We start from the raw sequence: 56375 nt of genomic DNA on the forward strand, positions 1-56375 counted from the left end.
CGGCCGGGGGGGGGGTGGGACCCCCGGCCGGGGCCGCTCGTGCTGTGCTCGGATCAGCGCTGCGCTCAGATCAGCGCTGTGCTCAGATCAGCTCACTGGCCCCGATCTGGTCCAGCAGCCACGCGAGCTCGTCGGCCCGCTGCTCGAACTTGCGGTACCGGCCCGAGCGCCCGCCGTGGCCGGCCACCATCTCGCAGCGGAAGACGATCGGCCGTTCAGCCTGGTCGGAGGTGACCGTCTCCCGCAGTCGCGCCACCCACTTGGCGGGCTCCACGAAGAACACCCGGGTGTCGTTCAGCGAGGTGGTGGCGAAGATCGCCGGGTACTGCTCGGCGCGCACGTTCTCGTACGGGGTGTACTCCTTCATGTAGCGGTACACCTCCTCGCTGTCCACCGGGTTGCCCCACTCCTCCCACTCGCCCACCGTCAGCGGCAGCGAGGGGTCCAGGATCGTGGTGAGCGCATCGACGAAGGGAACCCCGGCCAGCACCGCCCGGAAGCGGTGCGGGGCCAGGTTCGCGATCGCACCCATCAGCAGGCCGCCGGCGCTGCGGCCCTCGGCCGCCAGTCGGTCCTCGGCCACCCAGCCCTCGGCCACCAGGTGATCGGCCACGGCCACGAAGTCGGAGAAGGTGTTCTTCTTCTCCAGCAGCTTGCCGTGCTCGTACCAGGCGCGACCCATCTCGCCACCGCCGCGGATGTGGGCGATCGCGATCACCACCCCGCGGTCCAGCATCGACAGTCGGCTCGCCACGAACGACGGATCCACGCTGGTCTCGTAGCTGCCGTAGCCGTACAGATAGCCGGGGTTCGTGCCGTCCGCGCTCACCTCACGGCGCGCCACCAGGGAGACGGGGATCTGCGTGCCGTCAGCGGCGGTCGCCCACAGGCGCTTCTCCACGTACAGCTCGGGGTCGTAGTTCGGCACCGGGGTGCGGCGCAGGATCGTCGGCTCGGGCTCGTCGTCGGTGCCCACCTCGACCTGCGCGATGGTGACGGGGGTCAGCAGGCTGCCCAGCTCGTAGCGCAGCGTGGTCTGCTCCCAGTCCGGGTTGGCGCTCAGCTCCACCGTGTCCAGCTCGCCGCCGTGCGTGATGGTGCGCGCCGCACCCAGGTCCAGGTCGCCATCGGCACCGCGCGGGATCACCCGCACCCCGGCCAGGCCCTCGCTGCGCAGCTCGAGCGCCACGAACGATGCGAAGGCGTCCGCAGCCAGGATCCGCTCGCCCTCGGCGGCCTCCAGCACGTTCTCCCAGGCCGACGGCTCCTCCAGCGAGGCCACCGCCAGGGCGAACCCCTGGATGCCGTCGTTGTGCACCACCAGCAGGCGGTCCCCGGCATGCTCGATCGAGTAGTCCACGCCGTCGCGGCGACCGGCCGTGGGCCGCGGAGCGGAGGTGGGGTCGTGCAGGTCCAGCAGCCACACCTCCGAGGTGGTGGTGGAGCCCGCCTGGATCACCAGGGTGGAGCCGTCCCGGGAGCGGCCGAAGCCGATCGAGAAGCGCTCGTCGGTCTCCTCGATCACCAGCTCGTCCTGCTCAGCGGGGGTGCCGATGCGGTGGCGCCAGATCTGGTGCTGGCGCCAGGCATCGTCCACCCGGGCGTAGAACAGCCACTTCTGATCGGCGGAGAACGCCAGCCCGTAGCCCACACCGGTCACCGACTCGTCAAGGATCGCGCCGTCGCCCAGGTCCTTGATCCGCACCGTGTACCGCTCGTCGCCGGCGGTGTCCACCGCGTAGGCCAGCAGGTCGTGCTCGGGGGAGGGGACGAAACCGCCCAGCTGGTAGAACTCGGCGCCCTCGGCCTCGGACTGGGCGTCCAGCAGCACCTGCTCGCCCTCGAGCGCGACACCGGGCTCGATCGCGGGCACGCCCCCGGCGTCGCGCGGCAGGTCCGGGTGCTCGGCCACCCGCGTGAAGGCCGGGTAGTCGTGACCGGCGGTGGTGCGGGTGATGTACCACCAGTTGCCGCGGCGCACCGGCACCGACAGGTCCGTCTCCTGCAGATGGCCCACGAACTCCTGGACCAGGGTGCTGCGCAGGCCGTCCAGGTGGGCGGTGCGGGCATCGGCGTAGGCGTTCTCGGCCTCGAGGTGGGCGATCACCTCGGGATCGTTCTTGTCCCGCATCCACTCGTAGGGATCCACCACGGTGTCACCGTGGAAGACACGCTCGGTGGGGCGCTGGGGCGGGCGGGGTGCAGCAGGGGTCTGGGTGGTCATGGCGCGAGCCTATCCAGCGGATTGCGTCCCCGCCCAACCGATTCCGGGAGGGGTGGGAGCACGACGCCGACACGGTGGGACGTGAGCTGACTCGCGCCCGCTGCCATTCCGTTTGAACGGGTGCTGTACCGGCGGTTACGATCGTCGGCGGTAGCGTGTCCGAGCGGCCGAAGGTGCATCACTCGAAATGATGTGTACGGTGACCCCGTACCGCGGGTTCAAATCCCGCCGCTACCGCTCTTGTCCTTAGGACATGAACGCCCCTGGATCTGTGGTCCGGGGGCGTTCTGCATGGTCCTTCCATGGTCCCGTTGCTCACGGCAGGCCGTCGGCGCATGCGGGCCACCATGCGGACGAATGCCGGCCCAGGCCGTCACCGGAAGCCGCCCACCACGCCGGGACTGTCGTAGCCGGACATCCCCGGGGGCAGCGACTGCGGCCCGGTCAGCCCCAGGTGCTCACGGCCGGTGTCGGTGATCTCGAACCAGGCGATCGTGTCCGGGCCCGGTGCGCGGCCGCCGATCGCCGTCCACACGCTTCCGATGTGCTCGATGACCTCGGGCAGGCTCAGCTGCCAGGGGGAGAACCTGCCGTCGGTGACGAACCCGGCCCGCATCTCACCGCGCGCCAGCATGCGTGAGAGCAGGATGGGGCCGCGGCGCTCGAACTCCTCGTCCTCGAGCGCCCCGGCATTGGCCAGCAGCTCCACCACGTGGCCCGGGTGCAGCCAGGTGCCCTCGGCGATCTTCAGCAGGCGCTGCTCGATGCCGCTGGGCTCGGAAGCGGAGAACTCGGCCACCGCCTCCGGGGTCGCGAACACCGGCGGTCCGGGTGGAGCGGCGCAGAGGTGCCCCTTCTCGTCGGCCTCCAGCAGTGCCCGCTGCGGGCCCTCCAGTCGCCAGGGCGTCGCGGTGGTGAGGCGACTCGGCGCCCGTGCCGGCTGAGGACCGGCGCCGCCGCCCTGCAGTGCCAGGCTCAGCGTGCCGTCGGGCAGCATCTCAGCGGTGGCGATCCGCGCACCGATCAGGCGCGGATCGCGCAGGCCGACCGCGTCCTGGTCGAGCAGCTGGATGCGGGAGTGCAGCACCCAGCCGCGGGCGGTCACCGTCCAGGTGCCGCGCGCGGCCACGCGGGTGTGCACGATCGTCTGCCCCGCCAGCACCTCGAGCAGGGGATGGCCCTGGGGTCCAGACCTGCCGGCCATGAAGGGGAGCATGGATCGATTGTGCCGCACCGTGGACAACGCTTCATCCGGGCACGGGCCCGCGGGGCCCACCCCCGCCGACGCTCCCGCGCTCAGCTCTCCCGCACCAGGCGCAGCAGCACCCGCGCCCCGAACCGCACAGCGTCCACGGGGACCCGCTCGTCCACGCCGTGGAACAGCGGCGCGAAGTCCAGATCCGCGGGCAGCTGCAGCGGGGTGAAGCCGTACCCGTCGATGCCCAGCTCCTTGAGCTGCTTGTTGTCCGTACCCGCGCTCAGGCAGTAGGGGAGCACCCGGCAGCCCGGGTCCTCGGCCTCCAGGGAGCGGGTCATCGCATCGATCAGGGGGGACTGGCGCGGGGCGTCCAGGGAGATGCCCACGTGATCGAAGATCACCTCCACGTGCTCCCCGGCCAGCTCCTCCAGCAGCTGCTTGAGGCTGTCCTGGTGGCCGGGCAGGAAGCGGCAGTCGATCGAGGCCTCCGCCACCTGGGGGACCACGTTGCCCTTGTAGCCGGCGTCCAGCATCGTCACGTTGGTGGTGTCCGCGAGGGTGCCGGAGACGAACTGCCTCGCCCCGCCCATCATCGGCAGGAAGGCCCGCAGGTCCTCCTCGTCCCAGCCGATGCCGGTGATCTCGGTGACCCCGTCGTACAGGGCCTGCACCGCTGCGGTCATCTCATCGGGGAACTCGTGCTCGTCGATCGCCACGATCGCGCGGGCCAGGCGCACGATGGGGTTCTCGTCATTGGGCACCGAACCGTGACCTGCACGACCGGTCGCGCGCAGACGACCCCAGGCCAGGCCCTTCTCGGCGGTCTGCACCAGGTAGGCGCGCACGTCCTCACCGCTCGCCTTCTCCGGCAGAGTGATCGAGTACCCGCCCACCTCGCTGATCGACTCGGTGCAGCCCTCGAACAGCTCGGGATGGTGGGCCACCACCCAGCGGCTGCCGTAGACCCCGCCGGCCTCCTCGTCGGCGAAGAAGGCGAACACCAGGTCGCGCGGGGGCTGCTGGCCGGTGCGGGCCAGGTGCCGCGCCAACGCCAGCATCATCCCCACCATGTCCTTCATGTCCACCGCGCCGCGACCGTAGATCATGCCGTCCCGGATCTCGGCGGCGAAGGGATCGACCGACCAGTCCTCCGCGTTGGCCGGCACCACGTCGAGGTGACCGTGGATCACCAGGCCGCCGCGCTCCCGGTCCTCCCCGGGCAGGCGCACGAACACGTTGGGGCGGCCCGGGGCGGACTCGTGCACCACCGGCTCCAGGCCCACCTCACGCAACAGCGCGACCGCGTACTCGGCGGCCTCGGTCTCGCCCTTGCCCCAGGTGGCCGGATCGCCCGTGCCGAAGTTCGTGGTGTCGATGCGGATCAGTTCACGGGTGAAGCGCACCGCCTCGTCCTGCAGGGTGGTCAGCTCGTCAGCGGTGGGTTCGGCGATAGACATGCAGGCATTGTCTCAGGTGAAGGACGCCGTTCCAGGTGAGGGACGACGACGGCGCGGCAACCGCCCCAGGGGCAGCTGCCGCGCCGTGCGCGCCGCGGTACGTCGACCAGGTCGATCCGGCCGACCGGTGGGCGCTGGCCGATCAGGCCTGGGAACCCTCGAAGTGAGCGCGCACGAACCACTGGAACTTCTCCAGTTCGGCCGTCTGGCCGATCAGGAGGTCCTCGGTGATCGGGTCCAGCTCGCCGGCCAGGGTGATGGCCTTGCGGTTGGAGGCGATCACGCCGTCGTACACCGCGTCGATGGCCTTCAGGTGCTCCTGGGTGTCGGCCTTGCCCAGCTCGTAGTCGGACCAGCTGCGGTCCGAGACCAGACGACCGGGGGTGCCGACGGGGCTGGCACCCAGCTGGGCGATGCGCTCGGCGAGCTCGTCGGCGTAGCCGCGCACCAGTTGGACCTGCGGGTCCAGCATCTCGTGGACCGCGATGAAGCGGGGGCCCACCACGTTCCAGTGGGCGTGCTTGAGGGTGAGGTGCAGATCGTTCATCGCGTGCAGGCGGTCCTGCAGGGACTCCACCAAGCGCTGGGAGTCCTCGGTGCCGAGACCGGGAACGGTGTATGCGAGGTCGGCCATGTCATCTCCTTGAAGGTCGTCGAACAGGGCTTGCGCATCGGTACAACGCTGATCGACCGCGCGATGTTCCTCGCCCGTACCATGGCGCTGTTCTGACGACCACGGGGAGGTTCACGGATGTCCAAGCTCGATGCACTGCGCGGGAAGCTCCCGCGCCGCTCGCCAGGCACCCCGAAGCGCTCCGACCAGGCGCGACGCCCAGCCCGCCGCCGCAATGACCCGGCGGTGCTCGCCGCAGGGGAGGCGCTGGCCGACGCCCGCGAGGTGTTCGGTGACGTGCCGCGCGGAGCCGATGCGGACCAGCTGGTCCGTCGGGCTCGCCGCCTGATGCGCCAGGCCGCACTGGACGAGTTCGCCCGCGAGGGCGTGAGCCTGGTGCAGCTGCCGCAGCAGTGGGGCCGCGCCGAGCTGCGTCGCGCCGACGTGCCCGGTGATGCCGCCTTCCAGTCCTTCGTCAGTGAGGTGCTGGCCGCGATCGACATCGCTCCCAGCCTGCTGGAGCGCGACGACGCCATCGAGCTCACGCGCGCGCCCTCCTCCGCCGACGCCTACGGGCTCTCCCTCGAGGTGGCTGCCGACCTCGCCTCGTTCCTGCTCACTCGGGCGTGGCGGATGGAGCGGGGCGCCCACGCCGCACAGGCCGCCACGGAGCAGGGGGTCGGCCTCGAGGCTGAGCGCGACCGGTCCCTGCCGAGCGAGGAGGAGTACGTCACCGAGCAGGCCGGCCGGATCCGGGAGGAGGTGCGTACCGCGCTCGTGCGCGTGGTGACCGTGCCGCTCGAGCTCAAGGAGGCGGACGACAAGCACCGGCGCATCGAGGAGCGTCGCACCGGCAGGGCCGAGGCGGACGACAGCACCGGCACGAGCCCCCGGGTGAGCGCGGGTGCCGGTGGTGGACGCACCTCCACCGGGACGGCCTGGACCGGAGCGACCTCGAGTACCGGCGAGGGCTCGACGGGGCCCGTGGACGATGATGGCGGCACCGAGGACGGTGCGCCGCGCCGGGGCATCGCCGAACAGGTCGCCGCACTGCACGGCTTCGCCACCTCCGACACCGGGCGCAAGACCTTCGAGGTCATGCGGACGGTGGGGGAGCGTGCCTTCGACATGTACCAGCAGCGCGAGGCCTCCCGCGAGGACGGCGGCGGCAGCGGGGCCGGCGGCAGCGGTCGGACGAGGAAGCGCCCGCCCAGCAGCTGAGTCGCCGGGCCCCGGTCGTGGGCCGACGCCGTGCGCCGTCAGGCCCCGGACTTCTCCCGCAGCTGCCGCTTGATGCGACCCAGCATCCCGCTCATGCCGCGCAGGCGCAGCGGGCTGACCACTTCGGCCAGGCCCAGCTCGGCGGTGACCTCATCGGGGGTGTCCAGCACCTCGCCCACCGAGCGGCCGTCGAGAGCCTCTGCGAGGATCCCGGCGAACCCGCGCGTGGTGGGGGCCTCCGGTGGGGCGGAGAAGAACAGGTGCGCGGTGGCCTCGCGGCCCGTGCCCTCCACCTCGGTGATCAGGAAGATCGGGGACTGGCACTCCGGTACGGGCTCGAGCAGCTCGGGATGGTCCGCATAGCGCTCCGGCAGCTCCGGCAGGCCCTGGGAGAACTCCAGCAGCAGCTGCAGGCGGTCCCGCTCGCCGAGGGCGTTGAAGTCCTCGGCGATCTCGCGGAAGCCCTCGGGGAGGGCGTCGGGCCCGGTCGCGGTGGCGTCGGCGCTCATCGGCCCGCGTCCTTCGCGGCAGGCACCTCACCGGGCTCGGTGCCCTGGGCGATCGGCAGGCGCACGCTGTTGCCCCACTCGGTCCAGGAGCCGTCGTAGTTGCGCACGTTCCCGAAGCCCAGCAGGTAGGTGAGCACGAACCAGGTGTGACTGGAGCGCTCACCGATGCGGCAGTAGGCGATCACCGGCTCCGCGTCGTCGAAGGCCAGCTCCTGACGGTAGATCGCCTCGAGCTCCTCGCGGGACTTGAAGCGGCCGTCCTCCTGGGCGGCGCGGGCCCACGGCACCGATCGCGCGGTGGGGATGTGGCCGCCGCGCAGAGTGCCCTCCTGCGGGTAGTCCGGCATGTGGGTGCGCTCGCCGGTGTACTCCTGCGGGGAGCGGACGTCGATCAGCTGCCCGCCCAGGAAGTCCAGCACGTCCTCGCGGTAGGCGCGGATGGGGGCATCATCCCGGTCGACCACGGGATAGCCCTGGCCGTCTGCCGGGGGAGTGATCTCCGGGCGGTCCAGGGTCATCTCGCGGCCCTCGGCCTCCCAGGCGGCGCGGCCGCCGTCCAGCAGGCGCACGTCGGGGTGGCCGAACAGCTCGAACACCCACAGGGCGTAGGCGGCCCACCAGTTGGACTTGTCGCCGTAGACCACCACGGTGGTGTCGCGGGAGATGCCGGAGGCGTCCATCAGCCTCGCGAAACCCTCGCCGTCCACGTAGTCGCGGGTGACGGGGTCGTTGAGATCCAGGTGCCAGTCCACCTTCACGGCGCCGGGGATGTGCCCGGTCTCGTACAGCAGCACGTCCTCGTCGGACTCCACCACCACCAGTTCGCTCGTGCCGACCTTGTCGAGGTTCTCGGTCAGCCAGTCGGTGGTCACCAGCTTCTCCGGGTGGGCGTACTGCTGCAGGGCGGGCGACGGATCAACGGGAACAGTCATGGGGAGCACCTCTCAGGACGGGATCGGATGCCTCCAGTGTGTCACCCGGTGCGGGGGAGGGGGCCAGGCTGTTCGCGCAGCGCGTGAGCAGGTGCGGTCCGTCCCTCGGTGGATCGTTCGCGCGGTACAGCCTCAGTACGCGTAGGCCTCGAAGGTGCGGCGCACCCGGTCCTGCTGGGCCCCGGACGCCAGCAGCACCTGCAGCAGCAGGCGGGCCTTCTGGGGCGGCAGGGCCCCCGCCATCACCGCGCCGTTGGCGATCAGGTCCACCTCGGATCCGGGGTAGTCGTAGTGCCGGGTGGAGGTTCCACCCGTGGCCACGCGGGTCGCCACCACCACCGGCACTCCGGCGTCGGTGAGGGCTCGCACCCGCGGCACCGCATCGGCGGAGACGTGGCCCATCCCGGCGCCCGCGATCACCAGACCGTCGATCGCCCCGGGGGTCAGACTGTCGAGCAGCGCCAGGTCCTCGCCGATGCCGGAGACGAGGCTCGGCACGCGCGGGAGCGTGGCGGGCAGGTCCCCGCCGATCAGGGCGGTGCGGTCCAGCGGCCGGTACACCAGGCGCAGATCCTCCTCGTCCACCAGGGCCATCGGCCCTGAGGGCTCGGAGGCGAAGGCGTCCACTGAGCGGGAGGAGGTCTTGGTGACCCGGTCTGCCAGGTGCACCATCGCATCGAACACGGCCAGCACGCCCAGGCCGCGGGCCGATGGCGCGGCCGCCGTGCGCACGGCGTCGCGCAGGTTCGCGGGCCCGTCGGCCCCGGGGGCGTTCGCCGGTCGCATCGCACCGGTGAGCACCAGCGGTGCCTCCCGGTCCCAGTAGCGGTTCAGCACGAAGGCCGACTCCTCCAGGGTGTCGGTGCCGTGGGTGAGCACCACCCCGGCCGCGCCGCCGTCGACCGCGGCTCGCGCCAGCTCCAGCACCTCGCGCAGGTGAGCCGCGGTCACCGAGGGTGAGCCGACGTTGGCGACCTCGGTATGCCCCACGGCCACACCGTCGATCAGGGTGCGGGCGAGGTCCGCACCGGTGGAGGCATCAGGCGCGGCCCGCAGACCGGTGAGGTCCTGGGTCATGAAGATGGTGCCGCCCAGGGACAGCAGCGCCACCCGTGCCCGCGGTGCGGCGGGCGCCGACATCCCCTGGTCGGGCCCTGGTGCCGATGCCCCACCATCGTGGCCCGGCCAGGCTGCCGCGAGCTCGGAGGCGGGGTCGGTGGGGATTGCTGGATCGGGGGACTGCGCGGTCATGCGGCATCCCCGCCGTTCGGGTCCTCGCCGAGCAGAGCGCCGTCCTGGCCGCAGCCGGTGGCGGCGGGGCCGAGGATCACGGCGAAGCCCGGGCCGTCCTGCTCGACGGTGCGGGTGACGTCCCTCAGCTGGGTGTCGGTGGTGGCGAGCATGGGGCCACTGTGCCAGGTCCGGCGGGGCTCGTCAGTGGATCCTGTGCAGCATCACGATCACCTCGGCATGCTCCGTGTGCGGGAACATGTCCACATAGCGCGCTGCCACGATCCTCAGCGAGGGCATCACCGCCAGATCCGTGGCCAGGGTGGCCGGATTGCAGCTGGAGTAGACCACCTGCGGGACAGGCGATTCCTGCAGCCAGGACGCGAGCTCCGCACCGATCCCTCGACGGGGCGGGTTCACGATCACCACGTCGGGTGCCCCTGAGTCCGGCACGGCGCCGTTCCCGCCACCGAGGGCCCCCGGGGACGGTTTGGGCCCGCCATCAGTGCTGCAGCCCGGTGCGCTCTGTCGGCGCGCCCACGCGGTGGCGTCCTCCGCGAGGAACCGCACGTCCAACCCCTCCGCCTGTGCGGCCTCCCGTGCCCCCTCAATGGCCTGTGCGGAGGCCTCCACGCCCGTGACCTCGGCCGAGGGCATGGCGCGTGCCACATGCAGCGCGAAACCGCCCAGCCCGCAGTACAGGTCCCACACCCGCAGGTCACGCGCGGCGTCCGTCGCCGCCTGGGCCCGGCGCGTGGCAGCCTGGGCCCTGCCCGCGGCAGCCCGTTCGAGGCCGACACCGGCGTCCGAGATCCAGGCCGCCGCCTGTCGGTACAGCTCGCCGGCCACCTCCGTGTTGGTCTGCAGGAACGACTGCGGCCGGGCCTGCAGCTCCACGTCCCCAGTGCGCACACCGATCGAGGTGCTGCCCGCCAGATGGATCTCCTGCTCGCCCTCGACCGCGGTGGTGTGCGCGGGATGGATGTTGGCACTGACCCCCACCACCGAGGGGTGCGCCTCCAGCAGACGCGGAAGGTGCTCACGGATCCTCGCCAGGGCCTTCTCGCTGCGCAGCACCAAGCGCAGGTAGTGCTCCGCCTCAGGTGTGACGGTGACCAGCACGTTCTTGATCTCGCCGCGTCGACGCGCGATGTCGTACGGCGGGACCTGCGCTCGACGGATCAGCTGCTTCGCGCCCTCCAGCACCTCCTCGACGCCCGGCGGGTACAGCGGGCAGTCCGAGAGGTCCGCAGTGGTGGGCTGGCCGGGCAGCCCCAGCACGGGGCTGGCGGCGGTGCCGGCCACGGCCATCTTGCCGCGGGACCGGAACCCGGCCTCCGGGCCCAGGATCGGCGGTGCCCACGGATCCGCCACCTCGGTGTGCACGAAGGGAGCGAGCAGTTCGCGGATCCGGGTGCTCGCTGCGGCGACCTGACGCTCACGCGGGATGTCCAGGAGCGTGCAGGAGCGGCACTCCCCGGCGTCGAAATGATGGCACTGCACGCGCTGGATTCTACGGGCGACCCCGGCTCCCCCCGGGCGAGGCCGGGCGGCCTGGGTAGCCCCGGACGCTGGGCCACGCCGGGCGACCCTGGGTGACCCCGGGCGAGGCCAGGAGGTTGGTCTCCGGGGGCCGGGCTGGCCGTCGCCGAGCCGCGTGGTCCTTCTTTCGGGACTGAGAGCCGGGCGCATCTGAGAACCAGAAATGGTTCTGAGGTGCGCCCCGCTCTTAGCGCCAGCACAGGCCACCGGGCAGGCGTCCCGTTTCGCACCGGGCGGGAGTCGTGCTTCGCGCCGGGTGGGAGGGGTGTGTCCCGCCGAGTGGGGTCCCGCTGCGCACCGGGTGGGGCCTCGCTTCGCGCCGGGTGGGGCCTCGCTTCGCACCGGCCAGGAGACGCGCTTCTGTCGACCATCGGCGGACGCGCCACGCCGCGGAAGATCCACCCCGTCTGCCCGGTGGTGCGACGGCTGATCGACGAGCAGACCGCCGCTGTGGCGGTGGGGTGATCAGGACCGCTCTCGTGCGGCGCGCGTGGTGCGAGCCGTGGCCTGCGCGGTCCACGGGTCCTCCGGCCACGGGTGCTTCGGGTAGCGGCCGCGCATCTCCTTGCGCACCTCGCGGTACGGTCCGTCCCAGAAGGACCGCAGGTCATCGGTGACCGCGAGCGGTCTGCGGGCCGGGGACAGCAGGTGGAACAGCACCGGCACCCGATCGCCCGCCAGACGCGGGGTGTCCGCCAGACCGAACAGCTCCTGCAGCTTGACCGCCACCACGGGCCTGCCCGCCTCGTCGTCCGGATCGGGGTAGTCGATCCGTGCGGTGGAGCCCGAGGGCACCGCCAGCCTCTCCGGCGCCAGCTCCTCCAGGCGCGAGGCCTCCGGCCACGGCAGCAGGCCGCGCAGCGCCGCCACCAGGTCGATGCGGTCCAGGGCGCCGCGGGCGGCAGGCAGATGGGGGGCCAGCCACTGCTCCACACCCTCAAGCAGCGATGCCGCATCCATGGCGGGCCAGGGCGCGCCCAGTTCCCGGTGCAGCAGGCCCAGCCGAGCCCGCAGGGCCGTCGCCGCAGGTGTCCACGGCAGCACGTCCAGGCCCTGTCGGCGCACATGGTCCAGCAATGCGGGAGCAGCGTCCTCAGGCGTGGCCGACACCGGGGTGCTCGCCAGGGTGATCGCTCCCAGACGACGCTCCTGTCGCACCCGCACGGCGCCGTCCTCGAGGCGGGCGGTGCGCTGCTTGACCAGCAGGGGCTCGCCGATCTTCAGGGCGTGCTCCTCGTCGAGGGGAGCAGCGGTGCGGATCACCGCGCCGGTGCCGTCAGCCGCCCTGCCCTGTGCCCGTTGCACCTCCCACACCGCGATCCACTCGTGCCCCAGCAGACCGCTGCCCTCCGGCAGAGCGGCCCGGGTCCCCGAGGCCAGCAGGTACGACCGTGAGGTGCCCCCGGCGCCGTTGGTTGATCGCTTGGGACCCGTTCCCGTGTGTTGCGCTCCCGTTCCCGTGTGTTGCGCTCCCGTTCCCGTGTGTTGCGCTCCCGCTCCCACGCGGCGGGCGATCCGCTCAGGCCTGCCCAGGGCCAGCACCGCACCGATCAGCCCGGCCTCGTCGGCAGCGGCGAGCAGCGGGGCCGCCCCGCGCCCGTCCCCGCCGCCTCCGGTGTCCCCGCGTTCGATCCGGGACAGACGGTCCGCCTCGCGGCGCCAGCGCCCCGCGCCATCGCCGCGGCCCGACCGCAGCTCGCGCAGCAGGCGCGGCAGGTCGGCTCCCACGGGCCGATGATCGTCCGAGACCGCTGCGACCACCTCGGCGACGAACCGGTGCCCGTCGGACCCGGACAGCACGCGCGCGGTGCCCGACCGGGGCTGTGCCTGGCCCCGAAGCGTCCGGGCCCCGTCCAGCAGCGCCCGGGCCTCCCGCACCCCGACGGGCATGCCGGCCACCCGGGTCCCGAAGGCCGTGGGGTGGCCGTCAGCTTCCACCAGCCCGAGCGAGAACAGGGTCTGCTCGGCCTGCGCGATCTCCCGCTCCGGGGGTGGGGTCAGCAGCGGCAGACCCTCCCCGCGCGGGGTTCCCCAGCAGGCCAGCCACAGGGCCGCATCGGTGAGGTCAGCAGCGGTGATCTCGGCAGGGGAGTGCGCTGGCATCCGCCCCAGATCGGCCTCCGCATAGGCCCGGACCGCTCGGCCCGGCCCCAGTCGCGCGGCGCGGCCAGCGCGCTGCTGCACCGACGCCTGCGAGGCGCTCACCGTCACCAGGCCCGTCATGTCCCGTTCGCGGTCCCGGCGCACCTCGCGGGAGAGGCCCGCATCGATCACCAGGTGCACGCCCGGTACGGTCAGGGAGCTCTCCGCCACTGCGGTGGAGACCACGATCCGCGGAGGATCCCCCGGGCCACGACCGGAGGTGGCGCGGTCCTGCACCCGGGCGGGCAGACGCCCGTGCAGCGGCAGCACCTCCACCCCGTCCACCAGTGCACCCAGGCGGGCCACCACCTCGTCCACCTCCCGGGCGCCGGGCAGGAACACCAGGGCGTCGGTGCCCGAAGCGCGCTGCTGCGCGGCGGCGGTGCGGGCCACGTGATCCAGGAACTCCCGCGTCACCCCGCGAACGTCCAGGCGGGCCGACGGCGACGGCGCGTAGGCCACGTCCAGCGGGTGCAGCACGCCGGGCACCTCCACCACCGGGGCGTCGCCCAGCAGGGCCGCGACCGCCTGAGCGTCCACGGTGGCCGACATCGCCCCCACCAGCAGGTCCTCCCGCAGCTGGCGCACCTCGGCCAGCATGCCCAGCAGCAGGTCCGTCTCCAGGGACCGCTCGTGCACCTCGTCCAGCACCACCGCCGCCACCCCGGGCAGCTCCGGGTCGGCCAGCAGGCGGCGCAGCAGCACCCCGGGGGTGAGCATCTCGATCCGGGTGTCGGCCGAGACCTGACGCTCGCCGCGCACGGTGAAGCCGACCGGGCCGCCCACGGCCGAGCCGTCCAAGGAGGCGATCCGACGAGCGGCCGCGCGCACTGCGATCCGGCGCGGCTGCGTGACCAGGGTGAGGCCCGGAGTCCCGGTCTCATCGGCAGCGGCGATCACCTCTGCGACCAGCGCCGGCACCAACGTGGTCTTGCCGGTGCCGGGTGGGGCGGTCACCACCAGCGCCCCGCCGCGTGCAGCCTCCACGATGTCGCGGCGACTGGCGGCGACCGGCAGCCCGGCGCCGATGGCGTCGAGGTCGAAGCGGTGCACAGGGCTCATGCCGGGCACGAGGCGGCAGGGGCGAAGGGCCGCGCGGGGGGTGAGTTCACGGGGCGGCCGTCCGCAGCCACACGGATGCTCGGCGCAGCGGGGTCAGTCGATCAGGTCGAACTCGACCTGATCCTGATCGCTGCACACGCTGGTGATGGAGATGGTCCACAGGTCCAGGCCGATGGTCTCCCCGATCGCGGCGTCCTCGACAGGGCGCGGCTCACCCTCACCGATCGTGACCGTCAGCTGCGCCTTGTCGCCCTCGATACCCGTCAGTTCGATGACGGGGACGTCCCCGCCGCGCTCGGGAAGCTCCGGGGTGGCCGGTGCATCGGCGCTCACCAGGTGTGCACCCTCGTGAGTGCACGGCGCGGGGGGCTCGAAGCCCTCCGGGGCCGGGGTCACCTCGATCGGCTCGACCGGTACGGCTGCCGCCGTGCGGCCCCCGCCGTCCGATGGCTCCGTGGCATCCCCGGCACCGCCCTGATCGGAGGCGTCCGCGCCTCCGTCGTCAAAGGCCACTGTGCCGTCGGTCGACGTCGGATCGGGATCCTCGCCGGTGCAGCCGGCAGCCAGCAGGGACACCGCCAGCAGGGCGCCCGCGAGGCGGACGGGTCGGGTGCTCAGGGGACGGCGCAGGAGTGCCATGGACGGGGACCTCTCGGACGGGGACTGCCTCGCGCGACCGCGAGGAAGGCCAGCGGTGGCGAGTGAGCGGCTCGGGCGAGCGATCGACTCGCACCGCCTACGCTACTGGAAGGCCCGCCGGATCCGACTCCAGGGAATCGAGGTGCACGCCCATGCCGCCACGCCATGAGGGCCCCGGCCCCCGCCCGCCCGGACCTGGCGCCCGCGCATCGGGTCCAGCATCCGGTGCGCCCGGGGCCACGCCCCGTGCGCTCGCCGGGCGCTCCGCGCCGGCCTCCCGTGTGCGGCCGGTGGACTACACCGCGGTGCCCCGCCGGCGCCCGTTAGGCGAGCCTGACGCCGCGCCCGGATCCCCGCCGGCCGAGCTTGACGCCGTGCCCGGATCCCCGCCGGCCCCACTGCCGGCATCCCGCACGCGCCCCCGCACCATCGAGCTGCCCCGGCCCCTGCCGGGCCCGCCGCCGGAGGCCGTGCACACCCTGGACGCCGCCGACGAGCGTCCCCTGCGCAGGCCGCTGCGCATCCGGGAGGAGCTGATCCGCACGGTCGGACCGACAGATCTGGACGTCGAGCAGATCGTGCTGGCCGTCGCCGACCCGGAGGAGGCCTGGACCGCCGACGCCGGCACCAGCGACCACTTCCGGCGGGGCGACGCGGTGGTGCAGGTGCGTCGGGCAGACAACACCGTGATCGGCGTGTTCCCCCTGCGCTACGCCCTTGCGGTGCGGCCGCCGGAGTACGAGCCCGCAGCGGACATCGCCGAGGACGCCGCCGGCCCCAGTGCTCGCGGGGGCCGCGGCACCCGCCATCCCACCTCGCGCCGGGAGTTGATGGCGCGGATGCGGGAGGCCGGCTTCGTGATCGCCCCCGGCTCCACCCACTACAGGGTCTCCCACCCGGACCATCCGGGCCTGTTCGTCCCCCTGGCCTCCACGCCCTCGGACCGCCGGTACACGCGCCACGCGGTCACGCAGATCCGGCGGGTGTTCGGCATCGACCTGCGGCGCTGACGGGCTGCTGGGTCAGGGCAAAAAGGTGCCCCGGCTCGTCCCCACGAGCCGGGGCCATCCCTTTCCCCCGCGTCACGGATAGGCGCTGCCCGCCTCCTCCTCAGTCAGCGGTGCGCTCCGGTGACGCGATGGGGAACAGTAGACGCCCCGATCCAGGAAAACCTCTGAGGCGTTGCTGTCCGTTGTCTGGGAGGGAGGATGGGGGTGTCGCTCCTGCAGTCCGTGGCCCCCTCACCCCAGCGGCCCGTGGCCTCACTCCCGCGGCGGGCGGTCCTCCATGACGCTCAGCGAGGTGTGCCCGAGCGCCCGCAGCAGCTGCACGAGGCGGTCATAGGCCACCGAGCCCGCGATTGCCCGCATCACCAGGACGTCGTTCGAGGGACCGGGATCGGGGCCTGGATCGCGGCCGGCCTTTTCGGGTGCCTGAGGCGCGCCGTCGGGCAGACGGCGCATCCAGGCCAGATCAGCCCGGGCGATCTGCTGCATCGGCGCGGCGTAGGTGAGCAGCACCTCCGGCCCGGTGGGGGCGCCCTGCTGGTCCAAGCCCTGCAGCAGCTCACTCAGGGCGCGCCGTGGCGCGGAGTCGATGTCGGGCCAGCCCAGGTGCTGCAGCAGGGGCGCGATCGACGGATGCTCGGGCACGGAGTCCCGCTGCCGTGCGGGCGGGCCGTCGTCCACGCCGAAGGTGATCGACTGGGCCTCCTGCAGCGCACGCAGCAGGCCCTGATCGGGGTCGTCCAGGATCGCGGTGAGGCGGCGGATCCGAGCGATCGGCGCACCCACCATCTCCCGCAGCACCTGGATCAGCTGCAGGCGCTCCACATGCCGCTGCCCGTACTCCTGCCGGGTGGCGGTCACGTGCTCCCCGGGCGGCAGCAGGCCCTCTCGACGGTAGTACTTGATCGATGCGGCCGACGTGCCGCTGACCTGCGCCAGTTCGGCAAGGAGCATGGATACCTCCGCAGTGGGGGACGTGCGGTGCCGCCGGCCGGGCGGGGGTGAGCCCCTCCCGTCCGGTCCCGGGATAGTGCGAGGACCAGCAACTATCCTGATGGCGCCGCCTTGGATAGTCACACTATCGTGCGGGGCATGGACGCCTTCACGCCCATCGTCATCCTCCACGCCATCGCCGCCACCTACGTGCTCGTCCTCGGCCCGCTGCAGATCCTGCGCCGACGCCGCGACCTCGCCCACCGGATCGTCGGCGCCACCTGGGTGGCAGCGATGGTGGTGGTGTGCGTGAGCAGCTTCTGGATCGCCCCCGACGGCTTCTCCTGGCTGCACGCGCTGGCGATCTGGACCCTGCTGTGCATGGTGTTCGCCATCGCCGGCATCCGGGCTCGCAACGTGCCGATCCACCGCGGGTTCATGATCGGCTCCTACCTGGGCACGCTCACGGCCTTCGCCTTCGCCGCACTCATCCCGAGCCGTCTGATCCCCCGTCTGCTGGTCAGTCAGCCCCTGGTCGCCGTGGGCACACTGCTCGGCGTCGCGGCGATCGCGCTCGTCTTCCACTTCTCGGTGGTACGGGTCGCAGGGCCCGCTCGGACGCGGTCCCGCGCGGCGATCTCACCGACCGCCTGAACCCGCAGGGCGACGCGGCCGAGGCCGGGCCGGGTCGAAGCGGACCGCGACGGGCCAGGTCGATCCGGCGTCGGGGCCCGGCTCACTGAAGTGGGAACTCGACTTCGACGCCGTTGGTGCCGACGGGATCGGCGTAGGTCAGCCTGCTGATCGTGGTGCCGGGCTCGACATCGACCCACAGGCGCGCCTCCGCCGTCTCGCCGACAGGGATCTGCGGACCGGCGGTGGTGTACTCCCCGTAGCGGATGTTCAGCTCGGTGCCGTCCTGGTCATACACGCGGAAGTTGTCGCTGGCCAGTCCGATCTCCACGTCGTTGCTGTTGGTGATCTCCACCTGCGTGCCCAGGAAGATGCCGTTCTCGGGGGAGATGACGCCGTTGCTGGTCTCCAGCTCCGAGGCCTCACCGGAATCCACGAACCCCATGGTGATGGAGCTGGTGGTGCTGGTGGGATCGTCGGTCGGCTCATCGGTCGGATCGTCGGTGGGGTCCTCGCTCGTCGGACCGTCGGTCGGATCGTCCGTCGACTCATCGGTCGGGTCCACCGGCTCCCCGGTGGTCGTCGGGGGCCTCTCGGGATCGTCGTTGCTCATGAAGACGAAAGCGCCGATGAAGGCCAGCACGATCATCAGCACGCCCGCCAGCAGGCAGCAGCCGACGCCGATGACAAGGCCAGCCCGGGATCTCGGTGCGGTGTTCATGGTGGATCCCCTCCCTGTGCAGCTCGAGCTTCCGCCTGTTGGACCTGGTGGCCCCATCGTGCTCGAAGACTGTGCTGCAAGCCTAGGGAGAGCGGCTTGTGCGGTCGATGGGGAGTACTCCCCGCCGGCAGCGCGTCGCGGGTGGGTCGAGCGACCGTCCGTCGGCCAGACCGCTCCGTGCCGGGGCCACCGCTGGCGCTCGCGCCCGGTGCACCCCGCGAGGGGACGCGCCGCCTGGGTTGGGACTGGGACGGGTATGTGAAAACCTGGGGCGCACCACCGCCCGGACCGCCCGCAAATGGAATCCTGCCGCTGCGCCCAGTGCGACCTCGAGTCCCGTGGCGCGGACGGTGCCGAGGAGACGTCACCGATGCTCGTCAAGCTGCATGATGCGCTGAGACTGCGCACATCCCCCACCATCTTCTTCGCCTCCGCCGGGGTGATCATCCTGTTCGTGATCGCCACGCTGGCCTTCACCGAACCCCTGGACAGCGCCGTGTCCGCCGGCTCCGACTGGCTACTGGCCAACGTCGGCTGGTTCTACATCCTGGGCGTGACCGTGTTCCTGGGGTTCCTGATCTTCATCGCCCTGGGGCGCTTCGGTCGGGTGAAGCTGGGGCCGGACGACGCACCGCCGGAGCACTCCGGCCCGGCCTGGTTCGCGATGCTGTTCGCCGCAGGCATCGGCTCGATCCTCATGTTCTGGGGCGTCGCCGAGCCGGTGAGCCACTTCGGCGACCCGCCGCGCGGCGAGGCGCTGGGCATCGAGCCCGGCACCTGGGAGGCGGCGCGCGAGGCCATGAACTTCACGTACTACCACTTCACCCTGCACACCTGGACGATCTTCGCCCTGCCCGCCCTGTGCTTCGCCTACTTCATCCACAAGCGCAACCTGCCGCCGCGGGTGAGCTCGATCTTCCAGCCCATCCTCGGCAACCGCATCCACGGCCCGATCGGCCAGTTCATCGACGTGGTCGCGATCGTGGGCACCGTGTTCGGCGTCGCTGTCTCGATCGGCCTGGGCACCCTGCAGATCAACGGCGGCCTGAACCAGCTGTGGGGCGTGCCCGAGAGCGCCGGCTGGCAGCTGATCATCATCGGCGTGGTGGTCGGCATCGCCCTGATCTCCGTGAGCCTGGGCCTGGAGAAGGGCATCAAGGTGCTCTCCAACTTCAACATCGCCACCGCCGTGGCGCTGATGATCTTCGTGCTGGTCGCCGGAGGCTCCACGCTGTTCATCCTCAAGGGCACCATCCAGTCATTCGGCAGCTACCTGATGAACCTGCCCGAGCTCGCCCTGTGGAACGACACCTTCGCCGACACCGGCTGGCAGAACACCTGGACCGTCTTCTACTGGGCCTGGACCATCACCTGGTCACCCTTCGTGGGCATCTTCATCGCCCGCATCTCCAAGGGCCGCACCATCCGCCAGTTCGTCTCCGGCGTGCTCGCCGTCCCGGCCGGCTTCTCCGTGATCTGGTTCGGTGTGTTCGGCCTGGCCAGCATCGACATCGAGCTGAACGGCGAGGGCGGCCTGGTCGAGAGGGTGGTCGAGGACGGTGACGTGCCCGGGGCGCTGTTCGCGTTCCTGGAGCACTACCCGGCCGCCGGGGCGCTCTCCGTGATCGCGATCATCCTGGTGGCCATCTTCTTCGTGACCTCGGTGGACTGCGCCGCGCTGGTCACCGACACCATGGCCAACGGCCACGAGGACTTCAACCCGCTGGGCCAGCGCATCTTCTGGGCCCTGGCCATCGGCCTGGTCACCGCCACCCTGCTGGTGTTCTCCGGCACCGGTGGGCTGGAAGCGCTGGAGTCCACCATCATCCTGGTGGGCCTGCCCTTCTTCGTCATGGGCTTCTTCCAGATGTACGCCCTGTACCGGGCGCTGCAGGAGGACTCCGGTGAGCTGCCGCAGATGCGCACCCGCGAGTGGAAGAAGGTGCTGCCGCCCGAGGAGTACGAGCGCCGCCAGGACGAGGACGAGCACGACACCACCGCCGTGGTGGTCGAGCCCGAGGCCGCTGGGGACACCCCGACGATGCGGGACCCGTACCTCGAGCACGGCGATCCCAAGAAGCCGCAGGCCGGCACGCTCCCGGCCCGCACCGGCAGCTCCAAGCCTCGCCACCCCCGCCCCGCCGGACGCTGAGGGCCGGCTCAGGGCCTGCTGGACACCGAACTGCGCTGACCAGCGGGCCCGCCGTGGCGGGCAGCCGAGGAGGGGGTGCGGGGATCGTTCACGCGCGAACCCTACGACCCTAGGCTCATCATGTGAGACTCCGTCTCACAAACTGGTCTCCTGCGCGCTCAGTCCTGCGAGGCGCGCTGCCGGGCGGGCACCGGCCACTCGTGCACGGGCATGCCGGAGTCCACGCCCTCGCGGTACAGCCGCGTCATCGATGCCAGTGCCTCTGCGCGATCAGCCCCGCGCACCTCCAGGGAGGTCACCGTGTCGATCTGCCAGCGGGCGCCGTTGCGGCCGGTGCGGGCGCGGCCCCGCAGCACCTCGCCGTAGCGCTCCACCACCTCGGCGTCGGCCCCCAGGTCCTGCAGGCCCTCCACCGCCTGGGGGATCAGCTGCTCCAGCAGAAGGTCCGCCACCCGCACCCGGCCGATGCGGGGCCACTTCACGCGGGCCTCCAGGCCCCAGCGAGCGCACTGCTGGAACGACTCGTCGGCCTGTTCGAAGCTCATCCGCGACCACAGCGGGCGCCGCTCGTGCATCAGGGTGTGGATCAGTCCGTAGAAGAACGCTGCGTTGGCGGCCATGTCGATCGGCGTCGGTCCCGCGGGCAGCAGGCGGTTCTCCAGCCGCAGGTGCGGCACCTCGGTGCCCGGGTCGTAGATGGGCCGGTTCCAGCGCCACACCGTGCCGTTGTGCAGCATCAGCTCGTGCAGGCGAGGGGAGGCGCCCGCGGTCAGCAACGGCTCCTCGGCCATCGTGCGGGACTCCGGGATCAGTGCCGGGAACAGCCGCACGTTCTCCTCGAACAGGTCGAACATCGAGGTGATCCAACGCTCCCCGAACCACACCCGCGGTCGCACTCCCTGCGCCGCGTACTCCGGAGGACGGCTGTCCAGGGCCTGCATGAACGTGGGCACCCGGGTCTCGTGCCACAGGCGCCTGCCCATCAGGTACGGGGAGTTCGCGGCCAGTGCCAGCTGGGGCCCGGCCATCGCCTGGGCGGCGTTCCACCCAGCGGCGAACTGCTCCGGCGGCACCTGCAGGTGCAGCTGCAGCGAGGTGCAGGCGGCCTCCGCGCCGATCGAGTCGAAGGTGGCGTCCAGGCCCTTGCCCTCGCCGTCGATCCGCAGCTGGATCTCCTCGCCGCGGGCCTGCATCACGCTGTTCTCCAGCGCCTCGTAGCGCGCACCCGGAGAGCGCCACTGCGAGTCGGAGAACAGGTCCTCGGTGATGGTGGGCAGGTGGCCGATGGGGATCACCCGCGCGCCGTGCTGCTGCGCGGTGGCATCCGCCCGGGCCAGCAGGGCGGTGAGGTTGTCCTCCAGCTCCCGGAGGCCGCTGCCCGCGGGGTGGGTGACCGGCAGGTTCACCTCGAGGTTGAAGCGGCCGATCTCGTGGACGTACTGCTCGTCGTCGAGATCCTCCAGGATCTCATCCACCAGCAGGGCCGGGCTCATGTCGGTGATGGAGGCCAGGTTCATCTCCAGCTCCACGCCCACGGTCCCCTCGTCCACGAACTCTGCCGTGTCCAGGAAGGTCTCGAACAGGTCCAGGTTGCGGCGCAGCTCCCGGCGGTACAGGGTGCGCTGGGAGCGGGTGTACTCCTTGGCGGCGATCTCTTGGCCCATGGCTGGTTCCTCCCGCGGTTCAAGGGGGCGGCCCGACGCAGAGCGCCGACCCGCTGCGTACCGAGTCTATGCGTCGACCAGGCCGGGGCGGAGGGCCGAGGCGACCGATCGGACAGCGGTGCGGGCCGCCGGGGCGGGGCCCTGCAGCCTGGGGCTTCCCGCCCGTCGCGGTCCTCCGAACTATGCTTCCGGCGTGGACACGACGACCCTGAACGCCGACGCCGCCTCCACGGACCCCTCAGCGAGCACCCCGCCCACCAAGGCGGTCATCCTCGCGCGTGGGCTCGGGACAAGGATGCGCCGGGCCGACGACAGCGCCCAGCTCGATGAGAAGCAGGCGCAGATGGCTGCCAGCGGGGTCAAGGCGCTGATCGACGTGGGGCGTCCCTTCCTGGACTACGTGATCTCCGTGCTGGCCGATGCCGGCATCACCGAGGTGTGCCTGGTGATCGGCCCCGAGCACGATGCCCTGCGGGAGTACGCGGGCGCCATCAGCGGAGGGCGCGTGCAGGTCACCACCGCCGTGCAGGAGGAGCCGCGCGGCACCGCCGACGCCGTGGCCGCCGCTCGCGAGTTCGCCGGCGCCGACCGCGTGGTGGTGCTGAACTCCGACAACTACTACCCGCTGGAGTCGCTGCGCGCCCTGGTCGCAGCCCCCGGCAACGCCCTGGTCGGCTTCGACCGGGCCGCCTTGGTGGAGCGGTCCAACATCCCCGCCGATCGCATCGCCGCCTTCGCGCTGGTGGCCACCGACGAGGCCGGCCACCTCACCGACATCGTGGAGAAGCCCGACGCGGCCACCCTCGCCGCCTACGGGCAGGATGCCCCGGTGTCCATGAACGCCTGGCTGTTCACCCCCGCCGTCTTCGACGCCTGCGACCGGGTGCAGCCCTCCTCCCGCGGCGAGCTGGAGATCATCGACGCGGTGCGCACGCTGGCCTCCGAGGGTCACCCCGTCACCGTGGTGCCCGCCGCCGTGGGCGTGCTGGACATGTCCTCCCGCGGGGACGTGGCCGCCGTGCAGCAGGCCCTGGCCGGCGTCGAGGTCGTGCTGTGACCGCGGCGCCCGGGACTGCCGGGCTCCGCCACCACGGCCCCGTCGGCGACCCGCAGCCCGCCCGTATCGAACCTGCTGAGCGGGAGGGGGGCGTGCACGACCTGCTGTCCTCCCGGGCTGAGCCCCGCCAGCAGACGGCCTGGTTCGTGCCCGGTCGCATCGAGGTGCTGGGCAAGCACACCGACTACGCGGGCGGCCGCTCCCTGCTGGCCGCCGTGGACCGTGGCCACACCGTCACCGCCCGCCGCCGCGAGGACCGCCTGATCGTCGTGACCTCCGGCGCCGCCGAGGACGAGGTGGTGCTGGACCTGGACGATCCCGGATCGCGACGCGAGGACGACGGCTCCGGGCACTGGGGCGGGTACGTGCGCACCGTGGTGGAGCGACTGGATGCCAACTTCCCCGGGCGACTGGTGGGGGCGGACATCTCCATCACCTCCACCCTGCCGCTGGCGGCCGGCATGTCTAGCTCCTCGGCCCTGGTGGTGGGGCTGGCCCTGGCCCTGATCGACCTCACCGGCATCGCCGCCGACCCCGCGTTCCGCGCCGCGATCACCACCCCCGAGCAGCTCGGCGAGTACCTGGGCACCGTGGAGAACGGACAGACCTACGGCAGCCTGGGCGGGCATCGCGGCGTGGGCACCTTCGGCGGCAGCGAGGACCACACCGCCATGCTGTGCGGCCGCGCCGACGCGCTGGTGCAGTACTCCTTCTGCCCCGTGCGCCACGAGCGCACCGTCCCGTTCCCGCAGGACCTCGCCCTGGTCGTGGCGGTCTCCGGTGTCGACGCCGCGAAGACCGGCGCCGCCCGCGACGCCTACAACCGGGTGTCCCTGGCCGCCTGGGAGCTGATCGACCGCTGGCGCGTGGACACCGGTCGTCGCGACGACCGGGTGCTGGCCGACGCCCTCGCCTCCGGCCCGGCCGCCCGTGGGCGACTGGTCGAGTACGCGGGAGATGACGCGTACCTGCGCGGTCGCCTCGAGCAGTTCATCGCCGAGTCCGAGCGCCTGGTGCCTGCCGCCGCGATCGCCCTGGAGGAGGGCGACCTGGAGGAGCTGGGCCGCCTGGTGGACGAGTCCCAGCGCGGCGCCGAGGACGGACTGGGCAACCAGGTCCCCGAGACGGTCGACCTCCAGCGCACCGCCCGAGAGCTGGGCGCCCACGCCGCCAGCGCCTTCGGTGCCGGGTTCGGCGGCAGCGTGTGGGCCCTGGTGCCCACCGAGACGGCCGAGCAGTTCGCCCAGCAGTGGCTGGACCTGTACCGCACCCGCCACCCGCATGCCGCCGGCCGCGCCTCCGTGCTGGTCACCCGCCCCGGCTCCTGCGCGCACCGGGTCGACGTGCAGGCCGGCTGAGCCCGCGCAGGGATCGGAATCGAGCGCGGGTGTGCCAGCATGACGGCATGACCTCTCCTGTGCCGCCCTCGTCCCTGTCCTGGCCCACCGGCGCCGCCGTGCTCCCCGTCTCACAGGTGCGCCCCGTGCTGGAACGCCTGGAGTCCCTGGCCCGCACCAACCCGCGCGACCTCACCTGGATCCCGGGCCTGGCGCAGGAGGACGGCGAGATCTCCGCCGATCCGCCCCCCGCCCTCGAGCAGATCGTTGATGAGTTCGGCGGGATCGCGGTGCACGGCCGGCGAGACCTGGACCTGCTGATCGACGAGCGTGGTGACATCGGCCCGTACACGATGCTGGGTGAGGCGACCAGCTACTACCCCCTGTACGAGGGATCGGACGTGGCGGTCGTGCTGACCCTCGATGAGGATGGCGCCCCCGGTGCCGTGTACGGCATCGGCGAGGACCTCGCCCTGCGCCTGGCCGCGCGGGACCTCCCCTCCTACCTGCAGCGCTACGCCGACGCCCTGGAGGCAGCGGTCTCGGGGATCGACGCGCGGCTGCGGGAGCTGTACGACGAGGACGCCCTGGATGATGAGGAGCTGCGGGCCGATGTGGGCGAGCAGCTGCTGGATGCGCAGCTGTACGCCGCGATCCTCGGCATGGGCGAGCAGGACGATGCGGCTGCGGTGCCGCTGCGGCCCCTCGGAGGCGATGCTGCGGCCGATCCGCTGCCAGCCGGCGGCCCCGCGGCCGACGGCTCGGGGGCGGCCGATGGCCATCCTGGCTCAGCCTCCGAGAACGCCCCCGCGGGTGCCGTCGCCGTCGCCGATCTGCGCGGCGCGGCCCCCGGCGCCATGGTGGACGTGATGGACGCCGATCTGCCCGGAGACCCGCTGGGGCAGCAGGTGGAGTGGCGCGACGGCGGCCTGTTGGTCTACGTCGTCGCCGAGTAGCCCCCGCCGCCCGTCCGCTCCCACAGGGCGCGCAGCAGCCTCTCGTCCAGGTCGTCCAGCCGTGAGCGCTCCTCGCGCTCCGGGTGAGGGCCGTGTACCTCGCGGTGCAGCTGCTCCATGCGGCGGTCCAGCTGATCGGCCACGGTGGCCGCATCGGCCAGGCTCTGGGCCAGATGGTCCGGCACCTGCCCGTCGTACTTGTAGTAGATCTTGTGCTCGAGGCTGGCCCAGAAGTCCATCGCGATGGTGCGGATCTGCACCTCCACCGTGGTGGGCACCGGCCCGGTGCTCAAAAACACCGGGATCCGGATGATCGCGTGCAGCGATTTGTACCCGTTGGGCTTGGGCTGGGCGATGTAGTCCTTCACCGTGACCAGCTCGATGTCCGTCTGGGAGACCAGATGCTCCAGGACCGTGGAGGTGTCGGCGATGAAGCTGCAGGTGATCCGCACCCCGCCGATGTCGGTGACCCCCTGCCGGATCGCCTCGGGGGTGAGATCGATTCCGCGGCGCATCGCCTTGTCCAGAATGCTGGCCGGGGACTTCACCCGTGAGGTCACGTGCTCGATCGGGTTGTAGCGGTGCAGGTGCAGGAACTCCTGCCGGAGGATCTCGATCTTGGTGAGCACCTCCTCCACAGCGAACCCGTACTCCATCTGCATTCGAACGAACTGCTCGCGCAGGCGCTGCAAGCGCGCCAGCATCTCGGGATCCGGCATGCCGCGGCGCTGGGCGAGAGATGGCGACTGCTGCGGGGTGGACACGGGACGAACTCCTGGTGACGGCGAGGGCAAGACTTCGCTGACGATGCTCAGGGAATACCTCAGTCTCCCAGCCCCGACCGTGTGTGAGCAGGGCTTTTCATGTACGCCACCTTAGTGTTCGGGTGCGCCATGGGGAGAACTACCCATGGCCGGGCCTTCCCCGGATCCTTACGGTGGAGGCGTCGTTGACAGCGGGCTTGAGGGGACGTGCGATGAGCGGATTTCAGGGTGCTGATACCCAGGCTTTGCAGCGCATGGGCTCGCTGCTCGAGGACCGCTCCTCTTCCCTGGAGGACATGACCGCCCGCCTGGGGGCGCTGATCAACGCGGTGCCGTGGGTGGGCCCGGATGCCATGGCCCTGCGTGCCGATTGGTCCTTCCGCATCCGGCCCCGCCTGATGGACTGCCAGATGCGTCTGCGCGAGGAGGGGCGTTCCCTCCGCGACCATGCCGAGGAACAGGACCGGGCGTCGGACCCGGCCGGTGACGTGGCAGACGGGGGCAGCGGGGCCGATGGTGGTCGATGGGCCGACAGTGGGCGCGGCAATGGCGGCGTGGGTGGACCGGACGGCCTGCTGCGCGCCGCCTCGACCCCGCAGATCACCCTGGCAGCCCTCAGCGTCCCGCTGGATGCTGCATCGCAGGGGGTAGTCCGTGTCGCGGGCGCCATCGGGGACGCCCTCGGCACGGCCGCCGAATCGGCGGTGGAGGGCACCGGCCTGATCACCGGCGCCGTCGGCCGGGCGCGCGCCGTCGCTCAGCAGGTCAGTGACGCCATCGGCACGGACTCCCCGCTGGCCTTCGACGGCACCGGGCTGGTGCTGGAGCCGCCCCGTACCTCGGGCACGATCACCGTGGACGCCGATCACGAGCTGGCACCGGGAAGCGCCGCGAAGCCCTTCGGCCTGGATGCGGACGGCGCCCCGATCGAGCTGGCCCCGAACACGAGGTACGAGGTGGGCGACCACGGCACGTACTACACCGACGGCGACGGCCGCGTGGTGTACGTCGAGGCCACCGGCGGCGGGGGCGCGATGAACCCCAACCTGCGCGAGGTGTTCCCCGATGCGAACTACCACGTCAACGAGAACGTCTTCTACAGCACCGATGAGCTGGGCCGCCTGGACCACATGTACGTGCCCGAGGTGGAGCTGCACCCGGACACCTCCCGCAGCCAGTCCATCCAGTCCAAGATCGCCGAGCGCTTCGACATGACCGCCGACGGCGACACCGAGAGCATCGAGTTCAACGCCGGGCACGCCCTGGCCCGCCAGTTCGGCGGGGTGCGCGAGGAGATCAACTACACCCGCCAGTGGGACGAGGTGAACCAGGCCCGCAGCGGAGTGGACGACAACATCTACGCCTACGAGAGCCTGATGGCCGACGGCATCGAGAAGCACGGCCACCAGTACTCCTATGAGACCCGCTTCAACTGGGGCGATGAGCAGCCACCCGGTGTGGGCCCCGACCAGGGCAGTGCACCCTGGGAGTACGTGCCCGAGAGCTACGACGTGCGCATCACGGAGAACGGCGACGTGATCGCCGATAACACCCTGCCCAACTACCCTGACGGTGCCACCTTCGACGACTGAGCCGAGCCCGTCGGCCACGTCGAACGGACCATGAGTCGATCGGAGACCGAGCCGGTCGCACCGCGAGTCGATCGCACCACGAAGCGAGAGGATCCCGATGACCCAGCCCCAGAACGACTCCTCCCCGATGGAGCGGCAGGGCGAGCTGCTGCAGGATCTCGCGCGCGTGATGCTGACCTCGGTGGACCTCACCGAGCAGTGGCAGCAGCTCACCGTCGCCTTCATCCCGGACGGCGAGGCATGGGCCGGCCGCATCGTGGTCACCGACGCGGACGGCTCCAGCAGCGGCGGCGACGCCCGCTTCGGAACCGATTCGCAGGTGAGCCTGCTGCTGGACGCACTGCAGCAGGCCGCCGCCGATCAGCGCCAGCCCTTCGTCTCCCTGCGCCTGGATGCCGAGCGCACCGGGGAGGACCGCAGCCGGATCGCCCTGGGCTCGAAGCTCAACTACGACACCGATCCGGGCAGCTTCGACGGCCTGGGCGGGGTGGACGAGCAGGTGGCCCGCCACATGGCCGAGCGCTTCGGTGACGACCGCCTGCCCGCATGGGTGCAGGAGAAGCTCCCTCGCCCGTGAGTGCGAGGTCCGCCCCAGCTCGCACGGTCGGCGGGCGGACAGCCATGGGGAGTCCTCCCCATGGCGCAGGTGACCGGCGGGTCCTACGGTGGGACACGTCGTCAGGGGCAGGACAGCGGAGAGATTCAGAGGGGGCAGGCAATGGCAGGGTTCCAGGGGGCGGACACCGAGGCCCTGCGCACGATGGCGCAGATGGTGGTCCGCCGCTCGGATCTGCTGGAGGACCTCTACGGCGGCCTCAAGGTGCTGGTCGAGGACGTCGAATGGGTGGGTGAGGACGCCGACCGCTTCCGTGGCCAGTGGGCCGGCGTCGTGCGCCCCGGCCTGGAGGACTGCTCCCTCGATCTGCGGCGTCGGGCCCGCCTGCTGATCCAGCACGCCGATGAGCAGGACGCGGCCTCCACGATCGACTTCTTCAGCGCCTCCCACGCGTTCCAGGCCGGTGTGGCCGCAGGCGCGGGTCTCGCCGCTGCCCTGGGCGGAGCCCTGGCCGGGGGTGCGGCCGGGGGCCTTGCCGCAGCGCTCTCCGGGGCGGCCCAGGCCCTTCGCGATGCCCTGCTGGGTGACGGCTCCACTCCCGAGCAGCGCGCGCTGGCTGCCCTGCTGGACTCCCCGATGGGCCGCCTCGGCCTGCTCGCCGGGCTGGTCGGAGGCATGATCGGCGGTCCCGTCGGCGCCATGATCGGAAACCTGCTGGCCGGTGCGATGCTCGCCGAGCAGCTGCTGAGCCTGCTGGGGGGCGGGCGTGAGATCGGCGGCATGCTCGGCCTGGAGCCGTTGGACGACATGATGGGCCATGCGGGCCTTGGTGCGGGCGCCCTCGCGGGCATCGGCACCGGGGCGGGCGCTGCCGGGGGTGCGGCTGCCGGTGCCGTGGGGGCATCGATCGGCGAGGCCGACGCCGCTGGTGCCGACGGGGCTGCCGGTGGCGGTGAAGGATCCGGTGGCGGCGACTCCGCGGGTTCCGGTGGCGGCTCGGGAGCAGGGGACTCCGCGGGCGGCTCCGGCGGCGGGTCCGGTTCCGGCGGCGGGTCGGGCTCCGGCGGCGGATCCGAGGCCGGGAGCGGCGGGGCGGATGCCGGTGCCGGTGCGGCCGGGGGCGCTGCCGATGCCGGTGCGGCGGTCGGCGCAGGAACCTTCCTCCATCTCAGCTCGGCGGACGGTGCGGGAGCCTCCGCCGGCTCGATGGTCACCGATCGGATCGGTGCTGCCGTGGGATCGGTGGACGAGCCCGGTTCCCTGTGGGACCAGCTGATGGCCCTGCTGGGCTCCGCGTTCGACTCCGGGGCCGTGCCCGGCTCCCAGGCCGGGGAGGCCATCGGCACCGAGCACCTGGACCGCTGACGCGGGTGGATGACCCTCTCCCCGCGCACCGGTGCGGTTAGCCTGGGGCCAGGCCGCGCCCAGGTCGCGGCCCCCGCCGTGAGCACCACGGAGGGAACCCGACGCGGAGGCCCCCATGACACAGCCCAGCACGCCCGCCCACAGCCCCGTCCTCGTGTGGGTGATGGGAGCGGCCGGGGCGCCGGCCGACGGCTCCGAGCCCTTCCGCCTCGGGAAGGCCGACGAGCCGCAGCTGCTGGTGACGGACCTGGTGGCCACTCGCGGGGACGGCGTGTTCGAGACCATCGGCGTGTTCGACGGCACCCCCGTGAACCTGGACCCCCACCTGCGCCGACTGGCTCGCAGTGCCGAACTGGTGGAGCTGCCCGCCCTGGATCTCACGGTGCTGGCGCAGGCCGTGCAGGCGGCGATCGACGCCCATGCCCCCGTGCCCGAGCTGACGGTGCGGGTGATGGTCACCCGCGGCGTGGAGGGCTCTGGCACTCCCACCGCCTGGATACATGCCCGCACCGCCGAGGACTGGTCCCGCTGCCGTGAGGGCATCGCCGTGGTCACCCTGGACCGGGGGCTGTCCACCACCGTGCCTCGCACCAGCCCCTGGCTGCTGCCGGGCGCCAAGACCCTCAGCTACGCCGTCAACATGGCCGCCACCCGTGAGGCGGTGCGCCGCGGCGCCGACGACGTGCTGTTCGTGAGCACCGACGGCTACTGCCTGGAGGGTCCCACCTCCACTCTGCTCGTGCAGCACGGCGACACCTGGACCACCACCCCCGCCGACGCCGGAGTGCTGCCGGGCACCAGCATCGCCTCCGTGTTCGAGGTGCTGCGGGCCGAGGGAGCCACCGTGCGCGAGGAGCTGATGACCCCCGATCAGGTGGCCTCGGCCGACGCTGCCTGGCTGCTGTCCTCCAGTCGTCTGGCCGCGCCCATCGCCCGCCTCGATGACACCCGGCTCACCGTGGATGCCCATCGCACCGCCCAGCTGATCTCCGTGCTGAAGGGGCAGTACCCGGCCTCTCGCTGACAGTGCGGTGCCCGGGTTCTCGCTGACAGTGCGGTGCCCGGGTTCTCGCTGACAGGCCTGCGCCCGGGCTCGGCTCCACCCTCGCCCATGTCGAGCGGCGATGCCCCTGGGGGAGGGGGTCGGGCTCAGGTGGAGGCCAGCAGCTCGCGCGCCAGGTCCACGTCCACCACGGCGGTGTCGATGGTGCCGCTGCGCAGCACCCCGGCCACGCCCGGGGCCTTCTCCGCGCCTGCGGCCACCCCCACCACCTCGGGGATGCGCAGCAGCTCGGAGAACGTCACCGCGAGCACCCGCTGGTCCGTCGGCGCCCCTACCGGGACCCCGTGGGCGTCCACGAACCTGCCGCACACGTCCCCCACGGGCTCCTGCGCGAGGAACGCCGCATGTTCCTGCTCGCTCAGCCCCATCTGCTCCACGATGTGCGGGGAGGAGTGCATGCCCATGGAACCCATGCCCACCAGTGCCAGCTCCACCTGCGCGGCGGCCTCCAGCACCGAGGCGATGCTCGACTCGCGCCGCAGCGTGCTCACCGTGGTGGCCGCCTCCAGCACCGCCGGCGCGTAGAGCATCTCGGCGCGAGCACCGAACCGGGAGGCCATCACCCGCAGCACCGACTCGCCGGACTCGAACTGGTCCAGCGTGGAGTGCCCGCCCACCAGCGGCAGCACCCGCGGCGCCGGCCGCAGGCGCACCGGCTCCAGCTGCTCGACCACCCGCTGGACCGTCTGTCCCCAGGACAGACCGATCGAGCGCACCTGGGCGGCCCGCTCCGTGATCAGGGCCGACGCCTGCCTGGCCACGGCCTCCAGGCCCGGGGTGCGAGGGGCGGAGACCACGTGGGCCTCACGCAGCGAGTACCGGGCGCGCAGCGCCGCCTCGACCGCGGGATGATGGCGCGGGGGGCCGTCCGGATCGTGGATGGAGATCTCCACGATGCCGCGCTCCCGTGCCTGGGTGAGGATCCGAGAGACGTTCGAGCGGGACAGCCCCAGCTCCTGCGCCACCTCCGTCTGCGAACGGCCCTGCTCGTAGTAGAGCCGCGCGGCGCGCACGACCAGTGCGGTGTCGCGGGGTGCCGGCATCGGTGCTCCTTCGGGCGAACGGGACTCCAGTATCCCCGTCGGCCCCGCGCGGGTGCCAGAATCGTGACACCGACCCGGGAGGCCCCATGACCGACCATCAGAGCCCCAGCGAGAACGCGGATCCGCTGGAGGCCGTGCCCATCCGTGCCGTGCTGCACGCGGTCCAGGGCGAGGACGCGAAGGAGGTCCTCGGGACCATCGCCCGCCACCTGCTGGCCGAGGGCCTCGTGGAGGAGACCTTCCCGGCAGCGCTGTGGGAGCGCGAGCAGCGCTTCCCCACCGGGCTGCCCACCCGGATCCCCACCGCGATCCCGCACTCCGATGCCGAGCACGTGCGCGTGCGCTGCCTGGCGGTCGCCACCCTGGCCCGGCCCGTGCGTTTCGGCGAGATGGGCGGCCGCGCCGCGGACACCGTCGAGACGCAGCTGCTGGTGCTCCCGCTGGTCACGGATCCGGAGGCGATGGTGCCGGCGCTGCAGCGGATGATGGCCATGCTCACCGACGAGCAGGCCGTCGCGGCGCTGCTCGGCGCAGCCGATGAGGCCGAGCTGCTGCGCCTGGCCGAGCAGCACCTGACCGGACACCCCATCGCATGACGGGCCCCGCCGCGGGAGCACCGGCTCCTCGTTCCGGGCCTCGTTCCGGGCCACGCCCCGCCGCCGGCTCCGGCCCCCGGGTGGCCGTCAAGGCGCTCATCGTGCGGGACGGGCACGTGCTGATGAACCGTGTGGTCACCCCGGACGGAACCGTGCTGCACGGCCCGCCCGGCGGCGGGCAGGAGCACGGCGAGGACCAGGTCGCCGCCCTGATCCGCGAGTGCCGCGAGGAGATCGGCGCGGAGGTCGAGGTGCACCAGGTCGCCTGCGTGTACGAGGTGCAGTCCGCGAGCCGACTGCGCGACGGCGTGCCCATCCCTCCGTTCCACCAGGTCAACGTGGCCTACTGGTGCGGTCTGGCCGACGGTCAGGAGCCGGGTCCGGGCAGCGACCCGGATCCCGGGCAGGAGGGTGCGGACTGGCTGCCCATCGGGCACCTCGCCGAGCATGAGGTGCACCCGCCGGGGCTCGCGCAGTGGCTGGAGGCGGACCCGAGCAGCAGGCCCATCGGCCTGGGGGTGCTGCCGCTGTGACCACCGGCGCGGGGCGTGCTCGGTAGTGTGGTGAGTCCCCGGTGCACGTGCCGGCCCGATCGACGAGCCCGTCCCCGCTAAGGAGCATCATGACCGTGCAGCCCACCATCGAGTTCCACGACGGCCGCTCCATCCCCCAGCTCGGCTATGGGGTGTGGCAGGTCTCCGACGACACCGCCACGGACGTGGTGCTGAAGGCGATCGAGGCCGGCTACCGCCACATCGACACCGCCCGCGGCTACGAGAACGAGGCCGGCGTGGGTCGTGCCCTGGCCCGCACCGAGGTGGACCGGGAGGACCTGTTCATCACCTCCAAGGTCCCCAACCAGGACCAGGGGCGCGAGCAGACGCTGCGCTCCTTCGACGCCACCATGGCCGACCTGGGCCTGGAGGAGCTGGACCTGTACCTCATCCACTGGCCGGCCCCCGCCAGGGGCGAGGCGCTGAACACGTGGAAGGCACTGGTGGAGCTGAAGGAGCAGGGCCGCATCCGCTCCATCGGTGTCTCCAACTTCCGGGTGGAGGACCTCGAGCACCTCGAGCAGGAGACCGGCGTGGTCCCCGTGCTGAACCAGATCGAGCTGCACCCCTACTTCGCCCAGCTCGAGCTGCGCGAGTACCACGCCTCCAAGGGCATCGTCACCGAGTCCTGGTCGCCGCTGGGCCAGGGCGGCGGTGAGCTGGAGGACCCGGTGATCACCGGCATCGCCGAGGCCCACGGCGCCGAGGTGGGCCAGGTGATGCTGGCCTGGAACCTCGCCCAGGGCAACGTGGTGATCTCCAAGTCCGAGACCCCCGAGCGGATCGTCTCGAACTTCGCGTCCCTCCAGCTGGAGCTCACCCCCGAGGAGGTCGCTGCGATCAACGCTCTGGACAAGGGCGAGCAGGGCCGCCGCGGCGGCCACCCCGCGGAGTTCTCCGGCCACCAGGGGGCCTGAGGCTCACGGCCGCACAGGACCGGGTACGGGTGCGGGAGGGCGCCCCATCTGCCGGACGGCGGCCGGGGCGCCCGAGTCTCACTCCAGGGTGTCGCCGGTGATGGCCTCGACCGCTCGGATCAGCCCCAGGTTGACATGGCTGATCCCAGTGAGCGGGCGGCAGCGGGTGGTGCGCTTCCGGTACCGGGTGGTGCGCTTCCGGCACCGGGTGGTGCGCTTCCAGTTTGTGGAACGTACCCGCCCGTAACTCCGGCAGCGGGGCCGGGGACGACGCTCAGGGGTGACCGGGGTCGACTAACGCGGCCGTGCCCCTAGCCGATGTGTCCCCGGCCGTCCCCCTAGCCGATGTGTCCCTGGCCATCGTGTCCCTCGTGGTCGCGCCCCCCACCGGCGTGCGCCCAACCGTCGCGCCCCTCGCCGTGGCCCACAGGTGCGGGCTCGTCGTCGAGCCTACGCGCCGGGTCCGGACGTGGGGCCTGCCTCCGATCGATGCCGTTCGGTGTCCTGACCGTCCCGGAGGTCCCGACTCCCCGTTGGTACGATGTGATCCCCACCTCATCGACGAGGCGCGCCCGAGCCCCCTCACCGGCGCCCCGTGGATGCGGAACGACCACGAGGAGCCCCCATGAGAAGACTCAGCAGGCGAAGTGCGCTGGTCGGATCGGGTGCCGCGCTCACCGCGGCCCTGGCTTCCTGCGCCCCGCCGAACCCCGGCACCGTCAACGCTGAACCCACCATCCCGCCTGCCGATGGGCCCGTCACCGTCACCTACTGGGCGTGGCTGAAGGACCTGCAGAAGGTCGCCGACATCTTCAACCAGAGCCAGGACCGCATCCGGGTGGAGGCCGTGTGGATTCCCGGCGGCAACGCCGGTGGGTACGCCAAGATCCTCTCCGCCGTCGCCGCCGGCGGCGGGCCGGACATCGCCCAGGTGGAGCTGCGCTCCCTGCCGGAGTTCGCCCTCGCCGGGGCCCTGGTGGACCTTACCCGCTACGGCATCCAGGAGCACGAGAACGCCTACGACCCCGGCGCCTACGCGCAGGCGCAGGTGGGGGAGTCCGTGTGGGGCGTCCCCCAGGACACCGGCCCCATGGCCACCTACTACAACCGGGAGGTGCTCGAGGGGGAGCTGGGCCTCCAGCCCCCGGGCACCTGGGACGAGTTCCGCGAGGTCGCCGGCGCCGTCAAGGACGCCGGCAAGCAGTTCCTCACCCTCGATCCCACCGACGGCTCCTACCTGGTGGGCTGGATGATGCAATCCGGCGCCAACTGGTTCCGCCCCGAGGGGGACGGCTGGATCGTGGACATGGTGGGCGAACCCTCGATGCGGGTGGCCGAGTACTGGGACGGGATCCTCGCCGACAGCCTGGTGGGCACCGGCTACGGCGCCTTCTCCACCCCCTGGATGGCCGCCGCCGGTGAGGGGAACGTGGTCGGTGCCATCTGCGGATCCTGGGGCGACGCCCTGATCCAGGCGGTGCCGGGCGCGGAGGGCAAGTGGGCGGCCGCCGCCATGCCCACCTGGGAGGACGGCTACGCCTCCGGCGCCCACGGCGGCTCCTCCGCCGCGATCCTGTCCACCAGCCGGCACCCCGCCGAGGCGCTCGAGTTCTGCACCTGGATGTGCACCGACCCGGCCGGGATCGACGCCATGATCGAGTTCTGCGGCATCGGCTGGTCCCCGGCCGCGGACTACATCGGCGAGGCCCGCCAGCAGCCCTCCGAGTTCTTCTCCGGGCAGAACTACAACGAGGAGGTGATCGTCCCGATGGCCGAGGGGCAGAACCTCGAATGGACCTGGGCGCCGCTGATGCAGCGCGTCATGGACATCATCGGCAACGGCATGACCGCGGCCATCAACGGAGAGCGGCCCCTGGTGGACCTACTGGGCGACGCCCAGACCGAGATCGTCGAGATCATGCAGGGCAACGGACTGAACGCGGAGGAGGCACGATGAGGTCCAAGACCGCACCCTGGATCCTGATGGCACCGTTCCTGGTGCTGTTCATCGCCACCATGATCATCCCGGTGATCATGGCCGTGGGCTACAGCTTCACCCGCGTGCAGCGCAGCGGTCTGCTGGGCGAGGACGGCACGGAGAGCACCTTCGCCGGGTTCTCCAACTACGCAGCGGCGCTGTCCAACCAGAACTTCATCGAATCCATCGGCCGCATGATGCTGTTCGGGATCGTGCAGGTGACGGTGATGATCGTGGCCGCCACCATCCTGGCGCTGCTGCTGGAGAGCGCCGCCGCCAAGTGGCCGGGCCTGTTCCGCTCCGCGTACTTCCTGCCCTACGGGATCCCCGGCGTGATCGCCACGATCCTGTGGTCGTTCCTGTACATCCCGGGCCTCAGCCCCATCGTTGACGTGCTGGGCTGGATGGGCATCGAGATCGACTTCCTGGGACCGAACGTGGTGCTGTGGTCCATCGCCAACATCGTGACCTGGACGTACACCGGCTACAACATGCTGATCATCATCGCGCAGCTGAAGGCGATCCCCGGTGAGCTGTACGAGGCGGCCCGCATCGACGGCGCCGGCGCGATGAAGACCGTGACCTCGATCCAGGTGCCGCTGATCCGGCCGGCACTGATGCTCACCATCATCTTCTCGATCATCGGCACCCTGCAGCTGTTCGCGGAGCCGCGCCTGCTGCAGACCATGAGCTCGGGCATCACCACCGAGTACACGCCGAACATGAGCGCCTACGCGTACGCGTTCCAGTACAACGAGATCGGGATGGCAGCCGCCCAGGCCGTGATCATCGCGGTCTCCGCCTTCGTCCTGTCGGCCATCGCCCTGGGGGTCTCCTCGTGGGCGGAGAGGAAGCGATGAGCGCCACCGACGCCTCCAAGAACGCGCTGGCCGCCGGCAAGGCGACCGGCACCCTCGAGACCGACCGCCCAGGCTCTGGTGCCGCCGGCGCAGGCACGCCCAGGCGCCGCGCCGGTGGGGCCGGCAATCGCGGGGCCGACGAGCGCTCCGGGGCCCGCGCGGCGGGTCGCAGCCCCGCCACCACGATCATCGTCACCGCGGTGCTGACGATCGTGGCGATCTACTTCCTGGTGCCGGTGTACTGGGTGGTCGTCAACGCCACCAAGACCACCGAGGACCTGTTCGGCACCAGCGGATTCTGGTTCGGCAACGAGTTCCGCCTGGTGGAGAACATCAGCGCGGTGCTCTCCGCCAACGGCGGCATCTTCCCGCGCTGGGCGCTGAACTCCCTGCTGTACTCCGGGGTGGGCTCGCTGCTGGCCACGTACTTCGCGGTCGCCGCCGGGTACGCCCTGGCCAAGTACAGCTTCCCGGGCCGGAAGTTCGTGTACGCCTTCGTGCTGGGCGGGGTGCTGGTGCCCGGCACCGCCACCGCGCTGCCGTTGTTCTTCCTGTTCTCGAGCGTCGGGCTGACCAACATCTACTGGTCGGTGCTGATCCCCTCCCTGGTGAGCCCCTTCGGTCTGTTCCTGGCCGCCATCTACGCCGGCGCCGCGGTGCCGGACTCCATGCTGGAGGCCGGCCGGCTCGACGGCGTGAGCGAGATCGGGCTGTTCCACCGGCTGGCGCTGCCGCAGCTCACCCCGGCCGTGGTCACCATCCTGCTGTTCCAGTTCGTGGCGATCTGGAACAACTACTTCCTGCCGCTGGTGATGCTGGCCGACGAGCGCCTCTACCCGATCACCCTGGGTCTGGACAGCTGGAGGGCGCAGACGGACCGCTTGCCGGAGTTCTTCCAGCTCACCACCGGTGGTGCTCTGCTGTCGGTGATCCCGCTGGCGATCCTGATCCTGGTGCTGCAGCGCTTCTGGCGCGGCGGTCTCACTGAGGGCTCGGTCAAGGGCTGAGAGCCTGCGGCGCCGACCCGCCAGGGCCGTCACCGAACGTGACCGGCTTGCGACCTGGCAAGGGTGGCGCTGGGCCTGCCCTCCTGCGGCATGCTCGGAGGTTCCGACGGGCCCGGTGAGGTGGGGGAGCCGGACGTGCGCGCCGAGGTGGAGCATGCCGAGCGCGGGCCCGCCGAGGGCACGGGGCGGGCGGCCGTGCCCTTCACCGCCCGGATGCTGGGCGGGATCGACCGGTCCGAGGTCAACACCGTGTGCTCCCCGCTGTCGGCCCAGATCGTGCTGACCATGGCCGGGATGGGCGCCGCCGGGGACACCCGCGCCCAGATGGAGCACGTGCTCGGCGGCAGCATGGACGAACTGGCCGAGGCGGCCAACTCCCTCTCCTCCGTGCTCGCTGTCGTCGGAGACGAGGAGCGGGAGGCCGACGAGGAGGACGCTCCCGAACCGGCCGTGGCCTCCCTCGTGATCGGGGTGTGGGCGAAGGAGGGCATGGAACTGGAGCAGGCCTATCTCGAGGACCTCACCACAGCACTTACGGCCGGGGTCTCGCCCTGGCCCTGGTGCAGCCCGTGGACGACGTCGGCACTGTGCTCGATTCCTGGGCCGAGGCGGCAGACGGCGTCGGAGCGGACGCCGGTCTCGGAGCAGTGCTGGAGGGCCTGCAGGGACCGGACGTGGTCGACCTGAGCCTCCCTGCCTTCGACATCGAATGGCAGACCTCCCTGGCCGCGCTGCTGCAGGGCCTGGGGATGGAGCTGGCCTTCACCGACGGGGCCGACTTCTCGGGGATCACCACGCAGGAGCAGCTGCTGATCAGCGACGTGGTGCACAAGGCCGTGATCACCGTGGACGCGGAGGGCATGGAGGCTGCGGCTGCCCCAGCCGTGGGGATGGAGGAGGCCGCAGCGCCGGAGGATCCCAAGGAGCTGGTGCTCGACTCCCCGTTCCTGTTCTTCGCCTACGAGACCTCGACGATGGCACCACTGGTGCTGGGTTGGATCTGCGATCCTACGCAGACCAGGTGAGAACGGGGCATCCCGGCGACTGATCGGACTTCCCGCGCCCGATGGGACCTGCCAGACTGGACCGCGTTATTCGTTTCACACCGAGGGAGACCACCGATGACCGCCCTGCTCGAACCCACCGCCGACGGCTTCCTGCGCGGAGGTGAGAAGCACCTGGTGATCTCCGGTGCGATCCACTACTTCCGCGTGCACCCCGAGCAGTGGCGCGACCGCCTGCGCCGCCTGGTTGCCATGGGCTGCAACACGGTGGAGACCTACGTGGCCTGGAACCTGCACCAGCCTGATCCGGAGACCACCACCTTCACCGGCATCGCGGACCTGGGTCGCTTCCTGGACATCGCCGGGGAGGAGGGGCTGGATGCGATCGTGCGGCCGGGCCCCTACATCTGCGCTGAGTGGGAGAACGGCGGGTTCCCCGGTTGGATCCTGCGGGACCGCAACCTGCGCCTGCGGGTCAGCGATCCCGACTACCTGGCGCTGGTGGACGCCTGGTTCGACATGCTTATCCCCGTGATCGCCTCCCGGCAGGCCTCCCGCGGAGGCAACGTGGTGATGGTGCAGGTGGAGAACGAGTACGGCAGCTACGGCGACGACCGGCAGTACCTGGCGCACCTGCGCGACGGCCTGCGTGAGCGCGGCATCGACGAACTGCTGGTGACCTCCGACGGGCCCGCCCGCATGTGGCTCACCGGCGGCACCGTCGAGGGAGCGCTGGCCACCGTGAACTTCGGCTCTCGCACCCTGCAGGTGCTGGAGATGGCCGAGCGTGAGCTGCCGGGCCAGCCCCAGATGTGCATGGAGTTCTGGAACGGCTGGTTCGACCACTGGGGCGAGGAGCACCACACCCGCACCGGTGAGACCGCTGCCTCGGAGCTGGCCGACATGCTGGACAACGGCATGAGCGTCAACTTCTACATGGCCCATGGCGGCACCAACTTCGGGATGTCGGCCGGGGCCAACCACCACGGCACCTACGGCCCCACCACCACCAGCTACGACTACGACGCCCCGATCGCCGAGAACGGCCGGCTCACCGAGAAGTTCCGCGCCTTCCGCGAGGTCATCGCGCAGCACCGCCAGCTGCCCGCGCTCGAGGAGCACCTGGCCCAGCTGGGTCTGGACGCCGAGCCCGCGGCCCTGCCCGCCGGCGAGGTCACGATCGACAGGACGGTGGCCCTGCGCGGCACCGAGCGCTTCACCCGCAGTGCCGAGGTGCACCCGAAGCCGCCGTCCTTCGAGGACCTGGGGCTGGAGCGGGGCCTGCTGCGCCTGTCCCGCGACATCGAGATCGCCCGCAACGACGGCGAGGACGGCCCCTCGATCGCGCCGCTGCACCTGTACGACCTGCACGACCGTGCCTGGGTGTACGTGGACGGCATCTACGCCGGTGCCGCCGGTGCCGATGCCGTGCTCGGTGCGGAGGCCGACAAGCAGTTTCCCGCCACCGTGGAGCTCGCCCACCTGGCCGAGCGCCTGCTGCCCGAGGGCGGCCACCGCACCGTGCGGGTGGAGATCCTGGTGGAGAACCTGGGCCGCATCAACTTCGGCCCCAGCCTGGGGGAGCGCAAGGGCATCCTGGGCGGCGTCTGGCAGATCATCCGCTTCCTGAATCACTGGGAGGCGGACCCATGGCCTCTGGAGGACATGGCCGAGGAGCTCGCTGCGCTGGCTTCGGGTGCCGTCGCGGTCGAGCCCGGCGCCGAGGACGACGCGACGCTGCCCGTCCTGGTGCAGGCATCCTTCGAGGCGAGCGAGCAGAAGGACGCCTTCCTGGACGTCTCCCATGCCGGCCACGGCGTCGCGTACGTCAACGGGTTCTGCGTGGGCCGGTATTGGAACGTGGGCCCGCAGCAGTCGCTGTACGTGCCCGCCCCGGTCATCCGCGAGGGGCGCAACGAGGTGCTGCTGCTGGATCTCGAGAAGCAGCCCACGCGCTTGGCGCTGGTCGAGGAGCACATCTTCGGCGGCCGCACGACGGGAAGGTGACCACCGTGAACGACACAGAGCACTCGCACGACCTACGCATCGGCGTCATCGGCTACGGAGCGCGTTCCACGCTCGCAACTCACGCCCACAAGCCAGGCGAGGGTTCCCGCGTGACCGTGGTCGCCGAGCCCACCCAGCGCGGGAAGGACCTCGCCCGCGAGCGCCACGGCGGGGACGTGACGCTGGTGGACGACGTGGACCAGCTGCTGGCCGAGCACGAGGTCGACGCAGTGATGATCCTGGCGCCGGACTACGCGCACGCCGAGATCGCCCTGAAGACCCTGGGGGCCGGCATCGCCACCTTCTCGGAGAAGCCGATGGCGATCCGGGTCGAGGACACCGACGCGATGCTGGTGATGGCCAAGCAGAAGCGGGCCCGCCTGTACGTGGGGCACAACATGCGCCACATGCCGGTGATCCGGCAGATGAAGAAGATCGTGGATTCGGGCCGCATCGGCCGGGTGCGCGCCATCTGGTGCCGCCACTTCGTCGGCGCCGGTGGCGACTTCTACTTCAAGGACTGGCATGCCGAGCGGGCCAAGGCCACCAGCCTGCTGCTGCAGAAGGGCGCGCACGACATCGACGTGATCCACTGGCTGGCCGGCGGCTACACCCGCCGCGTCTCCGGCATCGGCGACCTCGCCGTGTACGGCGACATCGCCGATCGCCGCGACAACTCCGACCGCCGCATGTGGGACTGGTACGACGCCGACATCTGGCCGCCCACCGCCCAGAAGGAGATGAACCCCGTCATCGACGTGGAGGACATCTCGATGATCAACATGACCCTGGACAACGGCGTGCTGGCCTCCTACGAGCAGTGCCACTTCACCCCCGACTACTGGCGCAACTACACCGTGATCGGGGACGCGGGACGCATCGAGAACATGGGTGACGGTGGCGGCGACCAGATCCACATCTGGGAGTCGCGCTACTCCGGCGCCGGCCGGCCTGACGCGGTGGAGGTCATCGACCGCGGTGACGGCGGCCACGGCGGGGCGGACCCGAACCTGATCGCCGAGTTCCTGCGGTTCGCCCGTGACGGCGGCGCCACCGATGTCTCCGCGGTCGCGGCCCGCGAGGCCGTGGCCACGGGCGTGCTGGGCGCCGAGTCGATCCGCAACGGCGGCGTGCCCTACGACGTGCCGGCCGTCCCGCAGGACGTGCGCGACTACTTCGACAGCGGGCAGGCCTGAGGCGCGATGCGACCGGTCGGTCCCGTTCCGACCGGATCGTTGCCTTCTCCGGGCGGTTCTGATCGGCTGGGGGACCGCGGCCGGTCCACCAGGGACGGCCGTCACCGATCAGGGCGGAGGCTCCCGATGTCCCACTCGCCGACCAAGCCGACGATGCGATCGTTGTGGCTGGACTCCCATGACCCCCACCGCATCCGCACCGCAGAACTGCCCGCAGACCCGTCCTTCGACGTCGTGGTGGCCGGAGCCGGACTGACCGGCCTGGCCACCGCGCTCATGCTCGCCCACCAGGGCCTGCAGGTCGCCGTGCTGGAGGCCCGCAGCGTGGGCGCGGTCGCCACCGGCAACACCACCGCAAAGCTGTCCCTGCTGCAGGGCACCGTGCTCAGCCAGATCCGCTCCCAGCACGGGCCGGGCGTTACGCGGGCGTACGTGGAGGCTTCACGGGACGGTCAGTCGTGGCTGCTGGACTTCTGCCGCGCCCACGACGTCCCGGTCCAGCACCGCCCCGCCACCACCTACGCCACCACGAAGTCCGGGCTGTCCTCCGTGCACTCGGAGCTGGAGGCGGCGCAGGAGGCCGGCCTGGACGCCCGCTTCGAAGGCGGCCTGGAGCTGCCCTTCGAGGTGGCCGGTGCCGCGGTCCTGGAGGACCAGGCCCAGTTCGACCCGATGGACGTGCTGAGCGCGCTCGCCGCCGAGTTCGTCTCGCTGGGCGGCACCCTGGTGGAGGGCGTGCGCGTCACCTCCGTTCCCCGCCGCGGCCCCTTCACTCTGGAGACCACAGCTGGCCAGGTGCGTGCCGGGAAGGTGGTGCTGGCCACTGGTGTGCCCTTCACCGAGCGAGGCGGGTACTCGGTGCGCATGCAGGCCCGCCGCTCCTACGCCCTCACCTTCGAGGTGGGCGACGGCTTCCGTCCCTACGGCATGCACATCAGTGCCGACGACCCGGTGCGCACCCTGCGCTCCGTGCCCCACGATGGCCGCGAGCTGCTGCTGGTGGGCGGCAACGACCACGTCACCGGCCGCACGAGCTCCACCGCCCAGCAGGTCCTGGACCTGGAGCGATGGACGGAACAGCACGTGCCCGGTGCCCGCCGCACTCACGCCTGGGCCGCCCAGGACTACCATCCGGCCGGCCACCTGCCCCTGATCGGCCCCCTGCCCGGTTCGGATTCCACCGCGTACGTCGGCACCGGGTACAGCAAGTGGGGGATGACCGGCGCGGTCGCCGCGGCACTCGCCATCTCGGGCCTGGAGGCCGGGCAGGCGCCGGCCTGGCTGGAACCGCTCGACGGTGCCCGGCCCGGCGTGAAGAGCCTCGGCACGGGCGCGGCCCGCAACGCATCCGTCGGCGCCCACATGGCCTCCGGCTGGGCGCGCGGGGAGCTGCGCGAACTGCCCGAGGTGGAGCCTGCCGACGGCTCCGGGATCGTGGGCCGACGCGGTGGCAGGCCCGTCGCCCAGTCCACGATCGACGGCGTCACCTGCCGGGTCTCCGGCATCTGCACGCACCTGGGCGGCGTGCTGGCCTGGAACGATGCCGAGAAATCCTGGGACTGTCCCCTGCACGGCTCCCGCTTCGCCCCCGACGGCCAGATCCTCGAAGGGCCCGCCACCAGGCCCCTGGCACCCGTCGATGACGAGCCCGCCTGAGTGCGGGGCTCAAGAAGCCCCTCTACGCTGAGCACATGGCGACTCTGAACACCGTGCGTGCGATTCTAGGCGAGCGACCGCTGCGACGGGTGGCGGCGATCGGCGCAGCTGTCACCGCAGTCCCGCCCCTGACCGCGGCGGCCGCCCTGATCGCCGTGGACGGCGTCAAGAGCCGCTCCCGCAAGGAGCGCGAGGCCCCGCGCCCGGGCACCTTCGAGGCGCAGGTGCAGGACTCCCGGATCACCCTGTACACCTCCGGCTCCGAGGTGTACAACGACATGATCGAGGCGATCGACGGGGCCCGCGAGAGCGTGCTGCTGGAGACCTTCATCTGGAAGGGCGACGAGGTCGGCCAGCGCTTCATCGACGCCATGAACCGCGCCGCCGACCGCGGGGTGGACGTGCGCGTGCTGTACGACGGCTTCGGCAACCTGGTGGTGCCGCGCCGGTTCTACGCAGGCTTCTCGGACAAGGTGCGCGTCAAGCGGCTGCCTGCCATCGCACGCCCGTACTGGAAGGGCCTGCTGCGCCACACCGGCTTCAACCATTCCAAGATCCTGGTGGTCGATGACCACACCGGCTTCATTGGCGGCTACAACATCGGTGACCTCTACGCGCGGCAGTGGCGCGACACCCACATCCGTGAGCAGGGGCCGGCCGTGTGGGGGCTGCGCAACTCCATCAAGCGAGCGTGGAACGAGCACGCCGAGGAGGACGACAAGATCCTCTGGATCCCGCCGGACAGCTGGGATCCGGAGGTGCGGGTGGCGGCGAACCTGCCGGTGCAGCTGGTGTACCCGATCCGGCAGCTGTACCTGGCGGCCATCGAGCGGGCCAGCGACCACATCTACATCACCACCCCGTACTTCATCCCCGACCAGCAGATCCTTCACGCCCTCACCCAGGCCGCCCGTCGCGGGGTGGACGTACGTGTGATGGTGCCCGGGAAGTCCAACCACATCGTGGCTGACTTCGCCTCGCGCGGCTTCTACGGGCAGATGCTCGAGGCCGGGGTGACGATCCTGCTGTACGACGCCGCGATGATCCACGCCAAGACGGCCACCATCGACGGCATCTGGTCCACCGTGGGCACCGCCAACATCGACCGTTTGTCCCTCTCGTTCAACTACGAGACCAACGTGGAGATCATCGACGAGGACTTCGCCGCGAACATGGAGACGGTGTTCGAGCGGGACTCCGAGCACTGCGAGGTGCTCACCTCTCCGCGATGGCGTGATCGCCACCGCATGGCGCGCCTGGCCGAGACCGCGCTGATCCCGCTGCGTCCGTTCCTCTGACCCGACGGCGCGGGCAGTGCCTACCGTTCACTGGCCCATCAGGCATTCGGGGCGGCCGATCAGGTGCCGGCCTGGTCCGTCAGTCATCCGGGGGGCCCATCAGGTGCCGGCCTGGCCATCAGGTGCTGGCCTGGCCATCAGATGCCGGCTTGGGCACCGGGCATCCGGGTGATCCACGAGTTCTGTGCCGCCAGCTTCCAGATCCTGGAAGGTACTCGCCCGTAACCGGGGACAGTCGGGCGCCTCACGTTCCCGCAGGAACGTCAGGTGAGCGCGATCCGTCAGAACAGCTCCTGTCGCGTCGGGTCAGACCGAGGCCGCGCCGCCACCGGCTCGCGTGCCGCCCTGCGCTTGGCAACGCCGTCAGCAGGTCGCGGGCCGCCGAGCGCGAGGCCGCCCTGCGCTTGGCAACGCCGTCAGCAGGTCGCGTGCCGCCCCGTGCGTGCCAGCACCTGCACCTGACGGGACGCATCTGTGCCCACCTCGACCGGTGGGCCGAAGATTCCCGGCATGTAGGCGTGCTCACCGAAGCCGTCCACAGCGTCGTCGATCGCAGCGAGCTCCTCGTCGCTGAGGTCGACCCGGAGGCCCTGGGAGGTGCCGATGTCCCAGCGGTGCACCAGCAGGTCGAAGCAGTAGAAGCGGGCCCAGGTATCCCCGATGGTGGTGGGGCCGAAGAAGCCGTCGAAGCGCTCGTCGGCGATCGATTCGTCGGCCAGCAGCGCATCGACAGCAGCGGCGTGGGCGAACCACCTCTGGGACGGTTCCTGGTCCACGGCGGAGCCGCTGCTGTCGGCGGGTGCGCCGTCGGGCAGGGGATGGCCGTGATCCCGCAGGAAGTCGCGCTCGGTGTCGATCACATGGGCGAGCACGTCGCGGGCGGCCCATCCCTCGCAGGGGCTGGGCGCATCCCAGTCACGCACCTGGGTGATCACGGCCGTGAACGGCTTCTCGTGCTCGCGCCAGGTCTGCTGGATCGAGGTCGGTGGTGCCTGTCCCATGGTGTCCTCCGTGGTTGTGCGGTGACCGGAGCGCAGGTGCCCCGGGGCGTTGCCGCGACTGTAGGCGGGGCCGACGGCGGAGGTCTTGAACTTTTCCGACGGCACCGTCTCGGGGCGGCCTCTATCGTGTGCCCATGGCCAGGCCCGAGGACGACGTGGAGCGGGCGCACCTGCGCGATCCCGCCGATCGCACCTTCGCCATCGCCCGGTACGCGCCCGCGCCGCAGCTCACGCCGTGGATCCGCCGGTACTGGGTGCCGGTGTGGGAGGTGCCGGAGGGCGATGCGGCCGTGCAGAAGGTGCTGCAGTACCCGATCTGCCTGGCCATCACCACCCCGGCCTACTCCCGCTTCGCCGGGCCCACGCGCGGCCTGTCCGTGACGGAGCTGCGGGGCCGAGGCTGGGGTTTCGGAGTGATGTTCGCGCCGGCCGCCGGGGCGCGCCTGCTCGACGGGCCGGTCTCCGCCCTCACCGACAGCTGGTGCGGTCTCGACGATGTGGAAGCGCTGCGGGGACTGACCGCCGAGATCACGGCGCTGATGGCAGCGGACCCGTCGGACCCGGAGATCCACGCACGCTGCCAGGAGCAGCTGGAGTCCAGGGTGGCGTCCCTGGGTGCGCCCGATGAGGAGTCCCTGCTGGTGAACGCCCTGGTGGAGACGGTGGAGAGCGATCCTGCCGTGGTCTCCGTGGGGCAGCTGTGCGAGAGGTTCGGCATCGGGCAGCGCGCGCTGCAGCGGCTCACCGCACGTCGCCTGGGCCTCAGCCCTGCCTGGCTGATTCGGCGCCGGCGCCTGCACGAGGCGGCCGGCCGCCTGCGTGAGAGGGAAGGGCGCCTGGCCGATGTCGCAGCGGAGCTGGGGTACGCCGACCAGGCCCATTTCTCCCGCGACTTCCGCACCACCACCGGGATGACCCCGGCGCAGTTCGCCGGTCGATTCCGGGATGTGTGAGGCCGGCTCGCCCGGTGGCGACAGGACCGGCCGCTGCGTGGACAGTGCGACGTCGGCGCACCAGTTCGATCGCCGCGCCGATGCTCAGCGCCAGACCGGCACCGATGGCCACGCCCGCCGGCACGCTAGGGAGCGGCGGGCCGGGCGCGGTACGGGGTTGGCCCTGGGATGCACCGGGGGATGTCCGGAGCCCTCAAGCGGGGGATCAGGCCCGGATGGGCAGCACCCGGTCGATGCCGTCGCGCTTGAACCCGGGCACATCAGGACGGGGATCGCTGCCTTCGACGGCGGTGCTGCTGTGGTCCGCGCCGACTGCGCTGCTGCGGTCCGCCACCTCTGCGCTGGGGCGGTTACCTCCGGATCCGCTCGCGTCCCCACCGCCGACGCGCTCCACGTTGGAGGCCAGGGGGATCTGGTGGGAGGCGCTCTCCAGGATGTGCATCAGGTACCCGGCGGTGTTGGGCAGGGCGATCACGTCGCCCACGGCCACGCCCTGCGGGAACGCGAGGCGCCGACGCTGGATCAGCTCGGCCTCGATGCAGTAGGCGCCCACCAGGAACCCCTCGAACGGGCCCGAGCGCTTCCGGCCGCCGTCCTCGCCGGTGCGCACCAGGATCGGGTCCACCAGGAAGTCGTCGGAGGTGGAGCGGCACTGGGTGCGGTTCATCTCCAGCCCCACCAGGGGCACGCCGTCGCTGGCACTGGTGCGCTGGATGACCCTCGCCAGCGTCATGCCGCAGCCGTCCATCATGGAGCGGCCCGGCTCGCAGCGCAGCTGCACCCCGCGCTCCCGCAGGGCCTGCCCAGCAGTGACACCCGGGCGGATCTCGTGGCCCAGGAGCCGCTTCAGCCAGGGCCCGCGGATCACCTGCTGGTGGTAGGGGTACACCTGCCGCAGTGGCTCCCCGCGCCAGGTCAGCGGGGCGGCTGGGGCGTCTCCGCCGGCGTCGGGGGCGTCCTCGCCGGCGTCGGGGGCCGCCGCGGGCCGGTCATCGTCGGCCGCGTGATCGCCCTCGCCGGGGCCCGATTCCGGGGCCTGTCGGTCGTGGGCCTGCCAGAAGGCGTCCCACTGCCCGGCATCGTCCAGGTAGCTCATCGGGATGCCGCCGCCGATGTCCACGAACGCGCCGTTCTGGGCCAGGCCGCGCTCGCGCAGCGCGTCGATCAGCTCCAGCGCCTCCCCGAGGGCGGTGGCGCGCGCGATCGGGTCATAGCCGTGCAGGTGGAAGTGCACACCGTCCACCCGCAGCAGGTCGCCCAGGCCGCCGGAGTCGATCAGCTCGAGCCAGGTGCGGGCCGACTCCCCAAAGCGGGTGGGCGGGATCAGGTCGCTGGGCTTGGGCGCGAGGCGCAGCGCCACGGGGAACGGCTCGGGGGCATCGGAGGCCCGGTCCGCGGGGCGACCTGGTTCCGCGCTCCGGGCGCCGGTGACCTGCTCGGCGACCCTCCGGGAGGCGGCCACCTCGTCGAGGTTGTCCAGCACCAGCAGTGAGCGGGACTCTAGGGCCAGGCGCAGCACCGGATCGGGCTTGATGGCTGCGGTGACCACCACGTCATGCGGTGGCACACCGGCCTCGAGCACCTGGGCCAGCTCGCGCTCGCTGCCCACGTCGACCCCCAGCCCGGCGCGATGCGCGGCCCGCACCATGCCGAGGGTCTTGTTGGCCTTGCGGGCCACGAAGATCCGCAGGTCCACCCCGGAGGCCCCGGCCACCTCCGTGAGCTCTGCGGCGTTGCGCGGCAGCGCGGAGAAGTCGTGCACGTTCAGCGGGCTCCCGTAGCGCTCCAGCAGCGAACTGCAGGTCGCAGGGTCCGCCAGCAGCTCCTGCATCCACGGCTCCAGACGGGCCGACAGCGGCGGGGTTCCCTGGCATGCCTCGCGCAGGGTGGGTTCCTCGGTCACGGCAGGTCCTCTCACTCGGGGGCGACAGCGGGGGCGGGGGCGGCAGGAGCAGATCCTTCTGCCGGTATGGCAGGAGCAGATCCGTCCGCCGGTACGGCTGGGGAGGCCGCTACGGCGGGGGCGGCCGTTACGGCGGGAGCGGCGTCGTCAGCGCCCGTGATGCGCTCCGCGATCCGTCGGGCCCAGCATCGGCCCTCGTGGTGCAGGTGGCGGTTCAGCGAGTCGTGGCCGATGACATGGTCCTCTGTGGGCCGCCCGATCAGCGCGAGCCCGGCCACGGTCCGACCGTCGGCCGCGGCCAGCGGCGCGTCATCGCGGCCGACGGGGGAGCCGGCCTCGTCGATCATCGCTCCCCGCCTGCCGGGCCGCACCTGCACCAGGCCGCGGTGCAGCAGCGAACCCGCCAGCTCGTCGGTGAGGTTCAGCAGTCCGGGCGGGGTGAGCACCGCGTCGATCACCACGTCGACATCGCCGCCAGACGGTGCGTCGTCGTGCCGGCCGGTGGCAGTGGCGTCGTCGTGCCGGCCAGTGGCAGCGGCGTCGTCGCGCCGGCCGGTGGCAGTGGCGTCGGAGCTCTCGGTCACGGGCGCGACATGGATGCCGTTGCCGTCGATGCCAACCTCTCCGTCCATCCAGGACAGGTCCACCGCGCCGGAGTCGATCATCGCCAGCAGCTTGCGGGCGTTGACCAGCGGAGGGCCGAAGGCGAAGCGCTCCAGCACCTGGGCGGCCTGCCGGAAGCGCGCCCACTCCTCCTCGGGGGCGTCGCTGCCGCGCAGGGCGGCGGAGATCGGGGAGTAGAGGGTCTGCCACACGCGGCCCAGCGCCCAGGCCGGACCGGGCGAGCGGTGGCCCTGGGCCGTCTCGATGCTGCGACGCAGCGCCGCCTCGGCGCGCCCCGGGCCGCGGGGCAGATCGGGTTCCGCACCGGTGCTCAGCGTGTGTTCGACGGCCGCGCGAGAACCGGCGACGGTGTCGCGCGCATCCCGTCCCGAGGTGCTGGCGTGCTTCTTGGGCGCGAAGGTCCCTTCGAGCATGGCGGTGGCGGCATCGACCACGATCGCCAGCACCGCGTCCGGGCCCATGCCCTGGTCGGAGGTGAATCGGGCGCGGGCCTGCTCGACGGCGCGCTCGCCGGTCTCGGTCAGGGGTGTTCCCGGGTCCGGCTTCGCATCCAGCAGCAGGCCCTGCCGGGTGATCGGCCGGATGAGGGCCGGCTCGTGCGGCCCGCGTTGGTGCACCAGGCGGGCTGGGACGGCCGCCTCGGTGCCGCCGGTCGCGTCGACGTCGGTGCTCTCGGTGAAGGTGCCGCCGCGGCCCTCGGTGAGGGTCAGGCAGGCGTCGATGAAGGTCAGCGCCCCGCCGCGCACCGCGACCCGGGAACCGGGTGGGACGTGCGCGGCGCTGAGCATCCGCTCAGCGGGCAGCACCGCCGGGACCAGGGGGAGGGGTGAACTCCAGTGGTTCACCAGGGCTCCCCGGTGGCCGGCGGCGTGACCGGTGGCGATCAGCACCTCGTCCACCGGGCCAAGGTCCGCGGGAGCAGCGTCGGTGGTCAGATGCCAGGCGCTGCCCTCGCGCCGCAGGTCCGTCACCCGGGCCCGGGCGTGCTCCACGTGGGCATGGCGGGAGAGACCATGGATCATCTGCTGCCAGCGCTGGGCGAGGTACTCGCCGACCACCGCGCGCGGCGGGTACGGCTCGTCGGCCAGCTGCGGGTACGGGTCCTGCACCCAGCTGGGGTACGCGGGGAAGTCGCCGGTGGCGGGCTCATCGAGGATCGCCGCGGTCACGTTCAGCCGCAGGTGGTGCGGCTGGCCGGGGTGGTAGGCGGCGCCCGTGCCCGGCACGGCGACAGGATCGATCACCGTCACGGTCAGGCCGGATGCTGCTGACGATTCGGAGGCCGCAGCTCCCGCGTCGTCGGCGGTGGCCGTGGCGGAGCCCGCAGCATCCAGCAGCGCGGTCAGCTCCTCCAGCGCGTACAGCGCCTTCGGTCCGGCACCGACGACGGCGATCCGCAGCGGCGCACCGGCGGCCGGGCGAAGCGGTGTGCCAGCGGCTGCCATGGGCGGTGCAGTGCGGTCGTCGCGAATCGGGCGGGCAGCACCGTCGCTGCGGGCCGGATGGGCCGTGCCGGCCCGGACGGAGGGCTGCTCAGTCACGGCGGGCGGTCCTGCGCAGCTGCTCGATCCCCTCCGCGATCGCGTCCGTGTCGGCGTCGAGGTTCTCCCGCACCCACTGGTCGTCGTACACGGTCTCCAGGTACGGAACACCGCCGTCGTGCACCACGAACACCACGCGGGTGCCGGGCTCGAGGCTGGGGATCAGCCCGCCCAGGGCGTGCACGATGCCGCCGGTGGAGCCCCCGGCCAGGATGCCCTCGCTGCGGGCCAGGTGCCGGGCGCCCACCACGCAGTCCAGGCCCTCCACGCGGATCACCTGATCGGGTTCGACCTGGCGGGACAGCTCGGTGACCACTCCCGCACCCATGCCGGGCAGGGGGCGGGGCGCGGCGGTGCCACCGAACAGCACCGAGCCCACCGCGTCGACCGCGATCGCGCGGGTGGTCATGTCGTGGTCGCGGATGTACGCGGAGCAGCCGCCGATGGTTCCGGTCGTGGACACCGCCGCCATCAGCACGTCCACCTGGTGCCCGGTGGCCTCGGCGATCTCCCGCATGGTGCCGTCGTAGTGGGCACGGGGATTGGCGGGATTGCCGTACTGGTACAGGTTCACCGCATCGGGGATCTCCTCCAGCAGCTCCTTGACCCGGTTGAAGCGGGCGGTGAGCAGGTCACCGGTGGCTGGATCGGGCTCGGAGACCAGGTCGATCTCCCCGCCGAGCGCCTGGATGGTGCGCACGGTGGTGGCGTTGGTACGGGCGTCGACCACGCACACGAACCGCACGTCGTGGGCGTTGCAGGCACGGGCCAGGGCCACGCCCAGGTTCCCGGAGGAGGACTCCACCACGGTGCCGCCGGGGGCCAGTCGCCCGGTCTGCAGGGCGTCGCGCACCATGCCCATCGCCGGCCGGTCCTTGGTGGAGCCGCCCGGGTTCACCGACTCCAGCTTCGCCAGGATCTCCACCCCGGAGTCGGGGAACAGGGAGTCCAGACGGATCAGGGGAGTGTTCCCGATGGCCTCGCTGATCCCGGCCACGATCGCGGGCACGGGGGCCGCGAACCCCGCCGCGGAGACGCCCGGGCCCTCCGGGGCGTTGTCGAGGCCGACGGGGATGTCGGGTCCGCTGGTGGCCGCCTCGGTGGGGGCGGCGGGCGGCCGGTCATCCGCGGGCGTGCTGCTGGTGTGCTCCCGCTGTGGGAAGCCGGTGGTGTGCTCCCGCTGCGGGGAGCCGGAGGTGTGGGTCACCTGGCCACGCTACGACATGCAGGCCCCATGAACGGACGGCCTGCTGTGACCGAATGGTCGAGGGGGCGTGGCACACGCATCCGGTCCCGAAGGGTGCTGGTGGCCGCCGGAGTGCGCGACGAGCTGCCTGGCATCCCGGAACCGGTCGGTCGGGTTCCTGGGTGCCCGTCGCAGGTGCGGAGCCTACGGTCGACGCATCACCGGGCGCGGCCGCCCGACGTCGCCGCGCCCGCTCATCCAGGTGTGGCCCAGGGGCCCGCACCCCGTTCGACCACCCGCTCGACCCGATGGAGGAACCGTGAGCACCGACCAGGACTTCACCCAGCAGGACGTCGTCGAGAAGCTGCGCGGCACCAGCATCGTCATGCTGACCACCGCCCGCGCCGACGGCAAGCTGCTGTCCCACCCCATGACCGTCCAGGACGTCACCGACGATGCCGATGTGTGGCTGTTCGTGGGCCTGCAGGGCGATCAGGCCGACGCCCTGCGCCAGGGCCCCGAGGTGAACCTCAACGTCTCCGAGGCCGGATCCTGGCTGTCCGTGGCGGGCAAGGCCCAGTTCGTCGAGGACCGCGCCAAGATCGCCGAGCTGTGGGACGACTCCGCCAAGAGCTACTTCCCCGGTGGCGTGGACGATCCGAACCTGGCCCTGGTGCTGGTCACCAGTGAGTCCGCACAGTACTGGGGCCTGCCCGGTGGCAAGGTCGCAGGTGTGGCCCAGATCCTCAAGGCCAAGGTCACCGGCGGCGACACCCCCGGCGGGACGGGGACCACGGAGCTGTGAGCTGTGAGCTGAGGGCCGTGGGCGAGGTGAGTCGACGGTCGTGGGCGCGCTGCGAGCTGAGGGTCGTGGGGGCGCTGCGAGCTGAGGGTCGTGGGTCGGTTCACGATCCGACCCGCCATCTGGAGAATCGACTGTGCCATCTGGGGGCGAATGACGCGCTCATTGGCCCCCAGATGACCAAGTCGAAGTGAGTCCCGGGCACATCCTCCCTGTTCCGTCGGCGCGACTGCCGGGCACATCCGACCGGCTACCGTGACCCCATGCTCGGTCTGCTCACCCTCGACCTCGGCACCTCTGCGGCGAAGGCCGCACTGCTCGACCTCGAGGGGCACCTCCACGGCGCGGCGAGTGCCGCGTACCCCACCTGTCACACCCCGGACGGCGGCACCGAGCAGGACCCGGACCACTGGGTGCGCGCCGCCCGTATCGCGATCACCGAAGTCCTCCCGGCCTGGGTCGAGGTCGCCGCACTGTGCCTGACCGGCCAGATGCAGGACCTGGTCCTCGAGGGCGCACACAGAGATGTGGGTGGCGCGCGGGAGGGTCTGGCTCCCGAGCACGGTGCTGTGCGACCCGCCGTGCTGTACACCGACCTGCGTGCGGGCACCGAGCACGACGAGATCTGCACGGACCTCGCCCGCGACGGCGAGGACTGGGACCGCATCACCGGGAACCTGCAGGACGCCAGCAGCTGCGCCGCGATGTTCCGGCGCCTTGTGCGCCACGAGCCCGAGTCCGTCCGTCGCGCCCGCGGCCTGGTGTTCGGCCCCGCCGGGCACCTCGCGCACGTCCTCGGGGCCGGGCTCCACTGCGACCTGACCACCGCTGCGGCCACCGGACTGCTCGATGCCTGCACCCGCACCTGGTCACCTGCGTTGGCCCGCGCCGCCGGGATCGACCCGGCCCTCCTGCCGTACCTGACCAGTTCCGTCGGGGAGGTCGTGGGCCACACCGACAAGTCCGCCCCCGCCCTGCTGGGTGTGCCCGCCGGTGTTCCGATCGTGCTCGCGCCCGGTGATGCGGGTGCCGCGACGCTGGGGATCACCGGCCTCGCCCCCGGCCAGGACCACGTCTCCCTGGGAACCAGCGGCTGGATCGCGAGCGTTCGACGCGCCGCGCAGGACCGGGCTGCAGCTGGCGGCTCGGACCGGGCCGCGAACGGTGCCTCGAACCTGGCATCGCTCTCGACCTCGAACCCGGCCTCGATCTCGACCTCGGACCCGGCCTCGCACCGGCTCGCCCTCGGCGGCGGCGCTGAGCTGCACATCTCCGCGATCCTCGCCGCTGGGGCAGCTGCGGCCTGGGCGCGGCGCGCCTACCTCTCAGATGCCGACGCGACCGCCGCCGATCAGATGCTCGAGGCCCGTGAACGCGAGCGCGGCCGCGGGCCGACGGGCCTGCTGGTGCTGCCCTCGTTGGGCGGTGAACGGTTCCCCGTGCGGGATGACGTCCTGCGCGGGGCGGTGTTCGGCATCGATGCCACAACCGGTGCGACCGACCTCTACGCCGCGACCCTCGAAGGGGTCGCACTGGCCCTCTCGCACGCGCTCGATCCCGCCAGCGCCGGGCAGCTGCTGCCCGTGGTCGGCGGGGGAGCGGCCTCGGCACCCTGGCGGCGGATCCTGGCCGACGTCACCGGTCGGCCCGTGCTGCACGCCGACGGGTCGGATGCGACCCTGCTCGGTGCTGCGCTCGCGGGTGCCGACGCCCTGGATCTGGACCACGGCATCGTCCCGCTCGCCGAGCAGGGTGGGGACGTGACCGCACCGGACCCGTCGGCGGTTGTCGCCTATGCCGAGCTGCGGCCGGTGCACCGGAGGCTGTACGGGGCGGTCGCCGAGTTCGCCCGAGTGGGCTGAGACCGCGGAGAAATTTGGAGCTCAGCCCTGGCTGGGCACTGCTGGCGCCAGATGCTCGTACACCTCATCCAGGCCGTGACGGTTGCGCAGCTGGACGAGCAGTTGACGGGGGGACTGCGGCGGCCGTTGCCGACGGCTCGCAAGGATCTGGAGTGCGCGAACAGCTTCGGCACGGTGAGCAATCACTGTGTTGGCTGCGAAGTCCTGGGCGGAAAGCACCTCCACCGTGGCCTCCTGAAGTGCGGCGCAACTGGCGAGGCCACTGCGCCGGTCATCGGTGACGATCGCGTCAGCCTTGCCCATGATCGCAGCGTGGGCGACGTGACCGTCGTCTGGATCTCGAAGGTCGTACGGGTAGGTGCCAGACTTCGGAGCGATGATGGTGGATCCGGGGAATGCTTCGTCCATCTGACGCAGCAGCCGTTGCCGGGCATCGTGGTTCGCCGTCAGACCACGTCTCTCGTCGAGACGGCGAAGCACGTACTCGAGTTCCGTGATGATGCCAGTACCCCACAGTGGCGCGAAGCCGTGCTCGGCCGCGATCTGCAACAGGAAGTCCCGTTGCAGATCGGGCACGAGCACACAGGTGTCAAGAACGGCGCGGTACACCTGTCTCAGTGTGCCAGGGGCACCCGACGTTCAGGCCCGGTCCCTAGCCTCGCGAAGGGCCTCAGCGATATCAGCCTGGGTACTCTGGTCGTACTCGGACGATGTGTCGGAGATGAAGTCGGTCCGACGATCGTGGAGGGAATCCCGGTAGCAGAGGACATCCTTCAACCGGAGCTTTCGGCGTTGCTTGCCAGGTATTCGAGCGGGGATCTCACCCGCATCGATGAGCTTCACGACCGTCGGCCGACTGAGCCCGAGGATCTCTGCGGCCTGTTGCGTGGTGACCTCCTGGTCCCTGGCCACGATGCTCACCGACTGGCCGCGCTGTAGAGCGGTCGCGGCCTCTTTCAGGATCGCGAAGAGTTCCGCTGAGAGCTCCACACGGTCATGCTCGTCGGCACCCGTGAGGAAGAACGATGGGGACGGGGCGGTTCCATGCCGCTGTTCGTGTGCGACGACGAAGCTCAGCAGCTTCCCGGAGGCGTCGGCTGCCCGGGGGGTCTCAACGGTGTGGACGCTGGGAATGATGGCTGATTCAGGCATGGAGAGTCCTCGTCGTCCGTGCTGCGTGCGGGTGATCGGCTGTACGTGCGGTCACGATTTCGCGGGATCGCCCGCGAGGTCGAGCGCCTGGGTGTTCTGCCGACCCCTGAACTGCGATACTACACCGGTTGCGAAAGTTACGAAAGCGCTGGTGTGGGTGATCCACGTCGTCTTTGTCCGGCGTCAGTTCCGCACGGTCTCCAGCGCGATCGAGTCCTCGCCGATCTCGGTGCAGGCGAAGGTGGTGTCGATGACGGTGAACGATTCCCCGACCGAGCATTCGTAGGGATCGGCGTTCAGCTCGACGGTGGCTGGTCCGCCCTCGGTCGATTGGTCCAGATGGATCTTGTCGTGCATGTCCGCGGGCTTCTCGTAGCCGTGGGAGGCATCGAGGGGGCGAGGCAGGTCGTGCAGGCTGTTGCCGGTGATCTCGATGCGGCAGGAGCTGTCCGTGTCGCAGCTGCTCTTGATGGAGCTCGTCTCGCACGCGGCCAGTGGCAGCAGCACGGCGCCGGCCAGAAGTGCGGCGGCAAGGTGGCGCTGTCGTTGAGCCATGCACCCATGGTGGCAAAGTCCAGAGAGCTTGGGGAGGGGGAGAACTCCCCATCCGCAGGGACGGCCCCGGGTGCGGGGAGCCGACCGCCGGACCACCGCCGCCCGGTTAGT

The 56375-nt window shown here is 71.6% G+C and carries 49 protein-coding genes and 1 tRNA gene; 27 read left to right on the forward strand and 23 right to left on the reverse strand.

Annotated features, from left to right (window positions below):
* Positions 1-82 precede the first annotated feature (82 nt).
* Positions 83-2224 (reverse strand): S9 family peptidase, encoded by a 2142-nt coding sequence (locus M4D54_RS02220; protein ID WP_259890055.1) that lies wholly within the window; start codon positions 2222-2224, stop codon positions 83-85.
* Between the two features lie 149 nt (positions 2225-2373).
* Here M4D54_RS02220 and M4D54_RS02225 point away from each other — a divergent pair.
* Positions 2374-2461 (forward strand) — tRNA-Ser (locus tag M4D54_RS02225).
* Between the two features lie 136 nt (positions 2462-2597).
* On the opposite strand, the gene M4D54_RS02230 is transcribed toward M4D54_RS02225, so the two are convergent.
* From M4D54_RS02230 to M4D54_RS02240, 3 genes are all read right to left on the reverse strand, one after another.
* Positions 2598-3440 carry a hypothetical protein gene (locus tag M4D54_RS02230; protein WP_259890057.1) on the reverse strand — a complete coding sequence of 281 codons (843 nt, stop codon included), beginning with the start codon at positions 3438-3440 and terminating at the stop codon, positions 2598-2600.
* Positions 3441-3520: 80 nt separating this feature from the next.
* Positions 3521-4879: a M20/M25/M40 family metallo-hydrolase gene (locus M4D54_RS02235; protein WP_193865659.1), complete on the reverse strand. Its 1359-nt coding sequence runs from the start codon at positions 4877-4879 to the stop codon at positions 3521-3523.
* Positions 4880-5021: 142 nt separating this feature from the next.
* Entirely contained in the window at positions 5022-5513 is a 492-nt protein-coding gene (locus M4D54_RS02240) for a Dps family protein (protein WP_259791640.1), read from the reverse strand.
* A 117-nt stretch (positions 5514-5630) separates the two neighbouring features.
* On the opposite strand from M4D54_RS02240, the gene M4D54_RS02245 reads away from it, so the two are divergent.
* Positions 5631-6713, forward strand: coding sequence for a hypothetical protein (locus M4D54_RS02245; protein ID WP_259890059.1), 1083 nt, complete (start codon positions 5631-5633; stop codon positions 6711-6713).
* A gap of 38 nt (positions 6714-6751) precedes the next feature.
* Here the strand turns inward: M4D54_RS02245 and M4D54_RS02250 are convergent, their stop codons facing one another.
* The 7 genes from M4D54_RS02250 to M4D54_RS02280 form a co-directional block, all read right to left on the reverse strand.
* Positions 6752-7222 (reverse strand): SufE family protein, encoded by a 471-nt coding sequence (locus tag M4D54_RS02250; protein ID WP_259890062.1) that lies wholly within the window; start codon positions 7220-7222, stop codon positions 6752-6754.
* Positions 7219-8154 (reverse strand): sulfurtransferase, encoded by a 936-nt coding sequence (locus tag M4D54_RS02255; protein ID WP_259890063.1) that lies wholly within the window; start codon positions 8152-8154, stop codon positions 7219-7221. The genes M4D54_RS02250 and M4D54_RS02255 overlap by 4 nt, the downstream gene beginning before the upstream one ends.
* A 132-nt stretch (positions 8155-8286) precedes the next feature.
* Positions 8287-9405 carry an asparaginase gene (locus M4D54_RS02260; protein WP_259890065.1) on the reverse strand — a complete coding sequence of 373 codons (1119 nt, stop codon included), beginning with the start codon at positions 9403-9405 and terminating at the stop codon, positions 8287-8289.
* Positions 9402-9557, reverse strand: coding sequence for a hypothetical protein (locus M4D54_RS02265; protein ID WP_259890067.1), 156 nt, complete (start codon positions 9555-9557; stop codon positions 9402-9404). The genes M4D54_RS02260 and M4D54_RS02265 overlap by 4 nt, the downstream gene beginning before the upstream one ends.
* A 31-nt stretch (positions 9558-9588) precedes the next feature.
* Positions 9589-10887, reverse strand: a complete 1299-nt coding sequence (locus M4D54_RS02270; protein WP_259890069.1) for a methyltransferase domain-containing protein — start codon at positions 10885-10887, stop codon at positions 9589-9591.
* Between the two features lie 504 nt (positions 10888-11391).
* The gene (locus M4D54_RS02275) at positions 11392-14130 is read right to left on the reverse strand and encodes an ATP-dependent RNA helicase (protein ID WP_259890070.1); all 2739 of its coding nucleotides are present in this window, start codon (positions 14128-14130) and stop codon (positions 11392-11394) included.
* A gap of 93 nt (positions 14131-14223) precedes the next feature.
* Positions 14224-14769 carry a hypothetical protein gene (locus M4D54_RS02280; protein ID WP_259890071.1) on the reverse strand — a complete coding sequence of 182 codons (546 nt, stop codon included), beginning with the start codon at positions 14767-14769 and terminating at the stop codon, positions 14224-14226.
* Between the two features lie 374 nt (positions 14770-15143).
* Between M4D54_RS02280 and M4D54_RS02285 the strand changes: the two genes are divergently transcribed.
* Positions 15144-15779, forward strand: a complete 636-nt coding sequence (locus tag M4D54_RS02285; RefSeq protein WP_259890073.1) for a hypothetical protein — start codon at positions 15144-15146, stop codon at positions 15777-15779.
* A gap of 252 nt (positions 15780-16031) precedes the next feature.
* Here M4D54_RS02285 and M4D54_RS02290 read toward each other — a convergent pair whose 3' ends face one another.
* The gene (locus M4D54_RS02290; RefSeq protein ID WP_259890075.1) at positions 16032-16730 is read right to left on the reverse strand and encodes a MerR family transcriptional regulator; all 699 of its coding nucleotides are present in this window, start codon (positions 16728-16730) and stop codon (positions 16032-16034) included.
* A gap of 138 nt (positions 16731-16868) precedes the next feature.
* Between M4D54_RS02290 and M4D54_RS02295 the strand changes: the two genes are divergently transcribed.
* On the forward strand, positions 16869-17363 hold the full coding sequence (locus tag M4D54_RS02295) for a DUF2306 domain-containing protein (protein WP_259890077.1): 495 nt from the start codon (positions 16869-16871) through the stop codon (positions 17361-17363).
* A gap of 82 nt (positions 17364-17445) precedes the next feature.
* On the opposite strand, the gene M4D54_RS02300 is transcribed toward M4D54_RS02295, so the two are convergent.
* Positions 17446-18063: a hypothetical protein gene (locus M4D54_RS02300; RefSeq protein WP_259890079.1), complete on the reverse strand. Its 618-nt coding sequence runs from the start codon at positions 18061-18063 to the stop codon at positions 17446-17448.
* Between the two features lie 370 nt (positions 18064-18433).
* Here M4D54_RS02300 and M4D54_RS02305 point away from each other — a divergent pair, with 370 nt between their 5' ends.
* The gene (locus M4D54_RS02305; RefSeq protein ID WP_259890080.1) at positions 18434-20215 is read left to right on the forward strand and encodes a BCCT family transporter; all 1782 of its coding nucleotides are present in this window, start codon (positions 18434-18436) and stop codon (positions 20213-20215) included.
* A 158-nt stretch (positions 20216-20373) separates the two neighbouring features.
* Here M4D54_RS02305 and M4D54_RS02310 read toward each other — a convergent pair whose 3' ends face one another.
* Positions 20374-21879, reverse strand: coding sequence for a glutamate--cysteine ligase (locus M4D54_RS02310; protein WP_259890081.1), 1506 nt, complete (start codon positions 21877-21879; stop codon positions 20374-20376).
* A gap of 193 nt (positions 21880-22072) precedes the next feature.
* On the opposite strand from M4D54_RS02310, the gene M4D54_RS02315 reads away from it, so the two are divergent.
* The 3 genes from M4D54_RS02315 to M4D54_RS02325 all read left to right on the forward strand — a co-directional run bounded on the left by M4D54_RS02315 (position 22073) and on the right by M4D54_RS02325 (position 25229).
* A complete protein-coding gene (locus M4D54_RS02315; protein ID WP_259890083.1) occupies positions 22073-22936 on the forward strand; it encodes a nucleotidyltransferase family protein in 864 nt (287 codons plus the stop codon).
* A gap of 92 nt (positions 22937-23028) precedes the next feature.
* Entirely contained in the window at positions 23029-24294 is a 1266-nt protein-coding gene (locus tag M4D54_RS02320; protein ID WP_259890086.1) for a galactokinase family protein, read from the forward strand.
* A 47-nt stretch (positions 24295-24341) separates the two neighbouring features.
* On the forward strand, positions 24342-25229 hold the full coding sequence (locus M4D54_RS02325; protein WP_193865646.1) for a hypothetical protein: 888 nt from the start codon (positions 24342-24344) through the stop codon (positions 25227-25229).
* Here M4D54_RS02325 and M4D54_RS02330 read toward each other — a convergent pair.
* Entirely contained in the window at positions 25211-25993 is a 783-nt protein-coding gene (locus tag M4D54_RS02330) for a GTP pyrophosphokinase family protein (RefSeq protein ID WP_259890096.1), read from the reverse strand. The two genes, M4D54_RS02325 and M4D54_RS02330, sit on opposite strands and share 19 nt — an antisense overlap.
* A gap of 212 nt (positions 25994-26205) precedes the next feature.
* On the opposite strand from M4D54_RS02330, the gene M4D54_RS13785 reads away from it, so the two are divergent.
* The 4 genes from M4D54_RS13785 to M4D54_RS02350 all read left to right on the forward strand — a co-directional run bounded on the left by M4D54_RS13785 (position 26206) and on the right by M4D54_RS02350 (position 30530).
* Positions 26206-27585, forward strand: a complete 1380-nt coding sequence (locus M4D54_RS13785; RefSeq protein WP_284690638.1) for a DNA/RNA non-specific endonuclease — start codon at positions 26206-26208, stop codon at positions 27583-27585.
* Between the two features lie 97 nt (positions 27586-27682).
* Positions 27683-28162, forward strand: coding sequence for a hypothetical protein (locus tag M4D54_RS02340; RefSeq protein ID WP_259790070.1), 480 nt, complete (start codon positions 27683-27685; stop codon positions 28160-28162).
* A 141-nt stretch (positions 28163-28303) separates the two neighbouring features.
* Positions 28304-29506 carry a hypothetical protein gene (locus M4D54_RS02345; protein WP_259890098.1) on the forward strand — a complete coding sequence of 401 codons (1203 nt, stop codon included), beginning with the start codon at positions 28304-28306 and terminating at the stop codon, positions 29504-29506.
* A 115-nt stretch (positions 29507-29621) separates the two neighbouring features.
* Positions 29622-30530, forward strand: a complete 909-nt coding sequence (locus M4D54_RS02350; RefSeq protein ID WP_259790068.1) for an aminotransferase class IV — start codon at positions 29622-29624, stop codon at positions 30528-30530.
* Positions 30531-30655: 125 nt separating this feature from the next.
* Here the strand turns inward: M4D54_RS02350 and M4D54_RS02355 are convergent, their stop codons facing one another.
* Positions 30656-31612: a sugar-binding transcriptional regulator gene (locus M4D54_RS02355; RefSeq protein ID WP_259790066.1), complete on the reverse strand. Its 957-nt coding sequence runs from the start codon at positions 31610-31612 to the stop codon at positions 30656-30658.
* An 86-nt stretch (positions 31613-31698) separates the two neighbouring features.
* On the opposite strand from M4D54_RS02355, the gene M4D54_RS02360 reads away from it, so the two are divergent.
* The 12 genes from M4D54_RS02360 (at position 31699) to M4D54_RS02415 (ending at position 44685) form a co-directional block, all read left to right on the forward strand.
* Entirely contained in the window at positions 31699-32208 is a 510-nt protein-coding gene (locus tag M4D54_RS02360; protein ID WP_259890101.1) for a PTS sugar transporter subunit IIA, read from the forward strand.
* Positions 32205-32741: an NUDIX domain-containing protein gene (locus M4D54_RS02365; RefSeq protein WP_259890102.1), complete on the forward strand. Its 537-nt coding sequence runs from the start codon at positions 32205-32207 to the stop codon at positions 32739-32741. The genes M4D54_RS02360 and M4D54_RS02365 overlap by 4 nt, the downstream gene beginning before the upstream one ends.
* An 89-nt stretch (positions 32742-32830) precedes the next feature.
* Positions 32831-33679 carry an aldo/keto reductase gene (locus M4D54_RS02370; RefSeq protein ID WP_259890104.1) on the forward strand — a complete coding sequence of 283 codons (849 nt, stop codon included), beginning with the start codon at positions 32831-32833 and terminating at the stop codon, positions 33677-33679.
* 625 nt (positions 33680-34304) lie between these two features.
* The gene (locus tag M4D54_RS02375; RefSeq protein WP_259890106.1) at positions 34305-35636 is read left to right on the forward strand and encodes an ABC transporter substrate-binding protein; all 1332 of its coding nucleotides are present in this window, start codon (positions 34305-34307) and stop codon (positions 35634-35636) included.
* Positions 35633-36517: a carbohydrate ABC transporter permease gene (locus tag M4D54_RS02380; protein ID WP_259890107.1), complete on the forward strand. Its 885-nt coding sequence runs from the start codon at positions 35633-35635 to the stop codon at positions 36515-36517. The genes M4D54_RS02375 and M4D54_RS02380 overlap by 4 nt, the downstream gene beginning before the upstream one ends.
* Positions 36514-37524 carry a carbohydrate ABC transporter permease gene (locus tag M4D54_RS02385; protein ID WP_259890109.1) on the forward strand — a complete coding sequence of 337 codons (1011 nt, stop codon included), beginning with the start codon at positions 36514-36516 and terminating at the stop codon, positions 37522-37524. Before M4D54_RS02380 ends, M4D54_RS02385 begins: the two co-directional genes overlap by 4 nt.
* A gap of 90 nt (positions 37525-37614) precedes the next feature.
* The gene (locus M4D54_RS02390; RefSeq protein ID WP_259890111.1) at positions 37615-38211 is read left to right on the forward strand and encodes a serpin family protein; all 597 of its coding nucleotides are present in this window, start codon (positions 37615-37617) and stop codon (positions 38209-38211) included.
* A complete protein-coding gene (locus tag M4D54_RS02395) occupies positions 38199-38549 on the forward strand; it encodes a serpin family protein (protein ID WP_259890113.1) in 351 nt (116 codons plus the stop codon). The genes M4D54_RS02390 and M4D54_RS02395 overlap by 13 nt, the downstream gene beginning before the upstream one ends.
* 96 nt (positions 38550-38645) lie before the next feature.
* A complete protein-coding gene (locus M4D54_RS02400) occupies positions 38646-40535 on the forward strand; it encodes a beta-galactosidase family protein (RefSeq protein ID WP_259890124.1) in 1890 nt (629 codons plus the stop codon).
* On the forward strand, positions 40532-41731 hold the full coding sequence (locus M4D54_RS02405) for a Gfo/Idh/MocA family protein (RefSeq protein WP_259890126.1): 1200 nt from the start codon (positions 40532-40534) through the stop codon (positions 41729-41731). Before M4D54_RS02400 ends, M4D54_RS02405 begins: the two co-directional genes overlap by 4 nt.
* 126 nt (positions 41732-41857) lie before the next feature.
* On the forward strand, positions 41858-43387 hold the full coding sequence (locus tag M4D54_RS02410; RefSeq protein WP_259790046.1) for an FAD-dependent oxidoreductase: 1530 nt from the start codon (positions 41858-41860) through the stop codon (positions 43385-43387).
* A gap of 35 nt (positions 43388-43422) precedes the next feature.
* Positions 43423-44685, forward strand: a complete 1263-nt coding sequence (locus M4D54_RS02415) for a phosphatidylserine/phosphatidylglycerophosphate/cardiolipin synthase family protein (protein ID WP_193865635.1) — start codon at positions 43423-43425, stop codon at positions 44683-44685.
* Positions 44686-45101: 416 nt separating this feature from the next.
* Here the strand turns inward: M4D54_RS02415 and M4D54_RS02420 are convergent, their stop codons facing one another.
* On the reverse strand, positions 45102-45686 hold the full coding sequence (locus M4D54_RS02420; protein WP_259890129.1) for a maleylpyruvate isomerase family mycothiol-dependent enzyme: 585 nt from the start codon (positions 45684-45686) through the stop codon (positions 45102-45104).
* A gap of 134 nt (positions 45687-45820) precedes the next feature.
* Between M4D54_RS02420 and M4D54_RS02425 the strand changes: the two genes are divergently transcribed.
* Positions 45821-46639, forward strand: a complete 819-nt coding sequence (locus tag M4D54_RS02425; RefSeq protein ID WP_239551677.1) for an AraC family transcriptional regulator — start codon at positions 45821-45823, stop codon at positions 46637-46639.
* Positions 46640-46844: 205 nt separating this feature from the next.
* Here M4D54_RS02425 and M4D54_RS02430 read toward each other — a convergent pair whose 3' ends face one another.
* The 3 genes from M4D54_RS02430 to sbnA are packed head-to-tail and all read right to left on the reverse strand — an operon-like array spanning position 46845 to position 51914.
* On the reverse strand, positions 46845-48542 hold the full coding sequence (locus tag M4D54_RS02430) for a Y4yA family PLP-dependent enzyme (protein WP_259890131.1): 1698 nt from the start codon (positions 48540-48542) through the stop codon (positions 46845-46847).
* Positions 48543-48553: 11 nt separating this feature from the next.
* Entirely contained in the window at positions 48554-50707 is a 2154-nt protein-coding gene (locus tag M4D54_RS02435) for an FAD/NAD(P)-binding protein (protein WP_259890133.1), read from the reverse strand.
* Complete coding sequence (sbnA, locus tag M4D54_RS02440; RefSeq protein WP_259890136.1) at positions 50700-51914, reverse strand: 2,3-diaminopropionate biosynthesis protein SbnA; 1215 nt, start codon at positions 51912-51914, stop codon at positions 50700-50702. Before sbnA ends, M4D54_RS02435 begins: the two co-directional genes overlap by 8 nt.
* 298 nt (positions 51915-52212) lie before the next feature.
* Between sbnA and M4D54_RS02445 the strand changes: the two genes are divergently transcribed.
* Positions 52213-52698, forward strand: coding sequence for a pyridoxamine 5'-phosphate oxidase family protein (locus M4D54_RS02445; protein WP_204408527.1), 486 nt, complete (start codon positions 52213-52215; stop codon positions 52696-52698).
* Positions 52699-52958: 260 nt separating this feature from the next.
* Complete coding sequence (locus M4D54_RS02450; RefSeq protein ID WP_193865629.1) at positions 52959-54557, forward strand: FGGY family carbohydrate kinase; 1599 nt, start codon at positions 52959-52961, stop codon at positions 54555-54557.
* A 21-nt stretch (positions 54558-54578) separates the two neighbouring features.
* On the opposite strand, the gene M4D54_RS02455 is transcribed toward M4D54_RS02450, so the two are convergent.
* The 3 genes from M4D54_RS02455 to M4D54_RS02465 form a co-directional block, all read right to left on the reverse strand.
* Complete coding sequence (locus M4D54_RS02455; protein WP_193865628.1) at positions 54579-55166, reverse strand: PIN domain-containing protein; 588 nt, start codon at positions 55164-55166, stop codon at positions 54579-54581.
* Between the two features lie 30 nt (positions 55167-55196).
* The gene (locus M4D54_RS02460) at positions 55197-55709 is read right to left on the reverse strand and encodes a helix-turn-helix domain-containing protein (protein ID WP_193865627.1); all 513 of its coding nucleotides are present in this window, start codon (positions 55707-55709) and stop codon (positions 55197-55199) included.
* Between the two features lie 183 nt (positions 55710-55892).
* The gene (locus M4D54_RS02465) at positions 55893-56264 is read right to left on the reverse strand and encodes a hypothetical protein (protein WP_259890138.1); all 372 of its coding nucleotides are present in this window, start codon (positions 56262-56264) and stop codon (positions 55893-55895) included.
* Positions 56265-56375 lie beyond the last annotated feature (111 nt).

It is taken from the genome of Brachybacterium sp. p3-SID1565, from assembly GCF_025143785.1.
GTDB lineage: Bacteria > Actinomycetota > Actinomycetes > Actinomycetales > Dermabacteraceae > Brachybacterium > Brachybacterium epidermidis.

What these genes read in the sequence shown, in the direction of transcription:
- M4D54_RS02220 (WP_259890055.1), bottom strand. Translation starts at nt 2,224, where the DNA reads ATGACCACCCAGACCCCTGCTGCACCCCGCCCGCCCCAGCGCCCCACC.
- M4D54_RS02230 (WP_259890057.1), bottom strand. Translation starts at nt 3,440, where the DNA reads ATGCTCCCCTTCATGGCCGGCAGGTCTGGACCCCAGGGCCATCCCCTG.
- M4D54_RS02235 (WP_193865659.1), bottom strand. Translation starts at nt 4,879, where the DNA reads ATGTCTATCGCCGAACCCACCGCTGACGAGCTGACCACCCTGCAGGAC.
- M4D54_RS02240 (WP_259791640.1), bottom strand. Translation starts at nt 5,513, where the DNA reads ATGGCCGACCTCGCATACACCGTTCCCGGTCTCGGCACCGAGGACTCC.
- M4D54_RS02245 (WP_259890059.1), top strand. Translation starts at nt 5,631, where the DNA reads ATGTCCAAGCTCGATGCACTGCGCGGGAAGCTCCCGCGCCGCTCGCCA.
- M4D54_RS02250 (WP_259890062.1), bottom strand. Translation starts at nt 7,222, where the DNA reads ATGAGCGCCGACGCCACCGCGACCGGGCCCGACGCCCTCCCCGAGGGC.
- M4D54_RS02255 (WP_259890063.1), bottom strand. Translation starts at nt 8,154, where the DNA reads ATGACTGTTCCCGTTGATCCGTCGCCCGCCCTGCAGCAGTACGCCCAC.
- M4D54_RS02260 (WP_259890065.1), bottom strand. Translation starts at nt 9,405, where the DNA reads ATGACCGCGCAGTCCCCCGATCCAGCAATCCCCACCGACCCCGCCTCC.
- M4D54_RS02265 (WP_259890067.1), bottom strand. Translation starts at nt 9,557, where the DNA reads ATGCTCGCCACCACCGACACCCAGCTGAGGGACGTCACCCGCACCGTC.
- M4D54_RS02275 (WP_259890070.1), bottom strand. Translation starts at nt 14,130, where the DNA reads ATGAGCCCTGTGCACCGCTTCGACCTCGACGCCATCGGCGCCGGGCTG.
- M4D54_RS02280 (WP_259890071.1), bottom strand. Translation starts at nt 14,769, where the DNA reads ATGGCACTCCTGCGCCGTCCCCTGAGCACCCGACCCGTCCGCCTCGCG.
- M4D54_RS02290 (WP_259890075.1), bottom strand. Translation starts at nt 16,730, where the DNA reads ATGCTCCTTGCCGAACTGGCGCAGGTCAGCGGCACGTCGGCCGCATCG.
- M4D54_RS02295 (WP_259890077.1), top strand. Translation starts at nt 16,869, where the DNA reads ATGGACGCCTTCACGCCCATCGTCATCCTCCACGCCATCGCCGCCACC.
- M4D54_RS02300 (WP_259890079.1), bottom strand. Translation starts at nt 18,063, where the DNA reads ATGAACACCGCACCGAGATCCCGGGCTGGCCTTGTCATCGGCGTCGGC.
- M4D54_RS02305 (WP_259890080.1), top strand. Translation starts at nt 18,434, where the DNA reads ATGCTCGTCAAGCTGCATGATGCGCTGAGACTGCGCACATCCCCCACC.
- M4D54_RS02310 (WP_259890081.1), bottom strand. Translation starts at nt 21,879, where the DNA reads ATGGGCCAAGAGATCGCCGCCAAGGAGTACACCCGCTCCCAGCGCACC.
- M4D54_RS02325 (WP_193865646.1), top strand. Translation starts at nt 24,342, where the DNA reads ATGACCTCTCCTGTGCCGCCCTCGTCCCTGTCCTGGCCCACCGGCGCC.
- M4D54_RS13785 (WP_284690638.1), top strand. Translation starts at nt 26,206, where the DNA reads ATGAGCGGATTTCAGGGTGCTGATACCCAGGCTTTGCAGCGCATGGGC.
- M4D54_RS02340 (WP_259790070.1), top strand. Translation starts at nt 27,683, where the DNA reads ATGACCCAGCCCCAGAACGACTCCTCCCCGATGGAGCGGCAGGGCGAG.
- M4D54_RS02345 (WP_259890098.1), top strand. Translation starts at nt 28,304, where the DNA reads ATGGCAGGGTTCCAGGGGGCGGACACCGAGGCCCTGCGCACGATGGCG.
- M4D54_RS02350 (WP_259790068.1), top strand. Translation starts at nt 29,622, where the DNA reads ATGACACAGCCCAGCACGCCCGCCCACAGCCCCGTCCTCGTGTGGGTG.
- M4D54_RS02355 (WP_259790066.1), bottom strand. Translation starts at nt 31,612, where the DNA reads ATGCCGGCACCCCGCGACACCGCACTGGTCGTGCGCGCCGCGCGGCTC.
- M4D54_RS02360 (WP_259890101.1), top strand. Translation starts at nt 31,699, where the DNA reads ATGACCGACCATCAGAGCCCCAGCGAGAACGCGGATCCGCTGGAGGCC.
- M4D54_RS02365 (WP_259890102.1), top strand. Translation starts at nt 32,205, where the DNA reads ATGACGGGCCCCGCCGCGGGAGCACCGGCTCCTCGTTCCGGGCCTCGT.
- M4D54_RS02370 (WP_259890104.1), top strand. Translation starts at nt 32,831, where the DNA reads ATGACCGTGCAGCCCACCATCGAGTTCCACGACGGCCGCTCCATCCCC.
- M4D54_RS02375 (WP_259890106.1), top strand. Translation starts at nt 34,305, where the DNA reads ATGAGAAGACTCAGCAGGCGAAGTGCGCTGGTCGGATCGGGTGCCGCG.
- M4D54_RS02380 (WP_259890107.1), top strand. Translation starts at nt 35,633, where the DNA reads ATGAGGTCCAAGACCGCACCCTGGATCCTGATGGCACCGTTCCTGGTG.
- M4D54_RS02385 (WP_259890109.1), top strand. Translation starts at nt 36,514, where the DNA reads ATGAGCGCCACCGACGCCTCCAAGAACGCGCTGGCCGCCGGCAAGGCG.
- M4D54_RS02390 (WP_259890111.1), top strand. Translation starts at nt 37,615, where the DNA reads ATGCTCGGAGGTTCCGACGGGCCCGGTGAGGTGGGGGAGCCGGACGTG.
- M4D54_RS02400 (WP_259890124.1), top strand. Translation starts at nt 38,646, where the DNA reads ATGACCGCCCTGCTCGAACCCACCGCCGACGGCTTCCTGCGCGGAGGT.
- M4D54_RS02410 (WP_259790046.1), top strand. Translation starts at nt 41,858, where the DNA reads ATGTCCCACTCGCCGACCAAGCCGACGATGCGATCGTTGTGGCTGGAC.
- M4D54_RS02415 (WP_193865635.1), top strand. Translation starts at nt 43,423, where the DNA reads ATGGCGACTCTGAACACCGTGCGTGCGATTCTAGGCGAGCGACCGCTG.
- M4D54_RS02420 (WP_259890129.1), bottom strand. Translation starts at nt 45,686, where the DNA reads ATGGGACAGGCACCACCGACCTCGATCCAGCAGACCTGGCGCGAGCAC.
- M4D54_RS02425 (WP_239551677.1), top strand. Translation starts at nt 45,821, where the DNA reads ATGGCCAGGCCCGAGGACGACGTGGAGCGGGCGCACCTGCGCGATCCC.
- M4D54_RS02450 (WP_193865629.1), top strand. Translation starts at nt 52,959, where the DNA reads ATGCTCGGTCTGCTCACCCTCGACCTCGGCACCTCTGCGGCGAAGGCC.
- M4D54_RS02460 (WP_193865627.1), bottom strand. Translation starts at nt 55,709, where the DNA reads ATGCCTGAATCAGCCATCATTCCCAGCGTCCACACCGTTGAGACCCCC.
- M4D54_RS02465 (WP_259890138.1), bottom strand. Translation starts at nt 56,264, where the DNA reads ATGGCTCAACGACAGCGCCACCTTGCCGCCGCACTTCTGGCCGGCGCC.